Origin of the sequence: uncultured Stenotrophomonas sp., from assembly GCF_945952405.1 — a bacterium.
Taxonomy (GTDB): Bacteria; Pseudomonadota; Gammaproteobacteria; order Xanthomonadales; family Xanthomonadaceae; genus Stenotrophomonas.
Genome location: NZ_CAMFIA010000006.1, coordinates 56,212 through 112,803, shown reverse-complemented (window position 1 = coordinate 112,803; position 56,592 = coordinate 56,212). Strand labels below are relative to the sequence as shown.

At 65.9% G+C, this 56,592-nt stretch carries 52 protein-coding genes (2 of these 52 cut by a window edge); 27 read left to right on the top strand and 25 right to left on the bottom strand.

Annotated features, from left to right (window positions below; all coding sequences use genetic code 11):
• The 8 genes from Q0P60_RS08280 to Q0P60_RS08245 form a co-directional block, all read right to left on the bottom strand.
• Window positions 1-1,402, bottom strand: partial view of an AMP-binding protein gene (locus Q0P60_RS08280; RefSeq protein WP_294990933.1) — the 5' portion only. It extends 89 nt beyond the left edge of the window; 1,402 of the gene's 1,491 nt are visible here — the first part of the coding sequence; it begins with the start codon at window positions 1,400-1,402; the stop codon falls past the left edge of the window.
• A complete protein-coding gene (locus Q0P60_RS08275; RefSeq protein WP_294990930.1) occupies window positions 1,399-2,058 on the bottom strand; it encodes a thermostable hemolysin in 660 nt (219 codons plus the stop codon). Before Q0P60_RS08275 ends, Q0P60_RS08280 begins: the two co-directional genes overlap by 4 nt.
• 218 nt (window positions 2,059-2,276) lie before the next feature.
• Window positions 2,277-2,654 carry a hypothetical protein gene (locus Q0P60_RS08270; protein WP_294990927.1) on the bottom strand — a complete coding sequence of 126 codons (378 nt, stop codon included), beginning with the start codon at window positions 2,652-2,654 and terminating at the stop codon, window positions 2,277-2,279.
• Window positions 2,655-3,891: 1,237 nt separating this feature from the next.
• Window positions 3,892-4,542, bottom strand: a complete 651-nt coding sequence (locus Q0P60_RS08265; RefSeq protein WP_294990925.1) for a hypothetical protein — start codon at window positions 4,540-4,542, stop codon at window positions 3,892-3,894.
• Between the two features lie 142 nt (window positions 4,543-4,684).
• The gene (locus Q0P60_RS08260; protein WP_294990921.1) at window positions 4,685-5,443 is read right to left on the bottom strand and encodes a hypothetical protein; all 759 of its coding nucleotides are present in this window, start codon (window positions 5,441-5,443) and stop codon (window positions 4,685-4,687) included.
• 103 nt (window positions 5,444-5,546) lie between these two features.
• Window positions 5,547-6,386, bottom strand: coding sequence for a trypsin-like serine protease (locus Q0P60_RS08255; RefSeq protein ID WP_294990918.1), 840 nt, complete (start codon window positions 6,384-6,386; stop codon window positions 5,547-5,549).
• A gap of 63 nt (window positions 6,387-6,449) precedes the next feature.
• Entirely contained in the window at window positions 6,450-7,295 is an 846-nt protein-coding gene (locus Q0P60_RS08250) for a methylenetetrahydrofolate reductase (RefSeq protein WP_294990915.1), read from the bottom strand.
• Window positions 7,295-8,209: a LysR family transcriptional regulator gene (locus tag Q0P60_RS08245; RefSeq protein ID WP_294990912.1), complete on the bottom strand. Its 915-nt coding sequence runs from the start codon at window positions 8,207-8,209 to the stop codon at window positions 7,295-7,297. Before Q0P60_RS08245 ends, Q0P60_RS08250 begins: the two co-directional genes overlap by 1 nt.
• 176 nt (window positions 8,210-8,385) lie before the next feature.
• Here Q0P60_RS08245 and msuE point away from each other — a divergent pair, with 176 nt between their 5' ends.
• From msuE to Q0P60_RS08230, 3 genes are read left to right on the top strand one after another with little or no spacing between them, the layout of a single operon-like run.
• Window positions 8,386-8,967 carry an FMN reductase gene (msuE, locus tag Q0P60_RS08240; RefSeq protein ID WP_294990909.1) on the top strand — a complete coding sequence of 194 codons (582 nt, stop codon included), beginning with the start codon at window positions 8,386-8,388 and terminating at the stop codon, window positions 8,965-8,967.
• 58 nt (window positions 8,968-9,025) lie between these two features.
• Window positions 9,026-10,003 carry a DUF1852 domain-containing protein gene (locus tag Q0P60_RS08235; protein ID WP_294990906.1) on the top strand — a complete coding sequence of 326 codons (978 nt, stop codon included), beginning with the start codon at window positions 9,026-9,028 and terminating at the stop codon, window positions 10,001-10,003.
• 40 nt (window positions 10,004-10,043) lie between these two features.
• The gene (locus Q0P60_RS08230) at window positions 10,044-11,078 is read left to right on the top strand and encodes a methionine synthase (RefSeq protein WP_294990902.1); all 1,035 of its coding nucleotides are present in this window, start codon (window positions 10,044-10,046) and stop codon (window positions 11,076-11,078) included.
• 27 nt (window positions 11,079-11,105) lie between these two features.
• Here Q0P60_RS08230 and Q0P60_RS08225 read toward each other — a convergent pair whose 3' ends face one another.
• From Q0P60_RS08225 to Q0P60_RS08210, 4 genes are all read right to left on the bottom strand, one after another.
• Entirely contained in the window at window positions 11,106-11,285 is a 180-nt protein-coding gene (locus Q0P60_RS08225) for a hypothetical protein (protein ID WP_294990899.1), read from the bottom strand.
• Window positions 11,286-11,299: 14 nt separating this feature from the next.
• Window positions 11,300-11,749 carry a hypothetical protein gene (locus tag Q0P60_RS08220; RefSeq protein WP_294990896.1) on the bottom strand — a complete coding sequence of 150 codons (450 nt, stop codon included), beginning with the start codon at window positions 11,747-11,749 and terminating at the stop codon, window positions 11,300-11,302.
• A 91-nt stretch (window positions 11,750-11,840) separates the two neighbouring features.
• The gene (locus Q0P60_RS08215) at window positions 11,841-12,059 is read right to left on the bottom strand and encodes a hypothetical protein (RefSeq protein WP_294990894.1); all 219 of its coding nucleotides are present in this window, start codon (window positions 12,057-12,059) and stop codon (window positions 11,841-11,843) included.
• Between the two features lie 120 nt (window positions 12,060-12,179).
• Complete coding sequence (locus Q0P60_RS08210; protein ID WP_294990891.1) at window positions 12,180-13,379, bottom strand: serine hydrolase domain-containing protein; 1,200 nt, start codon at window positions 13,377-13,379, stop codon at window positions 12,180-12,182.
• Window positions 13,380-13,544: 165 nt separating this feature from the next.
• On the opposite strand from Q0P60_RS08210, the gene Q0P60_RS08205 reads away from it, so the two are divergent.
• Window positions 13,545-14,780, top strand: a complete 1,236-nt coding sequence (locus Q0P60_RS08205) for an MFS transporter (protein WP_294990888.1) — start codon at window positions 13,545-13,547, stop codon at window positions 14,778-14,780.
• Window positions 14,781-14,791: 11 nt separating this feature from the next.
• Window positions 14,792-16,039, top strand: coding sequence for an arsenic transporter (locus Q0P60_RS08200; protein WP_294990885.1), 1,248 nt, complete (start codon window positions 14,792-14,794; stop codon window positions 16,037-16,039).
• A gap of 15 nt (window positions 16,040-16,054) precedes the next feature.
• Here Q0P60_RS08200 and Q0P60_RS08195 read toward each other — a convergent pair whose 3' ends face one another.
• Entirely contained in the window at window positions 16,055-17,242 is a 1,188-nt protein-coding gene (locus tag Q0P60_RS08195) for a serine hydrolase domain-containing protein (RefSeq protein ID WP_294990883.1), read from the bottom strand.
• Between the two features lie 215 nt (window positions 17,243-17,457).
• On the opposite strand from Q0P60_RS08195, the gene Q0P60_RS08190 reads away from it, so the two are divergent.
• Both Q0P60_RS08190 and Q0P60_RS08185 read left to right on the top strand, forming a co-directional pair.
• Window positions 17,458-17,580 carry a hypothetical protein gene (locus tag Q0P60_RS08190; RefSeq protein ID WP_294990880.1) on the top strand — a complete coding sequence of 41 codons (123 nt, stop codon included), beginning with the start codon at window positions 17,458-17,460 and terminating at the stop codon, window positions 17,578-17,580.
• Window positions 17,581-17,625: 45 nt separating this feature from the next.
• Window positions 17,626-18,480, top strand: a complete 855-nt coding sequence (locus tag Q0P60_RS08185) for a helix-turn-helix transcriptional regulator (RefSeq protein WP_294990877.1) — start codon at window positions 17,626-17,628, stop codon at window positions 18,478-18,480.
• Window positions 18,481-18,538: 58 nt separating this feature from the next.
• Here the strand turns inward: Q0P60_RS08185 and Q0P60_RS08180 are convergent, their stop codons facing one another.
• On the bottom strand, window positions 18,539-19,543 hold the full coding sequence (locus tag Q0P60_RS08180; protein ID WP_294990874.1) for a PHB depolymerase family esterase: 1,005 nt from the start codon (window positions 19,541-19,543) through the stop codon (window positions 18,539-18,541).
• A 222-nt stretch (window positions 19,544-19,765) separates the two neighbouring features.
• Here Q0P60_RS08180 and Q0P60_RS08175 point away from each other — a divergent pair, with 222 nt between their 5' ends.
• The 4 genes from Q0P60_RS08175 to Q0P60_RS08160 are packed head-to-tail and all read left to right on the top strand — an operon-like array spanning window position 19,766 to window position 26,688.
• Window positions 19,766-21,946: a TonB-dependent receptor gene (locus tag Q0P60_RS08175; RefSeq protein ID WP_294990871.1), complete on the top strand. Its 2,181-nt coding sequence runs from the start codon at window positions 19,766-19,768 to the stop codon at window positions 21,944-21,946.
• An 11-nt stretch (window positions 21,947-21,957) separates the two neighbouring features.
• A complete protein-coding gene (locus tag Q0P60_RS08170) occupies window positions 21,958-22,836 on the top strand; it encodes an alpha/beta hydrolase (protein ID WP_294990868.1) in 879 nt (292 codons plus the stop codon).
• A complete protein-coding gene (locus tag Q0P60_RS08165; RefSeq protein WP_294990865.1) occupies window positions 22,833-23,318 on the top strand; it encodes a MaoC/PaaZ C-terminal domain-containing protein in 486 nt (161 codons plus the stop codon). Before Q0P60_RS08170 ends, Q0P60_RS08165 begins: the two co-directional genes overlap by 4 nt.
• Before the next feature lie 34 nt (window positions 23,319-23,352).
• Window positions 23,353-26,688, top strand: coding sequence for a PAS-domain containing protein (locus Q0P60_RS08160; RefSeq protein ID WP_294990861.1), 3,336 nt, complete (start codon window positions 23,353-23,355; stop codon window positions 26,686-26,688).
• 4 nt (window positions 26,689-26,692) lie between these two features.
• On the opposite strand, the gene Q0P60_RS08155 is transcribed toward Q0P60_RS08160, so the two are convergent.
• The gene (locus Q0P60_RS08155; RefSeq protein ID WP_294990857.1) at window positions 26,693-27,367 is read right to left on the bottom strand and encodes a response regulator transcription factor; all 675 of its coding nucleotides are present in this window, start codon (window positions 27,365-27,367) and stop codon (window positions 26,693-26,695) included.
• Between the two features lie 129 nt (window positions 27,368-27,496).
• On the opposite strand from Q0P60_RS08155, the gene Q0P60_RS08150 reads away from it, so the two are divergent.
• Window positions 27,497-29,146 (top strand): fatty acid--CoA ligase, encoded by a 1,650-nt coding sequence (locus tag Q0P60_RS08150; protein ID WP_294990855.1) that lies wholly within the window; start codon window positions 27,497-27,499, stop codon window positions 29,144-29,146.
• Here the strand turns inward: Q0P60_RS08150 and Q0P60_RS08145 are convergent.
• The 5 genes from Q0P60_RS08145 to Q0P60_RS08125 all read right to left on the bottom strand — a co-directional run bounded on the left by Q0P60_RS08145 (window position 29,136) and on the right by Q0P60_RS08125 (window position 38,140).
• Window positions 29,136-30,278 carry a hypothetical protein gene (locus Q0P60_RS08145; RefSeq protein WP_294990853.1) on the bottom strand — a complete coding sequence of 381 codons (1,143 nt, stop codon included), beginning with the start codon at window positions 30,276-30,278 and terminating at the stop codon, window positions 29,136-29,138. The genes Q0P60_RS08150 and Q0P60_RS08145 overlap by 11 nt on opposite strands.
• A gap of 37 nt (window positions 30,279-30,315) precedes the next feature.
• On the bottom strand, window positions 30,316-31,284 hold the full coding sequence (locus Q0P60_RS08140) for a hypothetical protein (RefSeq protein ID WP_294990851.1): 969 nt from the start codon (window positions 31,282-31,284) through the stop codon (window positions 30,316-30,318).
• Between the two features lie 191 nt (window positions 31,285-31,475).
• Window positions 31,476-32,231: a hypothetical protein gene (locus tag Q0P60_RS08135; RefSeq protein ID WP_294990848.1), complete on the bottom strand. Its 756-nt coding sequence runs from the start codon at window positions 32,229-32,231 to the stop codon at window positions 31,476-31,478.
• Window positions 32,232-32,246: 15 nt separating this feature from the next.
• On the bottom strand, window positions 32,247-36,224 hold the full coding sequence (locus Q0P60_RS08130; RefSeq protein ID WP_294990845.1) for a hypothetical protein: 3,978 nt from the start codon (window positions 36,222-36,224) through the stop codon (window positions 32,247-32,249).
• 341 nt (window positions 36,225-36,565) lie between these two features.
• Complete coding sequence (locus tag Q0P60_RS08125; protein ID WP_294990842.1) at window positions 36,566-38,140, bottom strand: CocE/NonD family hydrolase; 1,575 nt, start codon at window positions 38,138-38,140, stop codon at window positions 36,566-36,568.
• Window positions 38,141-38,477: 337 nt separating this feature from the next.
• Here Q0P60_RS08125 and Q0P60_RS08120 point away from each other — a divergent pair, with 337 nt between their 5' ends.
• The 3 genes from Q0P60_RS08120 to Q0P60_RS08110 all read left to right on the top strand — a co-directional run bounded on the left by Q0P60_RS08120 (window position 38,478) and on the right by Q0P60_RS08110 (window position 40,859).
• Window positions 38,478-39,404 carry a hypothetical protein gene (locus tag Q0P60_RS08120; RefSeq protein WP_294990839.1) on the top strand — a complete coding sequence of 309 codons (927 nt, stop codon included), beginning with the start codon at window positions 38,478-38,480 and terminating at the stop codon, window positions 39,402-39,404.
• Window positions 39,401-39,790: a hypothetical protein gene (locus Q0P60_RS08115; protein ID WP_294990836.1), complete on the top strand. Its 390-nt coding sequence runs from the start codon at window positions 39,401-39,403 to the stop codon at window positions 39,788-39,790. The genes Q0P60_RS08120 and Q0P60_RS08115 overlap by 4 nt, the downstream gene beginning before the upstream one ends.
• A gap of 328 nt (window positions 39,791-40,118) precedes the next feature.
• The gene (locus Q0P60_RS08110; RefSeq protein WP_294990833.1) at window positions 40,119-40,859 is read left to right on the top strand and encodes a DNA/RNA non-specific endonuclease; all 741 of its coding nucleotides are present in this window, start codon (window positions 40,119-40,121) and stop codon (window positions 40,857-40,859) included.
• 77 nt (window positions 40,860-40,936) lie between these two features.
• On the opposite strand, the gene Q0P60_RS08105 is transcribed toward Q0P60_RS08110, so the two are convergent.
• The gene (locus Q0P60_RS08105; RefSeq protein WP_294990830.1) at window positions 40,937-41,974 is read right to left on the bottom strand and encodes an NAD(P)-dependent alcohol dehydrogenase; all 1,038 of its coding nucleotides are present in this window, start codon (window positions 41,972-41,974) and stop codon (window positions 40,937-40,939) included.
• Window positions 41,975-42,130: 156 nt separating this feature from the next.
• Between Q0P60_RS08105 and Q0P60_RS08100 the strand changes: the two genes are divergently transcribed.
• Both Q0P60_RS08100 and Q0P60_RS08095 read left to right on the top strand, forming a co-directional pair.
• On the top strand, window positions 42,131-43,021 hold the full coding sequence (locus tag Q0P60_RS08100) for a LysR family transcriptional regulator (RefSeq protein WP_294990827.1): 891 nt from the start codon (window positions 42,131-42,133) through the stop codon (window positions 43,019-43,021).
• Between the two features lie 33 nt (window positions 43,022-43,054).
• Complete coding sequence (locus Q0P60_RS08095; RefSeq protein WP_294990825.1) at window positions 43,055-43,750, top strand: HAD family phosphatase; 696 nt, start codon at window positions 43,055-43,057, stop codon at window positions 43,748-43,750.
• 7 nt (window positions 43,751-43,757) lie between these two features.
• On the opposite strand, the gene Q0P60_RS08090 is transcribed toward Q0P60_RS08095, so the two are convergent.
• From Q0P60_RS08090 to Q0P60_RS08075, 4 genes are all read right to left on the bottom strand, one after another.
• Window positions 43,758-43,988 (bottom strand): hypothetical protein, encoded by a 231-nt coding sequence (locus Q0P60_RS08090; RefSeq protein ID WP_294990823.1) that lies wholly within the window; start codon window positions 43,986-43,988, stop codon window positions 43,758-43,760.
• On the bottom strand, window positions 43,985-44,410 hold the full coding sequence (locus tag Q0P60_RS08085) for a VOC family protein (protein ID WP_294990820.1): 426 nt from the start codon (window positions 44,408-44,410) through the stop codon (window positions 43,985-43,987). The genes Q0P60_RS08090 and Q0P60_RS08085 overlap by 4 nt, the downstream gene beginning before the upstream one ends.
• A gap of 10 nt (window positions 44,411-44,420) precedes the next feature.
• Window positions 44,421-44,885 (bottom strand): helix-turn-helix transcriptional regulator, encoded by a 465-nt coding sequence (locus tag Q0P60_RS08080; RefSeq protein ID WP_294990817.1) that lies wholly within the window; start codon window positions 44,883-44,885, stop codon window positions 44,421-44,423.
• Window positions 44,886-44,953: 68 nt separating this feature from the next.
• On the bottom strand, window positions 44,954-46,309 hold the full coding sequence (locus tag Q0P60_RS08075; RefSeq protein ID WP_294990814.1) for a sigma-54 dependent transcriptional regulator: 1,356 nt from the start codon (window positions 46,307-46,309) through the stop codon (window positions 44,954-44,956).
• A gap of 395 nt (window positions 46,310-46,704) precedes the next feature.
• Here Q0P60_RS08075 and Q0P60_RS08070 point away from each other — a divergent pair, with 395 nt between their 5' ends.
• The 10 genes from Q0P60_RS08070 to Q0P60_RS08025 all read left to right on the top strand — a co-directional run.
• A complete protein-coding gene (locus tag Q0P60_RS08070) occupies window positions 46,705-47,235 on the top strand; it encodes a hypothetical protein (protein WP_294990811.1) in 531 nt (176 codons plus the stop codon).
• Between the two features lie 44 nt (window positions 47,236-47,279).
• Window positions 47,280-47,849: a hypothetical protein gene (locus Q0P60_RS08065; protein WP_294991341.1), complete on the top strand. Its 570-nt coding sequence runs from the start codon at window positions 47,280-47,282 to the stop codon at window positions 47,847-47,849.
• A gap of 43 nt (window positions 47,850-47,892) precedes the next feature.
• Entirely contained in the window at window positions 47,893-49,209 is a 1,317-nt protein-coding gene (locus Q0P60_RS08060; protein WP_294990808.1) for an adhesin, read from the top strand.
• A gap of 99 nt (window positions 49,210-49,308) precedes the next feature.
• Entirely contained in the window at window positions 49,309-50,013 is a 705-nt protein-coding gene (locus tag Q0P60_RS08055; RefSeq protein WP_294990806.1) for a C39 family peptidase, read from the top strand.
• Between the two features lie 14 nt (window positions 50,014-50,027).
• On the top strand, window positions 50,028-50,777 hold the full coding sequence (locus Q0P60_RS08050) for a hypothetical protein (RefSeq protein ID WP_294990803.1): 750 nt from the start codon (window positions 50,028-50,030) through the stop codon (window positions 50,775-50,777).
• A gap of 46 nt (window positions 50,778-50,823) precedes the next feature.
• Window positions 50,824-52,140, top strand: coding sequence for a transporter (locus Q0P60_RS08045; protein ID WP_294990800.1), 1,317 nt, complete (start codon window positions 50,824-50,826; stop codon window positions 52,138-52,140).
• A gap of 300 nt (window positions 52,141-52,440) precedes the next feature.
• On the top strand, window positions 52,441-53,808 hold the full coding sequence (locus Q0P60_RS08040) for a hypothetical protein (protein ID WP_294990797.1): 1,368 nt from the start codon (window positions 52,441-52,443) through the stop codon (window positions 53,806-53,808).
• 73 nt (window positions 53,809-53,881) lie between these two features.
• Window positions 53,882-54,766: an NAD(P)-dependent oxidoreductase gene (locus Q0P60_RS08035; RefSeq protein WP_294990794.1), complete on the top strand. Its 885-nt coding sequence runs from the start codon at window positions 53,882-53,884 to the stop codon at window positions 54,764-54,766.
• A 101-nt stretch (window positions 54,767-54,867) separates the two neighbouring features.
• A complete protein-coding gene (locus tag Q0P60_RS08030; protein WP_294990791.1) occupies window positions 54,868-56,007 on the top strand; it encodes an SPFH domain-containing protein in 1,140 nt (379 codons plus the stop codon).
• A gap of 20 nt (window positions 56,008-56,027) precedes the next feature.
• Window positions 56,028-56,592: the beginning of a TFIIB-type zinc ribbon-containing protein gene (locus tag Q0P60_RS08025; RefSeq protein WP_294990788.1), read on the top strand. The gene runs 788 nt beyond the window's last position; the window shows 565 of its 1,353 coding nt (coding positions 1-565); its start codon is at window positions 56,028-56,030; its stop codon lies off the right edge, out of view.

Sequence of the window (56,592 nt, the reverse complement as noted above, 5' to 3'; positions counted from 1 at the left end):
GAATGCGACCATTGGCGGTCAACAGACCGGCGTTCGCACTGAATGGCGCGACGGTGACGTAGCGCGCGATGCGGGCATAGTCAGGCAGGCCGGCGTTGATGGCGGACAGCGCCGCCTCGAGCGTGGCGGAGTCCTGCTGCGCGAAGCGCGGAACCAGCAATGCCACGTTGTCGGCCTGCCCTTCCCCCCAGACCAGGGCCTGCGCGATGGCCGGGTGCAAAAGCAATTCGCTCTCCACCCATTCGGGCGACACGTTGCGGCCAAACGCGGTGATGAAAACGTTCTTGCGCCGCCCGGTCACATGCAGGAAGCCGTCGGCATCGATGTGTCCCAGATCACCGGTGTGGATCGACCCCTCCGGCAGCGATTCGCCGCCCAGATATCCCAGTGCACGCGCACCGGACACCACGATTTCTCCGTCCACGATCTGTACCCGCACGTGTGGAAGGGGTTGGCCCACCGTGCCATCGCGCTGGGCGCCAGGACGATTCAGGCACACCACCGACCCACACTCGGTCAGGCCGTAGCCTTCGAACACCGGCAGCCCAAGGCGCCTTGCCCGTGCCAGAAGTCCGGGGGAAACCCGGCCTCCACCCACGGCCAGGTATCGCAGCGATGCCGGCAGCTCAGCGCCCTGCTCTGCTGCCATGACCATGGCCAGGAGCAGTTGCGGCACGAGGATGATGCTCTCGGGGCGGTAACGATTGAGGCAGCTCAGCAGCGTGCGGACATCCAACCCTGCTGCGCCGGTGTAACCGATCTCCTGCAGGGATGGCAGCGCGATCTCGGCGCCCGACAACAACGCCGCGTACAATCCCGCGACGTTCTCCAGGAGCGTTGACAGCGGCATCAGGCACAGATGCCGGCGTGGTGCGATGTCACCTGCGGCGTCTGCCAATGACGCGGCGGTGGCCATCAACGTTCCGGCAGAAAGGCATACGCCGCGTGGGCGCCCTGTGCTACCCGAGGTGTAGGTTACGCAGGCCGTGCCAGCCGGCAGCGTACTACCAGCAGGAGCGTCCAGGGCTAAGCCGTGCGCACTCAGTGCCGGCAACGGCATGGGTGCGGCCGTGATCCCGCACGGCGGCGGCGTGCCCTCCGCAACCACCAGCAGCTGGGCACCGCTGGTCTGCAGTGCGTGCTGCACTTGATCATCGGAGAAGAAGGTGGGCAACGGTACGTGCACCACTTCGGCAATGCGAAGGGCCAAGTCGAGCACCAGCCAATCGGGGCCGTTGTCCAGGCGACTGGCAACGCAGGTGATACCTGTCCGCTGCAGCCACTGTGTCAGTTCCAGTACGCGAGAGCGCAGCTCGGACGCACTCAGCGTCTCCTGAGCGGTCAGTACTGGCTGGCTATGCTGCTGCAGCAGGCGCAGGACGTGCTGTGCATCAACACTCATCCGGCCACCCCCACGGTACTGGCTGCATCCATTGGGTCTATCGAGCAGGCCTTTCCGCCAAGAAAGGCGATGCCCTCGCGGATATCGCCGCACATCACGCGCGGTTGCGATTCATAGTAGCGGCCCCAGTCGCCCGCGCTGTCGCCCATGCGCTCGGCACGCGCGGGCACCAGTTCGAGCGGTGCCAGATGCAGACGGACGAACGCGTTGCGCAGCTGTTGGGTCGCCACGAACATCACCCAATCCACTTCGGCGGCGCGCAGGACCCAGGCCAGCTGCACGATCAGCTCGCGTGCGATGCCCGCCGTCGACGCGGCAAAGTGGCCCACTTCGGCAATCTGCGCTCGCCGAGGTGCACTGGAAAGGTGCTGCGCCAGCACGGCCTCGACGGGCGCATCCAGATAGTGCTCCACAAACAGCGGGCCACTATCTGCGTGTCGAAGCCCGACTGCCGCGACCAGTGCTCCCTGCGTATCTCGGTAGGCCAGCAACTGTGGCATGAAGTCGCGGACCTCGGCATCGAAGCGCTGACGATAGGTGTCGGCGATGAAGGACTGCACCTGTCCACGCAGCGGATGATCAGGCCCGATGAGGGTTGCTTCGGCAAATCTGCCCGGATGCGGGGCCATGGGAATCGGCGCTGGGATCATGTCCATGGGACAGCATCCTGAAGCGCGCCGATTAAGGCAGAATTAGGCCGTTGTTAGCCGATTGTTAGCCATTTGATCGGATTTCGTTCCCATGCTCGGTTTCAATACAGGTCTCTTGGACTAGAGAACCAAGGCGAGCGTCAGTGCGACGACCAGTGCCACCGTCAGCAGAAACGAGCCGAGTAAGAAGCCAAATGCTTGGAGTGGCCCGGTGCCGTTCAGTGCTACGAAGGTGCGCGTGCGCGCCCACAAATACCATGCAACTGCCAGCGCTCCGATCCCAACACCCCAGCGATGCGCAATCTCCCACCTGCAGAGCCAGCTGCCTGCGAAACTGCAAGCAGAATCACAAATGGACACGCAATGAACGCCTGTATGGAAAAAGGCTCCCGCAGCGTGTCGCGGTTGATGGGCAGGCGCTGTCGCCACAGCGTGCTTAGCGCCGCCCCCAGGGCGAAGATGCAGAAGGCAGCCGAACGGGTGAGCAGCAGCCCCTGCTCACTCCCAAACAGCAGCTTGCCTTCGGGTCCTGATACCGCGAGGGGGGCGGTGCGCGTAGACATTTCCAATGCGTGCGCCAGCACCACTGACAGAATCAACATCAGCACAGGGCTGATGGCATCGGCGAATCGTTGTTCCGGATCTTTGGAGAACTCTCGGCGCCTGTAGTGCGCTACCTCGCCCGGCTACACCAGCGCCCTCCACAGGGTCCGCGGGTAGAACACCAGCCACCCTACGAGTTCATAGAGGAACTCCTCAAGCGATCGCAGCAGTCTGATGAGATCCATAAGAGCCCCGGATCAAATGGTTGAAGGTGAGCTTACTCTCCCTGCCGCCCGGGGCCGAATGGAGTTCAGCTGTCCGCCAAACCATTGCGTTAAGCCTTGCTGAGTCGAGTCCCCGCCAGGACATTCGCACCGGCACCAACGGGTGAAGTCAATTTGAGGATTCTTAACAGTTTATGCTGTACGCTGGCCGCGCTTGGCTCCTCTTGGGCGCGAACCCTTCGCCTCCGTGTCTAGCCCCTGACCGGCACGACACATGACCTCTCCAGCTGCTTTTCGGATCCTGAGTATCCGTCCTTTGCTGCGCCTCAACGGAACGATCGAGCGCGTCGAGACGCTTCAGGCCAAGTGCGGCGCATGTGGGGACGAGTCACGCATGTTCCGGGGATGCGGACTTGCCGATGTAGAAGGTGGCCTCGAACTGACTTGCCCGGCCTGCAGGGCGACAGGGGGCTTGTCCACTGACCGAGCATGGAGTCTCTGGGGGGAACAGATGAGGCGAGACAGGGTGCTGGCGCTGGCAGGGCTGACGCCCGACGATCTGGATCTGATCTAGGTCCGGGATCACCTCTTGGTACCCGCGCCGAAGAGCCGCCGGAAGTCGGACGCCGGCAACCGTACGTCCTGCGTGCTTTTCGAGCACAGCCGCTTGAATCTCGCCAGCTGAAGACGGCGCATACTCCTGACTGCGCCACCGCCTGGAGGGCCATCACGTGCCCCGGGGTCGCGCAACGGCAGGTGCCTGCCCGTTGCGCGATCATGAAGTTCCGTTGCGCCTTGCTCAAGCATCAGCCGCAACACTTGGCCCTCGACGTCTGCGAAACACTTAAATGCTCTGGATTCTTGCATTTTGCTCGCTGAAACAGCCATTTCCGGGGCGCAACAGTACAAACAAGTACCAAGATTGCGAAATGGTGTATCGGGCTGCTACGGCCTTTGTCGGCTCCGCAGGCCAATGGCTGCGGCTCTGGCTTGGCTCTTGCCTGCCTGCTCATTCCCCCAACAAGGATCAGCTTGCAGCATGATCGAGATCGATCCCCACGACCGCACAGACCTAACTGGCCCTTGGGCTGGGTTCGGCTTCCAAGCTGGGCATATGTTCACCCAACCCATCGCGGGACAGGCTGTTGACGAGCAGGAAAGCCGAGCGGGACTCACTAAGGGAGACGAAATGCCAAAAACTTCCAAATGCCACCATAACGAATATCACGCCAGCGAAGACCAGTGACCCGCCATCGCTGCCCTCCTGCCGACTCCAAGTCAGAATCGAGCCAAATCCGATAACACAGAGTACAAGATAGCCGATCAGGCACGCCGCCATTTCGAGCTGGAGCCAAGGGCCTATTCCACGCCAACGCCTTATCCAGACCACCGCCTTCTGCTCTTCGTCGAACTCGAAGAACCTGGAATTCATCGCAAGCTTGCGCAGCTTTACCGATGGCCACTTCAATGCCGCGACATGGCGAATCAACCCCGCCGACATGGACGATCCGGACAGATGCCGAATGGCTTCCTCCAGCCACAGATCATCCCGCTCAAGGCTCCCCTCCTTCCATATCTCAAGGAATTCCTTTCGCCGCTGATGCCGCCCGTGAACCAATGCATGGAAGCCCTTGATCAAAGGAGCCACACACAGTGCAGCGAGGGCCAAGATGGCAACAAGGTCTCCGCCCTTCAGCACGCTGGAAATTTCCGTCGCGTCCAATACCTCTCCCCCTTCACTTGAATGAAATGCAGCTCGTGCGCGACGGCACTTTGGCAGCAGCTCGTCTCAGGGAATGAGAACGCAAGCCACCTGGAGGTACGCCTCGCTACAAGCACTACATTCAAGGGGACTCAGGCGACCCTCACGTTCGCTCGACACCTTGCGCCACCGGCGTTGAGGCTTGGGCTGCCGCCTCTGGCTCCTGCACAGACCCCTCAAGCAACGCGACATACGTATCCAGGCGCATGCGTTGCGCGATCAGCAGGCAACCCACCAGATAGAGGAGCCCCATTGCGAATATGAGAAGTGCCCCGACCCAGCCGATGTCGAAGGCGCTTGCCCAGCCGTCCGCTCTCCAGCTGCGCAGCTGCAGGAAGAGCGCGACCAGCAAAGGGAACGGCCCAAGGCGCTGCAATCCGCCATACACCAGATCCATGCGATCCATCATCCTGGATCGCAAGCTGCTGACGTACTTGAGTCGCTGCTGACGCTGTTTCTTAGGAAAGCAACGCAGATCGGATATCACGGACTGCCAGCGGAGAAAATCGCCATCCATCTCTCGAGAGTGGGATAGTCGTGGTTGGACGTACTGCCGGTACTCTCGGCATGCAGTAAGGATTCCACCGATAACTAGTCCGCATATCTCCACGCCCAGGCAGATCGCGACGACCGGCAGTAAAAGGTCCTTGCTGAGCCATCGATCCAGACCCAGCCCTACCAGCAGGCCGGCAACTCCGGCACTAACACCCACCCGGAACGCCCACGCCTCCACCTTCCCCGCTTTCGGGTAGATGCTGTGCTCAACCAGCCCCTGCACCCGCCCATAGAGCCACTGGAAGGTCAGTTCCTGTGTCTCGGCCGCTGCTGGCGGATCAATGCCGCCCCCTGCCTGCATGTCCATCGCGTCCCCTGCCCCATCGGCGCGAATGCCGATCGCAGCATCGTAGCCGAGTCACTGATTTGGCGGCGATCTGCTGGCCTGCATCCGGCACTCTCCGGGGCCATTAACGTGACGCGTCACGCTCGCCGCATCCACTGCCACCCTGGCACATCACGCGCTCGATCCAATCGACGTAACGCGATACCCGGACGTTGTGCACCACCTGCCCATAGAACCCGGCCTCCAGGGCGTGTTCGGGAACGGCGGTGATCCAGGAACCGAGCCCCACCAGCTGCCAGCCACCATTGCCCTCGATCAGCAACGGCCCGCCGCTGTCACCGTTGCCGAGAACGCCTTCGAGCGGCAGCCCCTGCGGTGGCGCATCGAAGCGGTACCAGAGATAGCGATCGTTGCCGCCGGTTATGGCGTTGTACGCCCGCCGCAGCGTCGTGCGATGCGGCCCGCCCGGCAGCAAGCCGATGGCTCCAGTGCCGGTCGCGCCCTTCCCTATCAGGGCGGCGACCTGCCCGGCTTCGGCGCTGCCGCGGTAGAGCGCCACCGGCTGTACATCGGCGACCGGTAGCGTCAACTCGATCAATGCGATGTCGTCCGATTCGGCCAGGAAGGCATGGATCTTCGCCGCACTGCCGCTTGCCAGAGCGTCCTGGCCCAGGGTCTCGGGCATTCTCCTGTAGCCGGGATGCAGGACCACGCGCTTCACCGCATAGTCCTTGCCGCTGATGGAGACTACGGCGCCCATCCCTTCCATTGGCGCGGCATGCGCTGCGGTCAGTACCCAGCGCGGCGCGATCAGGACGCCCTGCCCCTCGCCCGGCATATCGGCCAGTGCGGGAAACTCAGCCCCATCGATCCGATAGCGGGCGTCCTCAACGTCGTGGCGGATGACCACGGCCCCGACAGCGAATGGCAGCGCGACAAGCGCCAGGAACAGCCAGCGTTTCATCCGGGCCCTCGCCCTTGCGGTCAGTCGTTGCAGCCTACCCGAAGACAAGCCGGCCATGCGCCATCATCGATACCGTTCGATCCACTGCAACGACGGCGCGATGCCGCCGAACGGGAAGAAATGCGGGCTGACCTCGCCGTGGGTGTCCGTCAGTCCGTCCAGCAGGCGATCCATGAATATTTCTGGGCCGGCGCTTCCCAGCAGGCGGCCAATGTTGACGCCGTACTTTGCCAACATCGAGGCGCTTGCGCCGACGCCACACATCGCGGCGTAGCGCAGCAACCGTGCGATGCTGGCTGGACCGGGCACGCCAACCAGTACCGGGGCCGTGATGCCGCGGGCGCGCAGCGTATCCAGCCAGGCCAGGACCACGCCGGCATCGAAGGCGAACTGGGTAATGACCTGCGGCGCCATGCCGCGCTCGCGGATGCTTTGGCATTTTTGCTCCAGCGCCCGCCACCGTTGTTCGGGCGCCATCACCGGATGCCCCTCCGGATGCCCGCCCACGCCGACGTGCTTGATCCCGCACCGTTCAAGAAGGCCGGTGTCGATGATCGCGGCGCTGTCGGCAAAGGGACCGGCCGGCGTCGCCAGGTCGCCGGCAATCAGCAGGCATCGCTCGATGCCGGCCTCGCCTGCGGCGCGATCCATGAAGCGCTCAAGCGCCAGCTGTGATGCGATCCGGCGTGCGGAGAGGTGCGGCATCGGCTCGAAGCCGAGTTCGCGCACCGTGCGCACGGCGGCCAGTCGCGCCTCATCATCTTCGCTCGCCAGAAAGGGGATGGAAATGACCGTACCGGGGGCGATGCGGCCAGCGTCTGCACGCAAGGCAGGCATGGCCTTTGCACCGACCTCCAGCGAGAACGCATTGATGAAGGCCTGCGCCCGGGCAGACGTGCGTGCAGCCATCAACCGGCACCGCCCTGTTTGCTGGCGAGCGGCGTGCTGTTGCGGGCCAGGTCGACGAAGGCGCGCAGATAATCGATCGCGGTATCCGCTTCGCGCGCACCCAGGTAGATCTGCTTGGGAATGCCCTTGGCCCCAAGCCGCACCGGCACCACGTCCATGCGCTCGGCATACTCTTCCACCAGCCAGCGCGGCATCGCGGCGACGCCGCGTCCGCTCGCCACCATCTGCATCATGATGTCGGTGGTTTCAATGGTCTTGTGGCGCCGCGGCGTGATGCCGGCCGGCAGCAGGAACTGGTTGTAGATATCCAGGCGCTCGAACGGCACTGGGTAGCTGATCAGCACTTCCTGGCCGAGCTGGCGCGGCTTGGCATGCTCCACCTTGGCCAGCGGGTGGTTGCTGGCCACCACCAGCACCTGTTCGTAATCGAACACCGGTACGAAGGTCAGGCCAGGCTTCAACAACGGATCCGGGGTCACCAGCAGGTCGATCTCGTAACCGAACAAGGCGCCGATGCCGCCGAACTGGAACTTCTGCTTGACGTCCACATCCACGTCCGGCCAGGCGGCCAGGTACGGCGAGACAATCTTGAGCAGCCATTGATAGCAGGGGTGGCACTCCATGCCGATGCGCAGCGCACCACGCTCGCCCTGCGCGAACTGGCCCAGCCGCTCCTCGGCCAGGTCCAGCTGCGGCAGCACCCGGTTGGCGACAGCCAGCAGGTACTGCCCGGCCTGGGTCAGCCGCAGGCTGCGCCCTTCGCGCAGCCAGACATCGGTGCCGAGCTGCTGCTCCAGCTTCTTCATGCTGTGGCTCAGGGCCGACTGGGTCAGGTTGAGCACGCCGGCGGCGGCGGTCAGCGACCCCTGCTGCTCGACCTGCTGCACGATGCTGAGATGGATCCGCTCCAGCATGACGATGAATCCCGCTCATGGATTGGTGAAGTAATACCATTTTACGTCATGGAAGGGGGTGGCTAGCATCGGTTCATGCCTTCGATTGCCTGGCGCCCGGCCACCCCGCCGGCCTGCAGGACTGCGCCCCACGCAGAACGCCCCGAAGGCGCCCCTCCCCTGCTGAAAGCGAACAGATGACCCGCCCCCTTCGTATCGTCGCCGTTTCCGGTGGGCTGCAACGCCCTTCCAAGGCTGCGGCCCTGGCCGAGCACCTGCTGGACCTGATCGGCGAGGACCTGGTCTGCGAGCCGCACCTGATCGAGCTGGGCGAGCTGGCACCGCAGCTGGCGGGCGCACTCTGGCGTTCGCAGCTGACGGACGGCGTTGAGCGGCAGCTGGCAGCCGTCGAACAGGCCGATGTCCTGGTGGTGGCCACGCCGGTCTACCGGGGCTCGTACACCGGGCTGTTCAAGCACTTCTTTGATTTCATCCACCAGGACGCCCTGGTCGACACCCCCATCCTGCTCGCCGCCACCGGCGGCAGCGAGCGCCACGCACTGGTGATCGACCACCAGCTGCGCCCGCTTTTCAGTTTCTTCCAGGCCCGCACCCTGCCGCTGGGGGTGTACGCCACCGACCGCGATTTCGCGGACGGCCGGGTGCACGACGATGCCCTGCTGCAGCGGGCCCGGCTGGCAGTGCACCGCGCCCTGCCGCTGCTGGCACTGTCCCATCGCGCAGCGCCCGCCACCGCCGAGATCGCCGCCGCCCTCTGAATGCCGAATGCCGCCCACCCGCATTCGGATGTCACCCCCGCAACCCGGAACGCCGCCCATGACGACCCGAGACTTCACCTTCAGCATCACCCTCATCCCCTTCAACGAGGACTACCAGCCGGCTGACGGCACGCGCATCACCACCAATTTCGCCAATCTGGCCCGTGGCGATTCGCGGCAGGAGAACCTGCGCAACACGATCCGCATGATCAACAACCGCTTCAACGATCTGGCGCACTGGGACAACCCGGGCGCGGACCGTTATGCCGTCGAGCTGGACATCATCTCCGTGGAGATGCACATCGATGGCACCGACGGCAGTGATCCGTTCCCGTTGATCGAGGTACTGCGGCCGACCATCGTCGACACCCAGACCGGCGCGCGCACCGAAGGCATCGTCGGCAACAACTTCTCGTCCTACGTCCGCGACTACGATTTCAGCGTGGTGCTGCCGGCCAGCAACGAGGGCAAGGCGACCTTCGGCATTCCAGAGGGGTTCGGCGACCTGCACGGCAAGCTGTTCAAGCACTTCCTGGAATCGGAGGCCTACCGCGCCAATTTCAGCAAGGCGCCGGTGATCTGCATCAGCGTGTCCAGCAGCAAGACCTACCACCGCACCGAGAACCACCACCCGATCCTGGGCGTGGAGTACCGCCAGGGCGAGTTCTCGCCGACCGACCAGTACTTCGACAAGATGGGGCTGCAGGTGCGCTATTTCATGCCGCCGGGTAGCGTGGCGCCGCTGGCGTTCTACTTCCGCGGCGACCTGCTCGGCGATTACTCGAACCTGGAGCTGATCGGCACCATCAGCACGATGGAAGCGTTCCAGAAGATCTACCGCCCGGAGATCTACAACGCCAACTCGGTCGCCGGCAAGGTCTACCAGCCCAGCCTGAAACACCAGGACTATTCCTCCACCCGCATCGTCTACGACCGCGAAGAGCGCAGCCAGCTGGCGGTCAAGCAGGGTCGGTTCACCGAAGAACACTTCATCAAGCCCTACCGCGCCGTGCTTGAGCAGTGGGCTGCCCGCTGATCCATCGATTTTCCATCCGCACCCCAGGACACAAGACGCAATGTCGAAGAACACGCTGCTCCCCACCTCCACCGCCGGCAGCCTGCCCAAGCCCTCCTGGCTGGCAGAACCGGAAAAGCTCTGGTCGCCCTGGAAACTGCAGGACGAAGGCCTGGCCGAGGGCAAGCAGGATGCACTGCGTCTGTCCCTGCAGGAACAGCTGCACGCCGGCATCGACATCGTCAGTGACGGCGAGCAGACCCGGCAGCATTTCGTCACCACCTTCATCGAGCATCTCAGCGGCGTGGATTTCGAGAAGCGCGAAACCGTGCGCATCCGCAACCGCTACGATGCCAGCGTGCCGACCGTGGTCGGCGCGGTCAGCCGCCCGAGGCCGGTGTTCGTCGAGGATGCGAAATTCCTGCGCCGGCAGACCACGCAGCCGATCAAATGGGCACTTCCCGGCCCGATGACGATGATCGATACGCTGTACGACGCCCACTACAAGAGCCGTGAGAAGCTGGCCTGGGAGTTCGCCGGAATCCTCAACCAGGAGGCCAGGGAGCTGGAGGCGGCGGGGGTCGACATCATCCAGTTCGACGAGCCCGCGTTCAACGTGTTCTTCGACGAAGTCAACGACTGGGGCGTAGCCGCACTGGAGCGGGCGGTCGAGGGATTGAAGTGCGAGACGGCGGTACACATCTGCTACGGCTATGGCATCAAGGCCAATACCGACTGGAAGCAGACGCTGGGATCGGAATGGCGGCAATACGAGGAATCATTCCCGAAACTGCAGGCCTCCAGCATCGACATCATCTCGCTGGAGTGCCACAACTCGCATGTACCGATCGACCTGATCGAGCTGGTGCGCGGCAAGAAGGTGATGGTGGGCGCCATTGATGTGGCCTCCAGCACGGTGGAGACGGCCGAGGAAGTGGCCGACACGCTGCGCAGGGCGCTGCAGTTCGTGGATGCCGACAAGCTCTACCCGAGCACCAACTGTGGCATGGCGCCGCTTGCGCGCGAGGTGGCGCGCGGCAAGCTGCGCGCGCTCAGCGCGGGTGCACGGATCGTGCGTGAAGAGCTCTCGGCCTAGTACTGGCGGACGGTGAAGGCTGGGCGCTCATGCGCCCAGCCGCTGCGGACGACCCTGCGGCTGACGCGAAGCCTTTGCCAGCCGCAGGAAGAAGTATCCGACCACGATCAGGCCAAGTGCCGACGGCAGCATCTGCGACCACGGCTGCCCGACGCGGACAACGTTCCCGACCAGGGCCGAGAGCATGGCGAATACCGAGGCGGTCATGCCGCCCCTCCCCCTCAGAACATCGGCCGTGGGCGGGCTTGCGTTGAAGTGCGCAGCGCCAGCGCCTGTTTGATCCGGCCCATTTCCCCTGCCCCGGCCTGTGCCAGGCGACGCGCCTGCTGCCGCTGCACGCGCGTAAGTGCCGGCTTTGGGGGCCCGCCAGCGTCCGGCGCGGGCTGCAGCAGCCGCGCGACGGCAGCGCGCAGGCGTAGTTGCGGGCAAAGGCGCACTGCGCACCAGCGCTCGGCGTAGCGCCTCGCCTGCCGCGCATTCGCCGCGGCTACGACCTTGGCTTGGACCGTCGTCGAGGTCTCCAGCCACAGCCGGACACCGGCGCTGGCATGCGGCACGATGGTCGCGACGCAACGGCCGTTCCACCAAAGATCCCAGCGCTCGCCGCTTCGCACCCAGCCGCAGGGCCGGGGCGCCGTTATGAGATCCGCTGGGTCGCCGGAAGAGTCCATGCGCGGAAGGATACGAGCGACCGTCGCACCGTTTGAGATTGCAGGCGCATGGCGGCCACGTGGCGCTGGCCACGGAAGCGGCGCGCCGCGTTCACCAACCGTGTCCCAGCAGCTTTTCCACTTCGGTTTCCAGCTTCCGGGCAGCTTCGGCCTGGGAGGCAACCTTGATGGACAGCCCGGACTGCGCCGGCCCAGGCGTCAACTGATAGCGGTTGATGGTACCGCCGCCTTCGCCATCCAGCTCCACGCGCGCCACCAGCGTCCGACCGTTGGCGCTGAAGGTCCAATCCTGATACTCGAACATCGTCATTCACACACTGCGTCATGAGTCGCCTCCACTGTAGGCAGGGCCAGGGTGAAGAACATCCGAAGAAGGCGTTCGCGGGGCGTGGGGATGGGGGGCTCACGTGCGCGAGGACGCCGCGACGGATCAACGCAGGGTACTGGCCAGCTGCAGCACATCCGCCGGGAACGCTGCATAGTCGTCCGAGGGCGAACGATGGCTGTCACGCCGGTGGATCAGGCGCACCGCCACCAGTCGTTGCTGCGGAACGATCACCAGGTGCTGGCCCAGGTATCCATTGGCGGCAAAAGCGACAATCGGCCCACGCTCGACGTCGAACAGATCGGAGAGCCTCAATCCACGTCCGGTGATTTCGACGCCGTACTGCTGCGACCAGTCCGCCCCCAGGCGTTCAGCGAGGAAGGCGACCAATGCGGTCCTGCTGTCGAAGCTCCTGCCTGCGGTCGCCAGCAACGCCTCCTGCACCTGACCACCGACGCCGCGCCGGGCGAGGAACTCGCTCATCTGCGCCTTCAGCTGGTAGCGCTCCGAGGCTGGAATGCGCCACCACAGCAGGCCAACATCGGGGGAGCGCGCGCTCTCGCGGGTCAGCAGAGCCACCGCATGCTCGCTCAGTACACGCTTGCCGGAGGGAGCCAGGCCGCGGTCGAGCAGCAGCTGCCCGATCGCGACCAGATCGCGAGCCGTCAGCGACAGCCCGGCCATGCCCAACGGGGTGCCGGCCTGGTCCTTCATCCAGCTGTAGTGGGTGATGCCCAATGGCTTGAACAGACGGGTATCGAGATAGCTGTCGATCGGCTGCCCGGCCAGATGCTCGACAATGCCGGGCAGCAGGTTGGTCGCTTTGTTGTTGTAGGAAAACGCACTGCCCGGATCGCTGCTCAGCTCTGCCGCCAGCGCCAGCTTGACCAGGTCCGGCGCACCTTCCAGCTCCTCGCCTGCATTGGCCACGTTCTGCAGCCCGGAGGTGTGCTCCAGCAGCATGCGTACGGTGATGTCCTTCTTCCGGCCCTGCTTCCACTCCGGGTAGAAGGTGCTGACCGGCTCATCGAGTGATGCCAGTTTGCCCTCGTCCAGCAACAGCACGAGTGCGAGGGCGACCACGGACTTGGTTGCCGACATCAGATGGACCGGGGCCTCGCCCGATGAAGGTGTCTGTTGCAGCAGCGTTGCTCCGTTGTGCCTGACCAGCACCGCATCGGAATGCGCGGCCTTGGCATTGCGCTCGATGGTGGCGATGGCATCGGCGGTGGTTGTCGCGTGGACGCCGATCGGAGCGAGCAGCGCCAAGGCCATGACGCGGGACAGCCAGCGGGTTGATTTCATGGACACCTCTTCCAGTGAATGCCCCTCCACCTTGACTACACGTGTAGTTAATGTGCAGTGCCTGAAGTCACGCCCCGCGCTGCGCGACACCACCATCACAGCCCGGCACGCATAACTCCGCAGCCCGGCATTGGCCGGAATGCCTGCCAACCGTCCAGCCCTCACGTGATTGCGCCTTCTTCCGACTCCTTGATCAGCCGCCGCGCGGAGCGCGGCCTGGACGCACTGAACTTCTTCCTCGCCGATGTCCGCGATGGCCTGGGGCCCTATCTGGCGATCTACCTGCTGGCCGTGCATCACTGGGAGCCAGCCAGCATTGGCGCGGTGATGACAGTCTCCGCGGTGGTCGGGTTGCTGACCCAGACCCCGGCCGGAGCGTTGATGGACCGCATCGATGCCAAGCGCGCAGCCCTGGCGTTGGCCACGGTACTGCTGACCGCTACCTGCCTGCTGTTGCCGTGGACGCATTCCTTCGCCCCGGTCGCCCTGAGCCAGGCATTGAGCGCCGTGGCCGCGACCGTCATCGCCCCGGCCATCGCCGCCATCTCGCTGGGTGTCAGCGGCCCACGTGCGTTTGCCCGCCGGATGGGCCGCAACGAAACCTTCAACCACACTGGCAACGCGGTAGCCGCCGTGCTCGCCGGCGGCCTGGCCTACCTGGGAGGGCCGGGGGTGGTGTTTCCCCTGATGGCGTTGTTGACCGTGGCCAGTCTGGCGGCGGTGCGCTCGATTCCTGCAGAGGCCATCGACAATGAGCGCGCACGTGGCATGGCTGCCGGCGGCCGGGATACCCACAGGGCTGCCCCGATGCGGGTGCTCCTGCATGACCGCAGGCTGCTGGCACTGGCGGCCTGCTGTGCGCTTTTCCATCTGGCCAATGCCGCGATGCTGCCGCTGGTCGGCCAGAAGCTCGCGTTGAGCAATCCCACCCTCGCCACCACTCTCACTGCAAGCTGCATCGTTGCGGCACAACTGGTGATGATTCCGATGGCGTGGCTGGTCGGTGCCCGTGCGGATCGTTGGGGTCGTCGCCCGCTGCTGCTGGCCGGCTTCCTGATCCTGCCGATCCGTGCTGCGCTGTACCCACTGTCCGACGCACCTGCGTGGCTCCTGGGCGTGCAGTTGCTGGACGGCGTGGGTGCCGGCATCTTCGGCGCGTTGCTGCCGGTCATCGTCAGTGACCTGACCGAAGGTACCGGCCGCTTCAACGTCACCCTGGCAGCAGTGTCCACCGTGTTTGGGCTGGGCGCGGCACTGAGTCCGGGCCTAGCCGGTCTGGTAGTGCAGTTCAAAGGGTATGATGCCGCCTTCCTCGCACTTGCCGTGATCGCGGCAGGCGCGTTTCTGTTGGCCCTGCATGTGCCGGAGACGGGTGGCGCCGTCACGCGCCGGCACAGCTGAGACACCACCCGATGCCCGCGTTCTCCTCTTCCCTGATCATCTGGCTGGCCGTGGCCGTGGCCACCGTCGGCCTGCTGCTGCGGCCATTCCGCATCCCGGAGTATGTGTGGGCGCTGGCCGCCGCCGCCCTGCTGCCCCTGCTCGGGGCGGTGCCGTTCGACCTGGCCTTGGGCGCGGTGGCCGAAGGACGTGATGTCTATCTGTTCCTGGTCGGCATGATGGTGCTGGCCGAACTGGCCCGGCGCGAAGGCCTGTTCGACTGGCTGGCCTTGTATGCGGTCCGGCATGCCGGCGGCTCGGGGCGGCGCCTGTTCGATCTGGTGTTCCTGGTCGGTACGCTGGTGACCGTATTCCTTTCCAACGACGCCACCGCTGTCGTGCTGACACCGGCGGTCTACGCCGCCTGCAAGGCAGCCCGTGCCAATCCCCTGCCCTATCTGTTTGTCTGTGCTTTCATCGCCAATGCGGCCAGCTTCGTGCTGCCGATCTCCAATCCGGCCAACCTGGTGGTGTACGGCCAGCACATGCCATCGCTGCTGCAGTGGCTGGCGCAGTTCGCGCTGCCCTCGCTGGCCGCGATCGGCGCCACCTATCTGGTGCTGCGCTGGGTGCATCGGCGCGAGATCGCCCAGCCGCTGGCGGCCGCGCCCGAGCATCGAGCGCTCAGCGCAGGTGGCCGGCTGAGTGCGCTGGGCGTGCTGTTCACCGGCAGCGTGCTGCTGGTGACCTCCGCGCTGAACGGCCCGTTGGGGCTGGCCACGTTCTGCGCCGGCATGTTCAGCGTGGTGCTGGTGGCGATCCGCCAGCGCCGCAGCCCGTTGCCGCTGCTGCGCCATGTGTCGTGGGGTGTACTGCCACTGGTCGCCGGCCTGTTCGTGCTGGTCGAGGCGGTCGCACAGACCGGTGTCATCCAGGCCGCAGCCAGCGCGCTGCAGGGGCTGGCACATGCCTCTCCGCACCAGGCCAGCTGGCTGGCCGGTGCTGCAGCGGCCGTGCTGAGCAACGTTGCCAATAATCTGCCGGTGGGCCTGGCTGCCGGCTCGCTGGGGCAGATGGCCGAGCTGCCGGCACAGACCCGCGCCGCACTGCTGGTGGGCGTTGACCTGGGACCGAACCTGTCGGTGACGGGCTCGCTGGCGACGATGCTGTGGCTGATGGCGCTGCGCCGCGAGGGCGAGCATGTCGGCGCGCTCGACTTCCTTCGGGTCGGCGCCCTGGTGATGCCGCCCGCACTGATCGGGGCATTGCTGCTGTTGTAACGGCCGGCGGCACCGCTACGGCGAGGCCGGCTGCCCCGCGATCACCTCGCGCGCGACGATCTTCCCGACCAGCGTATCGATCGCCGCCTCCATCGCCTGCGCGGTCCGGTCGCCGCTCTGGTTGGTGATGACGAAGATGCCAAGGTCGTGCTTCGGCATGATGTAGATGTAGCACTGCGAGCGTGGCACGCCACCGTGGTGGGCGTAGTAGACGCCTTTCTGGCGATCACCGGCGACGATGTTCCAGAAGTAGCCGATGCTGAATTCCTCATCGAACCTGGCCAGCGTGCGATGCGATTCCGCTGCCACCGGCCCATTGGCCAGCTGGAACTGAAGGTACTTCACCATGTCCGGAACGGTGGCCTTCACGCCCCCCGAGGCGCCCCACGGCAACAGGGGCATCGGCGTGGTCGGCAGCGGATTGTCGCTGTGATACCCCACGGCCAGGCGCGACGCCTCTGCGCCATCCAAGCGGATCCTGGCACCCGGCATGGCCGCCGACTCGCTGAAGAAGCCGCGCAGCAGCGCTTCGTAATCGCGCTGGTAGACCACCTCCAGGATGTGCGCCACCAGTTCCGTGCCGGCGCTGGAGTACGCGTAGTCCTTGCCCGGCACGCGGGTGATCTGGACCGCATGCAGATCCCGGAGGAACTCCGGCTTGCCGTAGTGCGCATAGAGCGCATTGAGCTCGGCGGGCACGCGATGATCGGTGAAGTCGGCCAGCACCGCGTTCGCACGCTCCGGCAACATGTTCGGCAAGCCACTGGTGTGCGACAGCAGATGGCGGATGCGGATGGGCTGGTCCTGATACTGCAGATTGGGATAATCGCCCTGCAGATAGCGGCGGACATCGTCATCCAGGCCCAGCCGACCTTCCAGCACCGCATGGGCGACCAGGGTGCCGGCCAACGTCTTGCTCAACGAGCCGATCTCGTAGAGGGTCGCGTCGTTGGGCGGCCCTGGCCTCCCGGCCTGCATGTCACCGCGATGGCGGATGAAGGTTTCGCCCCGGTAGACCACGCCGATCGAGGCGGAGTGCAGCAACGGCTGCTCGATCAGGGTCTGCGCCACCGCTTCGATCTCGGCGCCTGGGTCCTTCGACGGCAGCTTTTCCGTGCTGCAGCCGGCCGCCAGCAGCATGGCGCAGGCAACCAAGGCCTGGCGCCAACCCGAATTCCGAAACACGATCGAAGTCACTTCCATGCGTTGACGCTCAGGGGGAGACAGGGACGGGGCGCCCAACATAGCGGATGGGATGCGGGTAATGCGCGTGCCGGCCCTCCCGGGACCATGGCCGGGGGCGTTGCGGCCCCGGTGGCGAATCTGGCCGGATTGGCGAATCACCTGGCGGAACTGTCGAATGACGGTATCCGGCCCGCCGAATACGCTTTCCCTCCTCGGTTCCAGAGGATGCCCGCATGAATGACACCGCCCCCACCACTGAAGCAACACACAGCAGTCTGCCCATCATTCACGTCCTGATGGGATTCATCTGCGTCTGGCACCGGCATGAACCCGGGCAGGCCCGTGATGAGGAGTGAAGGACGCTGTGGCTCCCGGCCGACCAGGGCTGCGCAGGTGCGGGCGTGACCAAGGCGGTTGCCGGGCGCAGTGACCTGGGCGCCGACTACCCGGATCGGGTCGCGCAGAAGGTCATGGTGTTCGAACTGGACCCGATCCCGGATGCCTGGGAAATGGACTTTCATTCGCATCGGAAAGCGCAGCTGCTGGTGGCCACGCATGGCCTGATCACGCTGGAGTCGCCTGCCGGCCTGTGGGTGGTGCCGCCGCAGGGGGCGATCTGGATTCCCGGCGGGTTGACCCACCGCGCCAGCAGCAGCGGAAAGCCCCATGGGTTCGTCGTGTTCGTTGATCCCGAGGCGGTTCCGGGATTGCCAGCCCACTGCTTCGCGATGGCGATCACCCCGTTCATGCATGCCCTGCTGCAGCGCACCGCACGCCTGCCGCTACAGTACGAGGACGGCAGCGCCCATGCCCGGCTGATGACCGTGCTGCTGGATGAGCTTGCCGCGGCGCCGCCGGAGTGGCTTCACCTGCCCATGCCTTCCGAGCCGCGACTGCGCACCCTGGCCAATGCCATGCTGGCTGAACCGGCCGAGCGCGCAACGCTCGACCTGTGGGCCGGCCGGATTGGAATGAGCGAGCGCAACATGTCCCGCCTGTTCTGCGCTGAAACCGGATTGAGCGTAAGGCGCTGGCGGCGGCAGATGCATGTGATGGTTGCCCTGCCGATGCTGGCCACGGGCAGGACGGTGCAGTCCATTGCCGATGACCTTGGCTACGACAGCGCTGGCGCCTTCGTGACCATGTTCCGCAAGGCGGTCGGCGCCCCGCCCAAGCGCTTCCTCGCCGAACGCGGGGCCTGGCTGCAGGCGCCCGACGCAGGCGATCAACCGCGGGCGTGGCCCGCCTGCGGTTGATCGTGCGCTCGGCGGCTGGCAAAGGCACGCCCAGGCTGCACCCGGGCGCAGCGATCACTCAGCGCTGCTGATCCTTCAGGAACAGCCAGGTGATCAGGGTGGCATCCGGCCCCTTGGGATCGGTGAACGGCAGGCCCGACTGGCTGCCGCTCCAGGCATGCCCCATTCCCTGCACCACGTAATGCTGGACCAGCAGGCGCCCGCCGTAGGCATAGCTGTCCACCGTATACGCGCGGCCACCCGGCACCTGGCCGTGGTAGGTGCTGGTCGGCTGGTACCTGACCGAATCGTTGTCCAGGCCATCGTCGGCCAGATCATTGGTCTGCAGGAACTGGCGCACCGCCTGCTGTCCGTTCACCGGGTTGACGGTGAGATCGGCGCTGCCGTGGAACACCAGCACCGGCAGCGGTCGCGGCGACGGCGACCCCGAGCACTGCCAGGCCAGCCGGCCGTTACTGTCCGGCGAATAGATGCTGCCTGCCAGCAAGGCATAGGCGCTGCCGGAAATGGTGGTCGCCCCCTTGTACATGCCGCCGGAGTGGATGGCACCTGCCGCGAACACATCCGAGTAGCAGGCCAGCATGATCGAGGTCATCGCACCGCCAGCGGAAATGCCGGTCACATAGACCCGGTGCGGATCGATGCTGTAGCCGGTCTTCACCTTGTCCACGATGCCGGCCAGGATCGAGGCCTCGCCGCTGTCGCGGGCCTGGTTGATCGGCAGCTGCCAGTTCCAGCAGCGGGCCGGATTGGCGGTCACGTTCTGCCGCGGATACACCACGATGAAGCCTTCGGTATCGGCCACATCGTTGAAGCCGGAGGCTTCGCCCATCAGGTTTGGCCCGTTGACACAGCCGTGCAGCACCAGCAGAAGGGGCAGCGGCTGCGTGGCATCGTAGCCGGCCGGCACCCACACCTGGTATTCGCGGGCGCCAAACAGATTGCCATACAGGCCGATGTCCCAATGCCCTGCCGGGCCGGCAGCAGCGGCGCTGCCTGCCATCGCCAGCCAGCTGCACAGCACCAGCAGCACCGCCTTGATCGAATCAATTCCGTATTTCATGACCAGATCCTCGTGCATGAGTCGTGGATGAAGACGTACCGGGGAACGCGTCCGGCTGGGGGCGAGCCCCAGTATCCGCATCCCACGCCCGCCGCCGACTGGACCTAGGTCCACTCGCCGCTGGCCGATGACACCGCTAGCCTTGGCTGCACGGGTGGCAATGGGCCATCCGCACGCACATGCCAGGGGAAGGACCGGATGAAACGGAATTGCCTGAGTCTCATGATCGGCGCACTGCTGGCCTCGACGCCGGCACTGGCACTGGCACAGGAGGCGCCACAGACTGCGCCAGCGGCAGGCAGGTCCGCTTCACCCACCAACCTCGACAGCATCAAGGTCACCGCGCGCAAGCGCGAAGAGACCCTGCAGGAGGTGCCGGTGGCAGTGACCGCGTTCACCTCGGAGGCACTGGACAGGATGAACGTCCAGGACATCAGCGACCTTGATGGCCAGGTGCCCAACCTGACCATCTACGCCGCGCGCGGCGCCAGCAGCACCGTCACCGCCTACATCCGCGGCGTCGGCCAGTCCGATCCGACCTGGGGCGCGGACCCGGGCGTGGGCATCTACCTGGACGATGTCTACATCGCGCGCCCGCAGGGCGCCCTGCTGGATGTGTTCGATGTCTCGCGCATCGAGGTGCTGCGTGGCCCGCAGGGCACGTTGTACGGCAAGAACACCATCGGTGGCGCGATCAAGTACATCTCACGCGGCCTGCCGACCCAGACCGAGGGCTTTGCCCAGATCACCGTCGGCAACTACAGCCAGCTGGATGCCAAGGCCGCCCTCGGCGGTCCGATCGGGGGCGCCGACAGCGGCCTGCGCGCCCGCGTCGCGGTGGCCAGCATGAACCACGACGGCTTCGGCAGGAACACCTTCAACGGGCAGCCGGTCAGCGACAAGCAGATCAATGCCGCGCGCCTGAACCTGGGCGCGTATGCCGGCGACGACTTCGACGTGCAGTTCGCGCTGGACTGGATCGATGACCAGTCCGGCATGCGCGGCTCGAAGATGCTGGCGCCGAACCCGTTCCTGCGTGCCTACCCGCCGATGGACAGCCGCTATGACATCCGCTCGGGCATGCGCAATCTCAACAACGTGGAAACCAAGGGGGCCTCGGCCACGGTGAACTGGCGGCCGAACGAGGACATCGCGGTGAAGTACGTGGTGGCCAAGCGTGAATCCGACAGCGAGGCCAACATCGACTTCGACACCACGCCGGTCAAGCTGGCCGACGTCAGCGGCACCTACAACGACAACCAGGTCAGCAATGAAGTGCAGCTCAACTACGATGCCGGTGGCCGGGTGCGCGGCGTGGTCGGCCTGTACCAGTTCAGCGGCGAGGCCGGCGGGCAGATCCAGAACAACTACTTCAGTGCACAGTTCGCCGACAACCAGGGCAAGGTGCTGACCGACAGCATCGCGCTGTACGCGGACTGGACGTTCGACCTGACCCAGCGATTGAAGCTCGACGTCGGCGCGCGCTACACCGACGAGGACAAGCGCGCGATCGTACTGAACCGCCTGTATGCCGATCCCGGCTTCAGCCGGCCCGTGGCGGTGACTGCGGACTTCGACAAGAAGACCAACTTCAAGAACGTCTCGCCCAAGGTATCGCTGGACTACCAGATCACCCCGGACATCATGGTCTACGGGCTGGCAACACGCGGTTTCAAGTCCGGCGGCTACAACATCCGCGCCAACGCCGTGGCGGTGCCGCGGTCGGCCGAACCGTTCGATGACGAGACCGTCGACAGCTACGAGATCGGCAGCAAGATGGCCTTTCTCGACCAGCGCCTGTTCCTGAACCTGTCGGCCTTCTACAACAAGTACAAGGACATCCAGCTGTCGGTGTTCACCGGCCTGGACACCAATGGCGATGGCATCGACGATTCGTTCTTCGGTGACTTCACCAATGCCGGTGCCGGCACGGTCAAGGGCCTGGAGGTCGAGTACCAGTACCTGCCCAGCCGGCACTGGCTGATCTCCGGCAACCTGGCCTGGCTGGACACGAAGTACGACGAGTACATCGACCGCGGCGTCAACGTGGCCAGGCAGATGAAGTTCACCAATGCACCGGAATTCTCGGGTGCATTGAACGTGGAATACCGTACCGACCTGGCCAATGGCAGCAACCTGTCGGCGCGGGTGAGCTACAGCTACCAGAGCGAAGTCTGGCCGACCACCGACCTGAGCCCGGTGATCCGCCAGGAGGGCTATGGGCTGGTGAACGCCGGCGTGATCTGGCGGCTGGACGACGCGTGGACCTTCTCGCTGCAGGGGACCAACCTGGCCGACAAGGAATACCGCACCACCGGCTACAACATCCCGGCGGTCGGCACCTTGATTGGCTTCTATGGCCCGCCACGCCAATATAGTCTCAGCGTCCGTTACGACTTCTAGGAAGCCCCTGCATGACGCCGTCCTACCAGGATCTGTACTGGAACAGCAACGATGGCCTGCGCCTGCACGCGCGCGACCATGCGCCCACAGAGGGCCGGGTGCCGCGCGGCACGGTGGTCTGCATTCCCGGCCTGACCCGCAATGGCGCCGACTTCGATGCGCTTGCCGCATCGCTTGCCGCTGCCGGTTGGCGGGTGATCGCGGTCGACCTGCGCGGGCGCGCCGGTTCGGAATGGGCGCAGGACCCCTCCAGCTACAACCCGCGCGCCTATGCGGATGACATGGTGGCGCTGCTGCGCGCGCAGGGCATCGACAAGGCGGTGTTCGTCGGTACCTCGCTGGGCGTCCTGGTGACCATCACCCTCGCCTCCCGGGCCCCTGAGAGGATTGCCGCAGCCGTGCTCAACGATGCCGGTCCCAAGGTGCCCCGTGAAGCGCTCGCACGGATCGGCAAGTACGCCGGCAAACCCGTGCCGCCGATGAACCTGGAACAGGCCACGGCGTATGTGGCGTCGATCGGCAAGGCGGCGTTCCCACGCTTCGGCGACGACGATTGGCGGGCGATGGCGGTACGTACGTTCCGCCCGCGCAGCGACGGGCTGCTTGAACTGGACTACGATCCGGCAGTGATCCGCACCACCCGGCCCTGGGTCCTGTGGTTGCTGCGCCCGGTGTTGTGGCGCGCGGTACGCGGGCTGACCGCACGGGTGCCGGTGCTGGTGGTGCGTGGCGCGCTGTCGGACATCCTGCCGGCCGAGGTCGCGCGGCAGATGGCCGCCACCTCGGACAGCGCCCGCCTGGTTGAAGTGCCGGATGTGGGGCATGCCCCGATGCTGTCCGAGCCCGAAGCGCGTGACGCCATCCTGGCGTTGCTGGGGTGCGTTGCATGAGCGCCGCAACCGCGGCAGACGCGTTGCCCGCAGCGCTGCAGGCCCTGCATCGATGGGCGGCCAGCGAGCGGCTCGGCACCAGCACCATCCTCACGCAGGCGCGCATCGATGCCTTCGCCGGCGCCACTGGCGACCACAACTGGATCCACGTCGACCCGTCGCGTGCGCAGGCACAATTGCCGGGCGGGCGGACCATCGCGCACGGCTTCCTGCTGCTCGCGCTCACCGTCGAGGACGATGTGGCCGCATTGGCCGGCTTCCCGGGCATTGCCCACGTACTCAACTACGGCTTGAACCAGGTCCGCTTCCTGGCGCCGGTCGCCAGCGGCTCCGAGGTGCGGGTACGCTCGCAGCTGGTCTCGCTGCAGGCACGCCAGCCCGGGCAATGGCTGTTGACCCAGCGCAAGGAAGTGCAGCACGTTGCGGATGGCCAGCTGGCACTGGTCGCTGAGCAGCTGTCACTGATCGTGATCAGCACCTAGCCCATCCGGGCGGCTGCCTGCCTACACTGGAGCGATGTTGACGCCTTCCGTCGTTCTGTTCGCCTGTATTGCGTGGACCGTACTGCTGTTTGGCGTCGCCCTGTGGGGCGAGCGCCAGGGGCACCGGCTGGCGCGCGCCTGGCCGGCCATCTATGCGCTGTCCCTGGCCGTGCACTGCACCGCATGGACCTATTACGGCGCGGCTTCGCAGGGCCTGCAGTGGCGCTTCCCGATCCCGCCGACCCTGGTCGGCATGGCACTGATCTTCGCCCTCGGCCTGCCCTTCCTGCTGCGCCTGGCGCGGCTGGCCCGGCAACACAACAGTGCCACCCTCGCCGATCTGGTGGTCGCCCGGCTGCGTGCCGACCAGGGCCTCGGCCTGACCATCACCCTGGTCGCGCTGTTCGGCATCATCCCGTACATCGCGCTGCAGCTGCGGGCGGTCAGCCAGGGGCTGGGCGCGCTGCTCGGCGACCAGTTCGCGCCCGTGGGCTGGCAGCTGGACATGTCGTTCTGGTTCGCGCTGACGATGGCGGCCTTCACCTTGCTGTTCGGTGCACGCAAGGCGTCGGCCACCGAGCACAACCGCGGCATCGTGGTGGCGCTGGGACTGGAGTCGATGCTGAAGCTGGTGGCACTGCTGGCCATCGGCCTGTATGCCGCACTGTCGGTACAGCAGTCGGGTACGCCGCTGCTGGAGAAGATGGCACAGCTGCCGCCCACGCCGATTGTTCCGGACTACCTGACCATGGTCGCGCTGGGCGCGATCTCGGCCTTCACCCTGCCCCACCAGTTCCATGTCGGCGTGGTCGAACTGCGCCGGCCTGCCGACCTCAGGACCGCACGCTGGCTGTTCCCGGTCTACCTGCTGCTGATCGGCCTGCCATCGGTACCGATGGCCCTGTCCGGCGCCGCGGAGCTGCCTGCTTCGGTATCACCGGACCTGTACGTACTGGCCCTGCCGAAGGCCGGCGGCCATCACCTGCTGGCCCTGCTGGCCTATCTGGGCAGCCTGAGCGCGGCCACCGGCATGATGATCCTGTCCGGGCTGACCCTGTCGATCATGCTCGGCAACCACGGCTTCGGTTCGCGCCTGCTGGAGGGCATCGACGGCGGCGCCGCGGCCGCCGACCTGCGCCCGCGCGTACTGGCCTTCCGGCGTGCCGGCATCGTTGCGGTGTTCCTGATGGCGTGGCTGTACAGCCGGGCCATGAGCGGCACCGAGGCGCTCAGTGATTTCGGTCTGATGTCGTTCACTGCCCTCTCGCACCTGGCTCCGGCCGTGCTGCTGGCGGTGTATCGCCCGCGCACGCCTTCACCGGCGATCATCGCCGGCATCGTCCTGGGCTCGCTGGCCTGGCTGTGGCTGGTGCTGCTGCCGATGGTGGTCCCTGCCACGCCGGCAGCGACCGATCCGGATGCGCTGCATTGGCTGGCGATGGTCTCGCTGCGCATGCAGCCGGGGCATATCGCGATCAGCATGGGCGCCAGCCTGGCGATCAACCTGCTGACCGTAGCACTGGTATCGCGTGCGGTGCGTCCGTCATTGCCGCGCCAGCGTGATGCGGTGGCGGCGGCGTCGCTGCGCAGGACCGCCGGCCGCTTCCTCGGCCAGGAGCGCGCGCGCCAGCTGATGGAGGGCCACGCCGGGCAGCTGCTGGATGACGAACGGGTGGTCGCCATCGAACGCGAACTGACCGCCGTGGTCGGTGCCGGCATGGCGCGGCTGCTGATCGAAGCCGCCCGCGATGGCGGTGCCGCACCGCTGGATGCAGTGACCCGCGCGGTCGGTGAGGCCACCCAGGTACTGCGTTTCAACCAGCGCCTGCTGGAAGCCGCGCTGGAGAACATGAGCCAGGGCATCAGCGTGGTGGATGCGCAGCTGCAGCTGGTGGCCTGGAACAGCCGTTATGCCGCGCTGTTCCGCTTCCCGCCGGAGTTGCTGCAGGTCGGGCAGCCGGTGGTCAACCTCACCCTGTGGGCACTCGGCCAGCTGAACATCGGCGACAGCCCCGGCGATACACCGGAACAGGCGCTGCAACGCCGCGTCGCGCACATGCGGCGGGGTACGCCGCATCTGTCCGAGCGCGTGTTTCCCGATGGCACCATCGTCGAGATCCGGGGCAACCCGATGCCGGGCGGCGGGTATGTGGCCACCTTCACCGACGTCACCGCGTTCCGCCGCGCCGAGGATGCGCTCAAGCGCAGCAATGAAACCCTGGAGCACCGCGTGCAGGACCGCACCGCCAGGCTGGAACAAGCGGTACACGAAGCCGAGCGCGCGAATGTCGCCAAGACCCGCTTCCTGACGGCGGTCGGCCACGACCTGATCCAGCCCCTGCATGCCGCACAGTTGTTGACCGACGCGATGTCGCAGCACGTCGAATCCGAGTTCCTGGACAGCTTCCTGCGCCAGATCCGCGGCGCGCTGGATTCCACCGATGACCTGCTGTCGGGCCTGCTGGACATCTCGCGGCTGGAGGCCGGTGGCCTGGTCGCGGACCCGCGCCCGTTCGCGCTGGCGACCGTACTGGACCCGCTGGCACAGGAATTCGCCGTGCTGGCCGCGGCCCGCGGCCTGCAGTTCCGCCATGTGCGCAGCACCGCCTGGGTCCACAGTGACCCGTTGCTGCTGCGCCGGGTGCTGCAGAACTTCCTCGCCAATGCGATCCGCTACACCCGTCGCGGCGGTGTGGTGCTCGGCGTGCGTCGCCACGGGGCTTCGCGGTCGATCGGCGTGTACGACACCGGCCCCGGCATCGCGCCGGCGCAGCAGGCTGTCGTCTTCGAGGAATTCCACCGCGGCGACCGCAGCAATGGCCAGGGGCTGGGTCTCGGCCTGGCCATCGCGCAGCGCATCGGCGAACTGCTGCATGCGCCCCTGCACCTGCACAGCGTGCCGGAACGCGGCTCGGTGTTCTCGATCCGCGTGGCAGGCGCGACGCCACCGGCGGCGCTGCAGGTGGTGTCTGCTGGCAGCAGCGGCAGCACGCTCAAGGGCATCCACGTGCTGGTGGTCGACAATGACCCCGAGGCGCTGCAGGCCATGCGCCAGCTGTTGCTTTCCTGGGGCTGCGAGGTCACCGCCGCTGGCAACGCCGCGGCCATCGGGCCAGCGGCACAGGACGCGGCGCTGTGGCTGTTCGACTACCACCTCGACGACGGCGATACCGGGGTCGGGCTGTGGCAGCGGCTGGCCGCCCGCCATGGCGCGCGACCGACGGTGATCCTCAGCGCCGATACCGGCAGCCGCACGCGTGAGGCAGTGCGCGACGCCGGGCTGTCACTGCTGAACAAGCCGTTCAAACCACTGGCGTTACGCTGGGCGATCAACCACCTGCTGGCGGCGGCTGGCGCCCCCACGCGCTGACCGCTCAGGGGCCAGAGGCCTCTTCGATCTGCCGCGAAGGATCGGCCAGGCCCATTTCGTGCAGCACGCGGATCGCCTGTGCACGATTGCGTACGCCCAACCGTTCCATGATGCGGGTCATGTGCGCCTTCACCGTGCGCAGCTGGACCCCCAGCCGGTCGGCGATCTGCTTGTTGAGCAGGCCTTCCGCCACCAGCCCCAGCACCTTGTACTGGTGCGCGGACAGGCTCGCCAGTCGCGCCGCCAGATCGGCGTCCCTGCTGAACGGCGCCAGCCGTGCCACCGGCTCCCGCAGCACGGCGGGGATCCAGCGTTCGCCTTCCAGCACCGACTGCAACGCCGATTGCAGCTCGCTCAGTCCCGAACTCTTCGGCAGATAGCCGGCCGCGCCGAGATCGATGGCACGCCGGATCACCTGCGGTTCTTCATTGGCCGAAACGATGATGATCGCCAGCCCCGGCTGCGCTGCACGGATCGTGGCCAGGCCAGCCAAGCCGTGATTCCCCGGCATGTGCAGGTCCAACAGCATCAGGTCGGTCGCCTGGCTCTCGAGCGTTTCAAGCACGCTGTCCAGCGAGTCGGCTTCGCTGATCTGCAGGTCGGCGACAGCCTCCTCCGCCGCGCGATGCAGTGCCGCGCGGAACAACGGGTGGTCATCGGCGATGAGCAGGGTCGGCATGTCATGGCGAGAGTAGCAAATCGTCCGCAGTCGGGCAGGCGTACCTAGGTACGCTGGTGCCAGGCGGACGTACCGCTAGTGTGGTGGCATGAAGGGCGGCGACCCACGCTACGCCCACGAGGACACCCGATGTCACCTGCCGACGCCACCGACAGTTCCGCCTATCCCCTGCTGATCAAGCAGCTGCTGCTCACACCGCTGGCGGTGTGCCCCGGGCAGGAGATCGTCTACGGCGACACGGTCCGTCATGACTACCGCACGCTGCAGGACCGGATTGGCCAGCTGGCGGGCCTGCTGACCTCACTGGGCGTCGGCTACGGCGACACGGTGGCGGTGATGGACTGGGACAGTCATCGTTATCTGGAAGCCTATTTCGCGGTGCCGATGATTGGCGCGGTGTTGATGATGGTGAACGTGCGCTTGGCACCCGAACAGATTGCCTACACGCTGAACCACAGTGGCGCACGGGTGATGCTGGCCAACCGCGAGTTCCTGCCGGTACTCGAAGGCATCGAAGCGCAGCTTCCGGACCTGCACACGCGCGTCCTGCTGGACGATGCCGGCGGTCCGTTGCCGGCTGGATTCGTGACCGAGTACGAAACGGGACTGCGTACCGCGACGCCGACCGGGCATTTCCCCGATTTTGACGAGAACACCCGCGCCACGGTGTTCTATACCACCGGAACCACGGGACGGCCCAAGGGCGTCTATTTCAGCCACCGGCAACTGGTGCTGCACTCGCTGGCGGGGATGGCCGCCCTCGGCAGCGCGCCCCGCCAGGGCCGACTGCATCGCGGCGATGTCTACATGCCGATCACCCCGATGTTCCATGTGCACGCCTGGGGGCTGCCCTACGTTGCCACGCTGATGGGCCTCAAGCAGGTCTATCCCGGCCGTTACCAGCCGGCGCAGCTGCTGGCGTTGATCGCGCGCGAGAAGGTGACCTTCTCGCATTGCGTGCCGACCATCCTGCACATGCTGCTGGAGCATCCTGCCGCCGAGGAAACCGATCTGCGCGACTGGAAGGTGATCATCGGCGGCGCGGCGCTGCCACGGGCGCTGGCGCAACGCGCGTTGGCGCGCGGCATCGACATCTTCGGCGGCTATGGCATGTCCGAGACCTGCCCGTTGCTGACCCTCGCCCAGATCGATGTGGACGCACTGGACGACCCGGACCAGGTGGTGTCATTGCGCACCAAGGCCGGCATCCCGGTGCCGCTGGTGGACCTGCGCATCGTCGACCCGGACCTGCAGGATGTCGCCCATGATGGCATCGCCACCGGCGAAGTCGTTGCGCGCGCGCCCTGGCTTACCGAGGGCTACCTGCACGACCCGGAGGCATCCAGGGCATTGTGGGCGGGCGGCTATCTGCATACCGGGGATATCGGCAACATCGACGGTGGCGGCTACCTGCGGGTGACCGACCGCATCAAGGATGTGATCAAGACCGGCGGCGAATGGATCTCATCGCTGGCACTGGAAGACATCATCGCGCTGCACCCGGCGGTCAGCGAGGTCGCCGTGATCGGCATCGCCGACGAGAAATGGGGCGAACGGCCGCTGCCGCTGGTGGTCCGGCAGGCCGGCAGTGAGGTCAGCGAAGCGGAGATCATCGAGTTGATTGCCGCACGCAGCCGCTCAGGGGATATCTCGCGCTATGCGATCCCCGAGCGGGTCATCTTCGTCGAATCGATCGAGCGCACCAGCGTGGGCAAGATCAACAAGAAGAAGCTGCGGGGCCTGCATGATCCGGCGGTGGCGTCCCTCGTCAGAGAGTAAGGTCGGATTTCGCGGAGTGCCGCCCATAGCCCTCAAGTGGTTTGACTTCCGCCCTCAAACTCAGGTCGTGGCCATCCAGAGCATGTTCCAGCTGCGGTGAATGCCCCGGGCCGCGGAGATCAACAACGGCGACAGTGCCCACGCAGTCTGTGACCATTATGCAGGCGTCCGCGGCAGCCGATGCATCCAGCCAATCGTCGGTACTGTCTTCCTTTGTCAGCCAATTCATCAACAGATCGCGCAGTTGGTCCTGGGTGGGGACCAGGCACTGGGCTCTACTGCTGTACTTCTCCCCAGCCTTGGCCTTCTCTGCCGCTTCCGGAAGGGGCCCAAGGGTGGCACTCGCCACCGGGGCGTAGGTCACGGGCAGGCCTGTCTCTTCGGGCCATAGAACATAGTTGACGCTCACCGCCGCGTCGGGCTGGAATGAACTGCGCAGCCGGAGCGCGAGGATGACCAGTTTCGTGAGCTGCCAGGCAACACCCCGCTGTGCCGCATCAAGCTCTGAGATCGTATCGGTATCCATCCGCTTCCCAGACTTCAGCATCTCCAGATACTTCTCAAGTTGCTTGTCGGCAGTCTGCTTGCGTTCTCTCAGCGCCGCTTTGTCCAAAACGTTGGCAGGCGTCGGCACCTCATCCGCATTGGATTCCATTTCACGCTTCCAGTTTCCATCCCGTTTCACATTGATGGTCGACCCGATCCCACGCTTTGCCTGGAATACCGCAAGGCGATAGCGCTCCTCCTGTCCCGGCGCTGGCACCAGCAGCGCGAAATCGCTGCCCAACACGCTCTCGGCTGTGCGGCTGGAATGCAGCCAGCGAAGGCCCAGCCCCCCAGCAGAGGCTTCGCTGAGCCCCAGGATGCAGCTCGCGTGGCGGATGCTCGAACCCAGGTGCCCGAGGAACAGGCTGGTGAGTGCCTCCTCATCCAGGCCCTTGGCAACGGAAAGTGTATTGAAATCGTCGAACGCACTGCAGATCGCGAGCGTCGGCAGTACATCGCGGCCCTGCGCAGCCACGCCTTCTGCGCCTTGCCGGATCAATTCCATAATCTGGTCATAGCTGATGGCAGGACCCTCAGATGAACTGGTTCCGATTACGCCTGACGAATTGTTCTTTCCTGGCTGCATTACAAGTACTCCATGGTGATCAACGCAAGCACAGCGCTCAACGGCCTGGCAGGATGGCCCGATAGTCCTTCCATCCGATCACGCTGCAGAACACTTCCGCAATTGCCGCCTCGCACGTCTCCATGTCTTTGAACAGACTGGCCAACGTCCGAGCCTCCCCGGTGTTTCCGTATGAGTAGGCACCTAGAATGGCCCGTGCAACGGCGGTGGTGTGGGAGCGTTTGGCCTGGATCGCATTGCAGAATTTCCGGCGGGGGTTATTCAGCGACTCCATAACCTCATTGAGTGCGGTGGCATAAGCCAGGTTCGGCTTCGGCTTTCCAGTCTCGGAGAAGACAAAGCTATGAGCGTAGGCCTGGAGTGAAACCCGACTTGCCGCGCAGCGTGCGACAAACCGTGAACCACCGAAGTCCTGGCTTTTACCTAGATAGTCGCAACTTGAAGGATCCTGACTGGAAGCGGAGCACCAGGTCGAATGATGCTTTACAAAGCTGATGGACTTGACGTGACTCATTTCAAGCGCCCCCTCCACCATGAACTCAAGCGTGAACTTGCTGTTGAAGTAGTTCGCCTTTCCGCTACTGTCCCGAAACCATGGCCCCCCAGCATCCGAGGGATCGTACTTCTTCAGCTTGCGACCACGGTCCCGGTCCGTTATCAGTATTCGTGGCGCGGCCGGACTGTAGCTATCAATGCACTCCACCCAGTAGGCCTGCCGGTCTTTGATGATCGCCTCGAAATCGAAGTCAAAGCGGATGTTGCCATAGCGATATCCCAGCGTGGACCAGTCGTTCGGCGAAGCCCAGCTGACAAGAATCCGCTTCCTGTTCAATTTCGACTTGTCGAACACCAACCCAGGTCGAACTTTGCCCAGCTTGATGATCTCGATCGCCGCATCCACGTGACAGGTGTGGCTGATGGTCTGAAAAGGGGTTCGCTCATTCTGGAACTGGGCCTTCGCATCGGGCGCCGCCACACGATACGCGGCCCAAGGCTTCTCACTCACGTCGTTCGTCCCTGCAACTGAAGAGTTGACAAGGATAGCTGATCGGTTCGTGGCAACTCTCCAGGCGATCAATCTTCCTCAGGGCTCCAGCAGCCACGCTTCCAGCGCAGACGTATCACGCATGTCCCCCGCATACCGCCGATCAGGCACGTGCGGTGCATTCGAGCCGCGCGCCCGGCCGCGATAGACCTTCATCGGCACCGAAATCCTGGCCAGCCCGCTAGGTAGCCGTTGTGGCCGGACATCCATGTAGAGGCTGTCGGCCGAGGTCTCGACGCCTGCCTGGGTGGCGCCCAGCCGCTTCCACAGATCCAGTGCGTCCAGGCACGCCGAGCCACAGGCAGCATCGGTCCAGCCATCCGAAAAACGCAGATGCGCGGCGTGGGCAGGAACGGATTGGCCTGTTCCAGCAGCACCTCGCCGCCGGTCTGGATACGGCTGGCCTGCAGGTTCCAGCGTCCATTGAAATCACCTGCCCGGCGTGCGGCAAGCCGCTGTGCATCCACGCCATCGCAGGACAGCAATCGAGCCCCCAAGGGTGGATGGCGCGGGTCACCGTCCACGCTCATGACCACCTGTGCATCGCCGTCGAAGCCGGTCAGGAAGCCCGGCCATTGCGTCGGCAGTTCGGGGGCGCCGGCAAACGCATTGAGGCTGACATGGCCATCATTGAATGAGGCCGTATAGCCCTTCATGGCCCACCAGTAGCCAGCGAAGCTGTTGACTCGGGCCGCGCGTGAGCGCGCCAGGGCCAACGCATCATCGAGCTGCGCAACGAAACCGCGGTTGTGCCGGTCAACGACGCCTGGATGGCTGCCACGCAGGGCTGCGTCGGCCGCATCCAGGTCCTTCAACAGCGTGCTCGACCAGTCCTTCGGCGAGCCCCGCGCGTCGGGGGGGCTGCAAGCAGTGCGGCAATCAACAGTGCCGCGACGATCAAGGTTCACCTCCCCGCTCCCGCATCAAACGATGCCAGCTTCTCGATGCTGATCCACGGTCAACGCATCCTTCTCCAGGATCTGCCCATTGAACCCTTTCTCAGAACGCCTGGTAATCTTCACCTTCTGCCTTGATCCGAGCGGGAACAGCACCTCCCATGTTCCTCGATCAGAGGGGAGCATGCTGGCCATGATCAAGACTGAGATCGGCCCGCTCCTGCAGAAAATGCCATAGCTCATGAAGCCGGATATTCTGCACTCGAGTACGTCCCCAACCTGGGGCAACTCATTCGCCGCACCTGCCCGGCGGACAAGGATGCGATCAAGCGACCGCATGGAACTGGTCACCACCCCCCGTATCGACTGTCGAGGGTGCAGGCCTGATTCCGGTGGGATCAAGAATCCACGCAAGCCGCCTGGTAGTTCCACTACAGGCCTGTCGCCGCCTGCCACAACTACCACATCCAATTCCTCGCCGCTTTCAAACCAGCGATCGGCATTATCCCAGGCGGGAGCCTCCCTGCGGCTGCGAATACATCTGACCAGGTCCTGCAGCACCGGCGGCGAAGCCTCAATATCGAATGAGGCAAGGAACATATCTGCCCTGAACAACCAGCCCGCGTTTGGATGGGAAAGAACCCTTTGCATCAGCTCTCGAACCAGACCAAGAAGTGCAGGTTCTGCGGGCCAGGCCGCCAGCGCTTTGACAACAATGAACGGCCAAGCTCCATGATGCTCGTTTCCAATGCACCACGCTCGCGTTGCATCGAGAACGCCAGGCGCCGCAGACAGGCCACTGTCAAGCATCGCCTCAAGCGCGTGACTCGCCGGCCCCGGTGCCAGCTGGGACAACGCGGGTAGCCAGCGAACCACCAGAGCGTCAGAGCGTACGAGGTCAGCAGGAGAAAGGTGCTCGCGATGTCCAAGAACCCGCTTGAGAATCGGCAGTGCAGCCTCTGGACTATCGACACCATCAATTGCATCTAGGCCAGCGCTCAACAGTGACTGCAGGCTCCACCCTTCAGGAAGTTCTTGATGCCGTCCAACGAGAATTTCCCAGACATAGCCCCATGATTCCCTGTGCTTTGAACTCATCAGCCACTGACAACCCAACCGGATCAACTGACGTTCATTGCAGTCTTCAAGCAATGCCTGCGGTGCGTTCATAAGCCGCTGCCAGATGTACGACCACCCGTCCTGCTCTTCTCGAGCAGCCAGCCACGCCGCGCCAACCTCGACCAAGCGTTGCTCACTCCAGTCTTCAGGCAGTGCGTCCAGGCGAGTCATCAGAATCTGCCACACAGACGCCCATTGAATTTCTTCCTCTCTCCCTATCAGCCATTCACAACCCAGCGAAAGCAGACGCGTCTCGCTCCAATCGTGCGGTAGCATTCCGGCGTCAACAAGCAATAGCTCCCATACATACTTCCACTGCTCCCGGCCTTCACGTCCGGAAAGCCAGTCACAGCCGAGCCTGAGCAGACGCTGCTTGCTCCATCCCTCCGGCAAGGCATGCCCTCGAGCCAGCAGAATTTCCCACATGTATTTCCACGGAGCCCTGTCCTCACGTCCGGCGAGCCAATCGCAGCCAAGCGCGATCAGTCGTTGCTCACTCCAGGCCTGTGGCAGCGCGTCGGTCTGAGCAAGCAGCAACTGCCATACATGTGCCCACTGATCCTCCCTGGCACCTCTGGTCAGCCATTCGCAGCCTTGCGCGACAAGACCACTCACGTTGTACCCATCTGGTGGCGTGAGAAGAGCCTCCTGCCACGCATAGGCCCAATGACTGCCACGCTCATGCGGCAAAGCATGCGACAGCAGGTTCACAAACGGCCGCTGGTCAGCTCTGGGAGCATGGCGCAGCGTCTTCCAGACAAAGTGCCAGTCAGCTCTATGGCCTTGTGCGCTGAGCCACTCGAATGCGCTCGCTTCCAGTGCGTCGCGCTGCCCGCCCTCGGCGTAGTGCCAAGCATCCTCCCATACGTGAGACCAGCTGGCACTCGCCAAGCGAGCACTGGCGGCCAGACGTTGCACCACCCAGTTCACAAGCAGCGCATGCCCTGGCGAACACCTCCAAAGACGCCGCCACCAGAGGGGCCACTTGTCCAGCGCGTGGGTCTGCCCCTCTGCGCAGTCAATGTCCTGCAAGGCCTCCACAATCAGTCCGTCGATCGAAGTGCCCAGGCATGAGCGGGCCGCCGGCCAGCACACCAAACTCACGCGCATGCTTGCCCGGGTTCCCACGTCAATGCCGTCCGGGCATGCCTGCCAGGCTCGGACACAGAGCTGCGCGAGGTACTTGTCGTCGACCGCCCGCATGCGCTCGGCCCTGGCCTGGCCTCCATCGTTGGAGAAGGTAATCAGCAGCCGCTGAGCCAGCGCATCATGGCCCTCACGCAGAGCACGCTGGAACGCGTCCCCAAGGTCCTCTGCGAACAAGCGCGCCTTTGCGGTCTGCAGTAGATGGGGGTAGATCGCGTCGCTCAGATGGGGATGCGTCAAGCGCAACCAGTCCTGTCCGGCATCGCCCGCATCCAATACAAAGTCACCGTCGGAATTGATGTCTTCCAGATGCTCCCGATCTTCTGAACCCAGCCATGCGGCTGGTGCTCTCATGTAGAGCCGATTGACAGCCAGGCATTGGCGCATGCGCCGAACGAAATCGCTGCCATGGCGCTTAAGCCGGATCGCGAACCGTTGTCCAAACTGTGACATGTCGCCGTTGGCAAGCTCGGTCGCGACCGACACGAACAAGCCCTGCCCTTTTGCACTTTGAGACAGTGCCATACCAGACCAGCGACCCGCTGCGACAGCCGGTCCATCAGCGCCGATGCGCAATGCAGCCCACTGCATGAACGTCTCTGTATCAGTGCGATCCAGCAGCGGCACTTCACGCTTCTGCATGGAGAAGCCCTGGAGCCTGCTCTGCTCGTTGAAGTCGTCCGCAAACTCCGTCGGGCCGCACGTCAGCAGGACGGGCCAACGACGCAACCCCTGTTCATCAATCAGGTTGCTGATGCGGGCAAGATCAATCTTGTCCTGCGCATCCGGGTCGAAAACATCGTCCACCGCAAGAAAGTCGGGCGCAGCAGACGCATCACCCCGCGCGATCTGGATCAGGGCAGGTTCCAGTTCTTCCGGCTTGAGCCACAGCACGCCGTACCCGGACATCACCAGCTCACTTACGACGTTGAGCAGAATGACGCTTTTTCCCGCCCCTGAGCGGCCGGCCAACCAGTACACACTCAGCTCCGCCGCCTCGGCGTGCATTCCTTGCGCATGCAGCGCCAGAGCCTCGCTCACCGCATCACTGACCAGTTCTGGGCGCGGCATGTACTGCCCGCGACGCCAGCGATCCCAGGTAATGCGCCTGCCGACTTCCAGATGCCGCGCAACCTGATCCGTCACGCATACATCGGCAATGTCCAGTCGCTGGCCGTACCGGGGAACATGGATCCGACCCTGTTGGTAACGTTCGGCGAGCACTTCCCAGCAGGCAGCTGCGTCTCCCGCCACAACCTGCCGTTGCATGATTCGGTCCAGCGCGAATCGCAGGTATCCGAATGGGTCGGAATGGCTGTTCCAGATCGTGGAAAGGATCTGCCATCGTGGATTGGGGGCTTGCTGGGGCGAGCGAAGTCGCCCTTCCGCCTGCAGCTGTTTCAGCAGCGTTGAATGAGGCGAGGCCGAAGGCAATCGCCTCCAGTCGAGCGCGATCTCGTGGTACTGGCACACCACGCCGTAATGAGGTTTCAGCGGTTGAGGTTGCGCCGCGTCCACCCCTTCGATTGCAGCGATTTCGTCAGCTGCGCTGTCCAGTGCAGCACTGGTCAGGGTGCGCTTGACTTGCAGCAGAACCAGCGAACCATCGCGGTCCTGCTCGGCCACATCCGAAAGCGCTTCAACGAAGACCCTGCCAGATTCGGCAAAATCTTCTGAAGCGACCAGGCAGGACACTGCCCGCGAGATGGCCACCTCTGCCTGAAATGCGAAGCCCGCCATCGCATAGAGGCCGCCGTTCGCTCGACGGGGGTGCGTCTGGGAATAAATGCCAAGCAGGACGGCGACTGCATCGGACGCCGCGCTCACGGAGTCCATCCGGCAATCGGGCTGGCACACGGCCCCAATCCTTGGTCAACACGGTTTCCAGCCATCGAATGCCCCCCTGGCCTCGATTGATAGCCCCATATTAGTACCTGATCAGGCTATCTACTGCCAGTCGAGCGCGGCCGCACCGCCAGCGTGGACTTACCGGAGTGGCCGACCCGTAGGCATCGCTGGGCATTCCACCTGTGCGCGGCCGTCGATCGACATGGCTGCGATCGACGGCACACCCAGCGGCTTCAATGCAGCGGAACCTTCAGCACCGACGGCGCGCCGGCCGGCGAACTGAACGTCACCGCGCCACCGAGCTGGCTGATGCCCGCATAGCGCAGGTCCACCGTATCCACGACCAGGGTCAGGCGACTGCCGGCCGGAAGGTTCCAGCTGCTGGCCTCCAGCCGCAGGTCGAGGGTCTTCGGCTGACCCGGCGTAGCCCCCCGCAGCGTGTACGGCTTGTGGCTGATCAGCTGTCCGTTGCCCAGCACATCCTCGGCATACAGGTAGGCATACAGCGTGGTGTTGGCGCGGCTCGGCGTCACCGTCACCCGCACTTCGGGTGCGCCATCCAGCCGCCGTGCGCTCCAGTAGACCGGGCCCTGCCAGACACCGGCAGCGTTGCGGCCGATGAACGGCACATAGGCGCCCGGCGGCAGGTTGATCATCTGCAGCGCACCGGATGCCATCGCCACACCGGAGTTGGCGGCGGTCAGCAGGCCGCTGCCGATCCGGTAGTTCCAGCCGGTGGTGCCACCGTTCTCGGCCAGGCCGCCGGTCGGCAACAGCAGTCCACCCGGTGCGGTCAATCCATAGCTGACCGCACCGGCGTTGGTCGCCTGCCAGTCCGCGTAGCGGCTCCAGTTGCCCTTCTGCGATTTCAGCTGCACCGCCGGCTGGCCTGCAATGCCGTTGCTCGCGCCCTTCAGGTAGTGATCGAACCACGCGCCCACCTGGTCGTAGACCTCGTTGGGAATGCCCAGTGCACCGAAGGCTTCGTTGAGCGCATGGTCACCGTGGCGCAGCTGCAGCTGCTTGGGACCTTTCAGGCGGTTGAAGAAGTCCACCAGCTGGCCCGGCGGGAACAGGCTGTCGTTGAAGGCGTTGGCCAGGAACACGGCGGGCCGGTTGGCGTTGATCTCATCGAGGCTGGCCGCCGGGCTGCGCTGCGCCGCGACCGGAAGCAGCGAGTCCACCGCACCCTGGTAGTTGCCGAGCAGCACATTGCGATTGATCGTGGCCAGTTCCGCGCCGGGGCGCCCGGTGGCAAGGCCGGCCGCCACCAGCAGGGCGATGCCCTGCGCGCTCGGGGTCTCGTTGCTGTACAGCGAGGCCTGCAGGTCGGCCCAGCCGCTGAGCGCGGCCACGGCCTTGATGCGCGGGTCGCGTGCCGCCGCCAGCAGGCTGGTGCCTGCGCCGTAGGAAATGCCGGAGACGCCGATCCGGGCCGGATCGGCACGGGTATTGTCCAGCGCCCAGTCAATCAATGCACTGACATCCTCGACCGTGGCCGGGCCGGCGATGTCGATGCTGCCGCCGGATTCCCAGAACCCGCGCGAGCTGTAGCTGATCACCACATAGCCACGGCGCGCCAGCGCCTGTGCCACTCCCACGTACTCCACGCTCGGCACTGCCCAGCTGCTGGGCATCACCAGCAGCGGGTAACGCCCACTGCCGGCATCCTGCGGCTCGATGACAAAGGCTCCAAGCGGCGTGCCGTCCCAACTGGGAATGGTGCGATGGGTGGTCTTGACCGTGGCCGCCCAGGCGGTGGGCGCCAGCCCGGTCAGCAGGATCAACAGCAGCAGTACCTTGCGCATCGTCGTCTCTCCCCGTCGTTGGTGGTGCAACGGGCTGGACCGTACCAGTGCGAATGGTGGCTGACACCTTGCGACGCAGCATCGCCGGGCAAGGGTCCGCCCTCAATGCGAATGCGACGTGCTATCATTCAGCAACGTCAAGAACGTCCCAGCCATCGCCAGCGGACTCGCTCCAGAGTGCTGCCCGATGTAGAACACCCGCTCGTTCACTGCCTGCCATGTGCAGCGCTGCGCCCGCGCCCACTCCTGGCCCGGGTGCCTCATCCCCCCTCTTTTCAGCGTAGTCGCGACCCCGCGGCCACCTGCGCTTTCATGGACATTGGAGCCAAAGGAACCCGTGCAATCCGGAAACCCGTCACTACCCGGCCGCGCCCTCCCCGCTGCGTCGGCCATTCTCGCCATCGCGCTCGCGCTTTCGCTGGGCGCCTGTGGATCTGAAGCCGACCGGCTTCCCGCGCCCTCTCCCTCAATCACCGATGCGGCATCGGAACCCCTGTCCGCCGCCGCGATCCGGCAGGGTGCTCCGTTACCCGCCACCGGCAATTCCGCGCTTGATCGCTACAACCACACCGATCGACTTCGCCCGCTCATCGCGGATCTCGAATACCTGTCCAGCAGCGGCGATGGCAGCGCCAGCCTGGCCCTGAGCCGGGTCTACAGCGAATGCAGCGGCGCGATCGACGCCACGCTGCTCAGCGCCGCGGAGATTCCGCGCGAACGCCTCAGTGCGCTCGCGCGCAGCAGCGGATGGCTGAAGCAGCGCTGTGACGGCGTCGCCCTCACCGCCCCCGAAGCCATCGCAAGGCAGCGTCACTACCGCGATCTTGCCGCCGAACAGGGCAGTCTGGTGGCCCAGATCGAAAAGACCGTGCTTTCGGGAGCGCTTGTGCTGCCCGACAGGAACTTCTCCGTCGAGGATCACCGCACCTTGGTCGACGCGGTGCTGATGCAGGACGACGGCGAAGCCTACGTCGCCCTCGCCGGCCTGATGGGTGACACCGCCGCCAGCCGCACCCGGCAGATGCAGCCATTCAAGGTCGGCACGCAGGTGGATGAAGTCGCCTGGATCCTTGCCGGTTGCCAGAAAGGCGTGCCCTGTGGTGCCGACTCCGCGCTGCTGAACCGCATGTGCGGCCAGGCCGGCATGTGCGGCTATGGATCGGTCGAGGACACCTACGCCAACGGCGTACTCACCCACGAAGAAATGAGCGAGGCGCGCAGCCGCGCCTCTACGATCATCGCAATGTCAAGGAAGATGAAGTGAACGTATCTGTTGCAAGAAAGTGGTTGCTGGTCGCGCTGATGGTTCCGGTGACCGTCATGGCCGCCAAGGGCATGGGCAAGGTGATCAACGCCGCTGATCGTATCTACAAGGACCTGTCCAACGTGGTTGATGCCAGCATCGGCGCCGACCTCGGGATCCGCCAGGCCGCCATGTTCCAGATGGTCGGTGCCTATCGCCTGTCGCATGGCCTTGCTTCGGTGAAGCGCGGCGAGACCATCACCTTCATCTGGCCGGACGGCTCCGCCGAGAAGGGCCTGGCCGCCGATCCGTTCCTGACCACCGGCATCGAGCCGATTGCAGGCACGCAGATGACCAAGAAGCAGATGTCCCTGCGCTGCGGCTCCTGCCACAACCAGTACAAGTGAACATCAGGGCGCGGCCTGCTGCGGCGGGCCGCGCCCTGCAAAGGAGCGCACTCCCTGCAGCGCCCTAGCACGCGCGCGTGTCAGCCACGCGCCGCGTGATCTGACAGATCTCCAGTGCTTGCGGACGGTCACAGCTTCGACGTTTCGTCGTTGACCGAATAGCGACAGCTTGTGACGCTAACGACACCGCAGGGCCTGCACGGCCCCGATCACGCGGCCACGTCCCACCGCAATCCGCAGCACCCCTCTCCGCAACGTCTTCGCACGCCCCGCTCCGGCGCGGTCGTGGCGGACGGCTGCGCCCTGAATCTTCTGCTGGAGATCCGCCATGCGCCTTGCAAGCTTCTTCTTCGCGTTCCTTCTCAGTGCCTTCGCCGGTGCTGCCCAGGCCCAGGTCGTCACCCTCAACAAGGGCGGCTTCGTGCTGACCTACGACTGCAGCCTGCACAGCACGACCCGTTACGAGTACACGCTCAACGCCGATACCGGTTCGGAGCCGCGTCCGTCCAGCTTCTACAAGGACCCGGACCTGCCGGCCGGCTGCCTCGGCCAGAGCAGCACCGCGTCCTACGCCAGCATCAAGTCCGGCTATGACCGTGGCCACCTGGTGACCTCCAACCACATGGACTACAACGCGACGTACATCCGCCGCGCCAACTACATGACCAACATCGTGCCGCAGGTCTCCAGCTTCAACCAGGGCATCTGGGTGAAGGCCGAGAACGTGGCCGAGTGCTACCGCGACATCGCGCCGGTCGACGTCTACGGTGGCGTGGTCTACGGCGACGCCTCGAACGACTACTTCCTGGCCAGCCACGGCATTCCGACACCCGAGTTCTTCTGGAAGACCATCATCACCCGCGACCCGAACACCGGCACCGCCAAGGCCATCAGCTGGATCATCCCCAACGAAGCCAACCTCGGCAGCCTGGACAATTACCTGGTGACCATCGCCGACCTGGAAGAGCTGCTGGGCGCCAGCTACGTCGCCATCAATGCACCGGCCTCGCTGAAGAACATGCTGCCGGCCACCACCTGGCCGCAGCCTGCAGGGTGTGACCTGGGCTGACCAGGCCCAGCGTCCGCGCGGTCGTTGTACCGGCCGCGCGGGCGTGCTTCACCCCGATGCCGGCCGGGCAGGCAAGCTCAGGACGCGTCCACCTGCACCACCACCTTGCCGAACGGCCCCTGCTGCAGCCTTGCGAATGCGGCCGGCACGTCGGCAAATGGAAACACCGCGTCGATGACGGGCTGCAGGCGTTCACGCTGGATGAAGGCATTCATCGCCTCGAAGGCACGGCGATGCCCCACCGAAACACCGGTCAGCGTCGCGCGGCGCAGCATCAGCGGAACAGCCGGCATGCGCAGCTCGGTCTCCTGCAGGAAGCCGATCTGCAGAATGTGCCCGCCGACAGCGAGTGCCGCCACGCTCTGGGCGAGGTTGTCTCCGCCCAGCAGTTCAAGCACGTGATCCACACCCTGCCCCGCGGTCAACTCCATCGCACGCGCGCCCCAGTCCGGGTATTGCCCGGTGTTGATGGTGGCCCATGCGCCCAACTGCTCAACGCGCGCGAGCTTGCTGTCGCTGCGCGAGGTTGCGATCACCCGCGCCCCGAGCGCCTGCGCGAACTGCAGCGCGAACAACGAGACGCCCCCCGTGCCCTGCACAAGCACCGTCTGGCCGGCGCGCACCTGCCCGGCCTCCACCAGGGCAAACCAGGCGGTGAGTGCCGCGACCGGCAGCGTGCAGGCCTGTTCGTCCGACAACGAGGGCGGCGTGGCAACGGCGACGTCTTCGTCAAGCACCACATATCCGGCCAGCATGCCCGGCAGCGGGCCGCCGAGCGAGAGCCCGTGCTGCAGCATCTCGAGGGGAGGAGCGCCATCCAGCCACTGCGTCCAGAAGTTGCCCATCACCCGCTGGCCGACATCGAAGCGGCACGCGCCCGGTCCGGTTTCGACAACCACCCCCGCCATGTCCGAAGCCGGCACGAAGGGGCGCGGCAAGGCGCCCGGCAGCAGGCCACCGTTGATCACCAGGGCATCGCGGTAGTTGAGTGAAACGGCCCCAACCTTGACCAGCAGCTGCCCCGGACCCGGGCGGGGAATGAGGCGCTGCACGGGGTGCAGGTGGGCCAGGCCGGGAGCATCCAGCTCCCAGGAATTCATGGTCGACGCAGGCATGGTGTTCGGCTCGATGGCGCGCGAAAGTGCGCCGGGAAAGTCTATTGACGAATGTGCATACGCAGTTCCGGGAAATCATCGCTAGACTGTCTCCTTGAATTCTCCAATCGAAGCACCATGACCAGCTACAGCGCGGCCCGCCTGCAGGGCATCAGCGTGTTCGTCCAGGCGGTGGATGCCGGCAGCTTCACCGCAGCCGGGCTGCGCATGGGCCTGAGCAAATCGGCGGTGGGCAAGAGCGTGGCCACCCTGGAACAGCGCCTGGGCGCGCGCCTGCTGGACCGGACCACGCGCAGATTGGCGCTCACCGTTGAAGGTGCCGAGTTCTACCAGGTGTGCCAGCGCATCCTTGCGGAACTGGACGAAGCCGAGTCCAACGCGGCCGCACGGCGCCAGGAGGTGTCCGGCCTGCTGCGGGTCAGTCTTCCGGTCGCCTTTGGGCAACGCTGGGTGATGCCGGTGCTTGCCGACCTGGTACAACGCCATTCCCGCTTGCAACTGGATGTCAGCTTCACCGATCGCAGAGTGGATCTGCTCGAAGAGAACGTCGACCTGGCCATCCGGCTGGGGCCTTTGCCGGACAGCAGCTCGCTCTCCGCGCGCGCCCTTGGCTGCCAGCATTCGGTGATCTGCGCCTCACCGGCCTATCTGGCGGCACGAGGCGTGCCTGCCAGTCTCGCCGACCTTGCCGCTCACGACTGCATCACCTTCGGCAGGCAAGGGCATGCCCTCCCCTGGACGGTGCCCGATGCGTGCGGCCGGCCGGTCAAGCACCTCATCGAAGGGCGGCACCGGATCAGCGATGGTGAGGCGTTGCGGACAGCCCTGCTGGCCGGCCTTGGCCTGGCAGAGGCGACCACCTGGCTGGTCGGGGACGAGCTGCGCAGCGGAGCGCTGGTTCCGGTATTGACTCCAGAGCCACTTGCCAGCGGGCCGCTGCACGCACTGTGGCCGGCCACCCGTGATCTGGCCCCCAAGGTGCGCGTGGCAGTGGATGCCCTGGTGACCACGTTTCTTCCAACGCCACCGTGGGAAAATACCCGCTGATTAGTCTCGTACTGTTGTAGCAAGGAGCTGTTGATGTCCCGTTTTCCTTTCGATGCCGTGCTGTTCGACTGCGATGGCGTGCTGGTCGATTCCGAGCCGCTGGTGGCCCGCGTGCTCTCGGAAATGCTGACCGAACGTGGCTGGCCGTTGACCCCGGCACAGGCCGGCGAGGTCTTCCTCGGCCAGTCGGTGGCCCATCTGGCCGGATTGATCGAAGAGCGCACCGGCAAACCGTTCACCGAGGAATGGCTGGAAGACTTCCGCCAGCAGCGCAACGTGGCACTGGAGCGTGACCTCGAAGCGATCCAGGGGGCGCCCGAGGCCGTTCGTGCGATCGCCCTGGCCACCCACGGCAGGATTGCCTGCGCCTCGGGTGCCGACCTGCACAAGGTGAAGCTGCAGCTGGGCAAGGTCGGCATCCTCGATGCCTTCCAGGGCCATGTATTCAGCGGCCAGGACATGCCAAACACCAAGCCGCATCCGGACGTCTACCTGGCGGCGGCCGCAGCGCTGGGCGTAGACCCCCGGCGCTGCGCGGTGATCGAGGATACCGTGACCGGCGCGACCGCCGGGGTGGCGGCGGGTGCCACCGTGTTCGGCTTCAGCGAGGGCGGCCCGCACCACAGCACGCCGGAAGCCCTGCGCGCTGCCGGCGCGCAGGTGATCTTCCAGCGCATGCAGGACCTTCCGGCCCTGCTTGCCGCCTATACGGCCGACGCTGTCGCCTGAAGCCGGGTCACCCCGCAGCGCCCGCAACGGCGCTGCGGCGCCTGCCGGCGTAGTGCAGCGCGAACAGATACAGCCCGGTGAACAGCTGCAGGAACAGGGGCGGCAGTGGCGAATAGGTGATCCACGCAGCGGGCTCGCCCTGCCCCATAGCGCGCGCCACGAAATTGACGATCACCGCCAGGGTGAACACGATCGAGGTCCAGCGGTGGACCGGACGCGCCCAGTGGCCGCGATTCATGCGCGCCGCCTCGCCTCGGAACGGGCCTCGATCATCTTCCAGCCATTGCCCGACGGGTCACGGAATCCGGCATCGATGGCACCGAACCGCTCGATCGGTTCCTGGGTGAACTCGACCCCTTTCGCCTGCCATTCCAGGTAGCGCGCCCGGCAATCCTCCACCGCCAGCACCAGCGGCGGCATCGCGCCCTTGGCCACCAGCTGCTGCAGCGCCTGCGCCGTGGCCGCATCATGGGTCGGCGGACCGGGCACGAACAGGCCCAGTTGCAGCCCCTCCTGTGCAGGGCTGCGCACGGTCAGCCAGCGGTAGCTGCCATTGCGCACGTCAGTGTGCACCTCGAAACCCAGTGCATCGACGTAGAACGCCAGCGCTTCATCCTGGTCGCGCACATACAGCCCGACCGTATTCACCGTATTCGTCATGGGACCTCCTTCAGGTGGGGTCTACGTTAGCTGCCACAGCGCGGCGGCGCTTCTCCAAAACTGCGATGTTGAGATCCGGGCGCAGGGCCGCCCGCGCATGGCACTCGGGCACCGGCCCTGGCACCGCCGCATGCCCGGCGCGCTCGCGCTCGCGCACGTTGCCCGGGCTGTCGCCGGTGATGTCTCGGAAGATCCGCCCGAAGGTACCCAGGCTGGCCCATCCGGTCTGTGCGGCAATGTCGGTGACCGGCAGGTCGGTTTCACGAAGCAGTGCCACCGCGCGCTCGATGCGGCGACTCAGCAGATAGCGGTGCGGCGGCAGCCCGAAGGCCTGCTTGAACGAGCGTGCGAAGTGCGCGGCGGACACCGCGCTGACCGCAGCCAGGCGGGCCACCGGCCACGCCTCGTGGCTGGCGCGGTCCATCGCGTCCTTGGCGCGCAGCAGGCGGCGCAGCAGTTCGGGGCTCTGGTTCATCGCGCGCGTCGCGGTCCAAGGGGCGTTGGCCCAAGCGTGGGTGGCCCCGGGCGGCGCGTCAACCCGGCTCAGCGCTGCGCCGGCAGCTGCAACCGGTGCTTGCGGCACAGCCGGTACACCGTCACCCGCGAGATCTGCATCTGCCGCGCGCACTCGGATACGTTGTAGCCGGTCTGACGCAGCGTCTGCAGCAGCACATCGCGCTCGGCCTGGCCGCGGGCGTCGTGCAGCATCGCCCCGGCCGGCGCTGTCTGCGGGGCCCCCAGTTCGAGGTCGCGCTCACTGATCAGCTCGCCTTCGGCCATGATCGCCGCCCGCTGCACGCGGTTCAGCAGTTCACGGACGTTGCCCGGCCAGTCGAAGCGGCGCATGGCCTGCAGCGCCGCTGGCGAGAATCCGCGCGCACGAACGCTGTGGCGGCGGCGGAAGCAGCCCAGGAAATGTTCGGCCAGCAGCTGCACGTCGGCGCCGCGTTCGCGCAGCGGTGGCATCGGCACGCGCAGCACGTTGAGCCGGTAGTACAGATCGCTGCGGAAGCGCCCCTGTGCCACCGCATGCTCCAGTTCGACGTGGGTGGCAGCGAGCACGCGCACGTCGGCGCGCAGCGGCTGGCTGCTACCGACGCGCTCGAAGGTGCCTTCCTGCAGCACCCGCAGCAGCGTGGTCTGCGCTTCGGGGGGCAGGTCGCCCACTTCATCGAGGAAGACAGTGCCACCGTGTGCGGATTCGAACACGCCGATCTGGCGCTTGTCCGCACCGGTGAACGATCCGCGCTCGTGGCCGAACAGCTCCGACTGCACCAGGTTGGCCGGGATCGCGCCACAGTTGACCGCGAAGAACGGCTTGCCTGCGCGTCCCGACAGCGCGTGCAGTGCGTGCGCGGCCAGTTCCTTGCCGGTGCCGGTTTCGCCGGTGACCAGGACCGGCAGTTCGACCGGGGCGAACTTGTGAAGCACCGTGCGCACCGCATGCAGGGCCGGGCTCTCGCCGATCAACGCGCGAGGCCCTTGCCCGGCGCACGCCTCGTCGGCAGGAGGATCATCGGCATCGAACTGCCGGCGCATCGCAACCACCAGGTCCTGCAGGCCGAACGGCAGCGTGAACCGTGCCAGGCAGCGCTGCAGCAGTGGCGACCAGGCCGCCGGTGTCGGCCCCGCACCCGGTGGCAGTACCGCCAGCCAGGGCAGGTGCTGGTGCTGTTCGATCCACGGCGCTAGCAGCTGCAATGCTGCTGCATCGAGGTGGCGCAGATCGAGCACGGCGAGCAATCGATCACGGCCGCGCAGGCCGATCGCCATCGCCGGATCGGGTTGGATGCTGCGCACGTACCAGCCTGCGGCCGCCAGCGCACTGCGCTCGCTCGCCGCCGGTTCGCCGAACCACAGCACGCACCGTGATGTAGAAGCCTCCGGGACCGCCGCCATGCTTCCCCCAGCATCCGGACACCGACGGCGGGCCTTGTTCCCGTCACCGGCGTGCCGCCCTCCGCCGGGACTTCCACGGCCACCGCGGCGGCCTTTGCTGGGCGGATCCTAGCGCTGCGATAAACGCTGGTGCAATGAGCAGCGCGTCAAGAAAACCGTTGCTGAAGTGGCACCGTTGCAGTGCGCGCCTGCCCCTGTAACAGCAATGCAACAGTCGGCCGGGCGCCTTGCCCTGCGGCGCCTGCCGCTTCGGAATCCCAACAATTTCCCAACGCTGCTGTAACACCCGGGCAGCAGCGCGCCGCCCTGCCCCGGGCGCCGGCACCGGCAGACGGGCCTCCGCGGGTTGGCACGGTTGATGCGTAGTTCCGCCGCACCCATCGCGGGAGAACGGCATGGACGGCTCCACCCTGATTCGCGGCCTAGCGGTATCACCGGCACTGGCCCTGCTGGTCGTTACCCTGGGCGCATCCGCCTCCGGCGCGCGCCAGGGGGTGAAGGCGCAACCGGGCGAAATCGTCCTGTTGCGCGATGTGTCCGCGCGCCCGGCGTACCGCATGGCGCCTCCCGGCGTGGCCCTGATTGCCGATCCGAAACCGCAGCGCGAAATCGCCGCCGCCCTCGGCGCGGGTACCACCGCGAACGGGATGGATGAGCTGAGTGACGAGGATTACGCCGGCATGGGCGCGGGTCGCGCGACCACGCTGGCGGCCCCCGGAGGCACCACGGTCGAGCGCGTGACACAGCAGGTGCTGGGCGGCACGCTGGGTCGCAACGGTGACGGCATGACCGGCGGCGCCCTTGGCGCGGCGCTGGGCGGACCCCTCGGTGCAGTCGGCAACAGCACCCGCGGCATCGGCGATACCGTGCGCGGCGCACTGGCGCAGTTCCCATTGCAGGGCCCGGCCCCGGCAGGTGGCAAGTGAAGCGGTGGCGCTGGCTGTTGCTGGCGCTCAGTGCCGCGCCGGTGATGGTGCTTGCCGATGACTACAGCGGCATGCTGGCCTATCTCGACGTGGCAAGGATCGACGGCCAGGCGCTTGCCGGCGCGAACGGCGCCATCGCCGTCAACCAGGCGGCTGGTGATCTCAACCTGCAGGCCAATCTGCGTGGTATCGCCCACGGCGAACGCGCGGATGTGGCGATCAACACGCAACAACTGCAAGCGGCAAACCACGTGCGCTCGCTGCCGATGGAGGCGTCCGCGCACATCGGCGGTGACGCGCTGGCCGGCGCCAGCGGCATTGCTTCGATCAACCAGGCCAGCGGCATCGCCAACACGACGCTCAACGTCGTCAGCGCGACGCTGGCCAGACAGGGCATACGCGAAACCGACGACACGGCCCTGGCCGCCGAAGGTTCCGCGTTGGCAGGGGGGCGGGACGGCGCCGGTCGCGGCGTTGCGACCGGCACCCGCAGCGCCGGTGTAGCCAGCACCGCGCTGCGTGGGTTCGACGGGGTCCTGCAACTCAATCAGATCGCGGGCAGCGGCAATGACACGGCCAACGTACTCGGCCTGGTCGTGCAGGACCGCCCGTGACAACCACCCAACCGATGCACCACCTGATGAGAGAGAGGGCACCATGAAAGCGACCGTCAAACGGACCATGCTCGCCATGGCGATTGCCACTGCCTCGACCGCCGCTGCGGCCAATGGCTGGGACAACCAGAACGCCAACGCGAACATCAACCACAACCACACCGTCAGCGAAACCCGCAACGACACCCACAACCACACCGACAACGACGTACGCAACCGCACCGTCACCGCCAACGTGCAGAAGCACAGCACCATCCAGGCCGACGAACGCAAGGAAAAGAACAACCACGGCGTGGATGTGAACCTGGAAAAGGACCTGCGCCTGAGCACCGATGTCCGGTTCTCGGGTGACCCGACGATCAGCGGTGACATCGACCTCGACTCGGCGGCGATCGCGGTGATCGACAACCGGCAGTCGATCAGCAACAACGCCACCAGCAACAGCCTGGTCACCAACCGTGCCTCCATCGGTGACAGCGTGGGCGCCGGTGCATCCGGCAACCTGGGCTTCAACGTGGTATCCGGCGACAACAACGCGCAGGACAACGCCGCCTCGCTGTCGGCAGCCGATGCCTCCTTCAGCTTCGGCATGGCCGATGCCGAGGTGTTCGTCAACCAGGCCGGATTCGGCAACGTCACCCAGAACTCGGGTGTGACCAATGCGGCCAGTCTCGGTGGCAATGCCTTCGGCGGCGCCTCGGGCAACATCGGCGTGAACATCGCGTCGGGCAACAACAACGAGCAGAAGAACGCGCTCGCCGCCTCGGTGGCGACCACGGCAGTGGCGCAGTCGAGCATCAGCTCCAACCAGGTGTCCACCGGCAACACGGTCAGCAACGCCGGCTTTGTGAAGTCCTACACCGACACCGTGCAGGTCGGCATGCGTGGCAGCGTCAGTGGCCTGACCCTGGGCTATGGCGCCGGCACCTACCGTGGCACCGGCAATGCCTACCAGATGGCCAATTACTACCTGGATACCTGGAACGGCGCACTGCCGCATCCGGGTGGCAACAGCACTGGCCACATCGACCTGGACAACGAGATCCAGAACGCCACGATGAACCCCAACCGGCCGGGGGTGGGCGGCCTGGGCTTCGATACGCGTGAGAGTGGCACCAGCCAGTTCGTCGAACTGGGCGTGGCGGATCTGTACGCCAGCCTCAGCGGCACGGTCAGCACCACGCGCTGGGTCAATGTCGATGCCACCAACACCTCGGCATTGTCGGGCAGCGCCTTCTCCGGCGCCTCCGGCAACATCGGCGTGAACGTGGCCTCGGGTACCGGCAACCTGCAGGCCAACAGCCTGGCCCTGGCAGTCGCCCAGCCCAGCACCGGCGGTGGTGGCGGCAGCGGCGAGTAAGCGCAACACCCCGGCCGTCCGCCAATGGCCGGGTTCCCGGGAGCCCCTGTTCCTCCTCCCCCTTGGGACAGGGGCTCCCTCCTGCTGCCGGAGAACGTGATGATAGGTCGCCGTCTTCCGCTACGTCTGCTGGTGTGCCTGTGGCTGCTGGGCACCGCTTCGGCATGGGCCGGCGATGTCCGCTTCGCCGATGTGCTTCCCAATGGCACGCTGCTGCAGCAGAAGGTGGAGAGCATGCAGGAGCGGCGCTACCGCAACGTGGTGCGGCAGCACACCGACTACAGCTGCGGCGCGGCGGCGCTGGCCACCATCCTGCGCCACGCCTACCACCTGGACACCGACGAGGCGACCGTCATCGAAGGGATGATGGGGGTCTCCGATCCGTCGCTGGTAGCCGAGCGCGGCTTCTCGCTGCTCGACATCAAACGCTATGTGGAATCGCTGGGCATGCGCGGCCGCGGCTACCGCATCGATGAAACCCGCCTGCGCAGCCTTCGCGTCCCCGGCCTGGTGCTGATGGACGTGCGCGGCTTCCGTCATTTCGTGGTGCTCAAGCAGGTGCGCGACGGCGTGGTCGAGGTGGCCGACCCGATCCTTGGCAACCGCAGCCTGGCGCTGCCGGACTTCCTTGCTGCATGGCCATCACGGGCGGTATTCGTGGTGATCGGCAGCGATTTCGATCGCAACACGGTTCTGCTGCAACCCAGCGAACGACCCAGTGCCCGCGCGCTCTACGCGCGGCAGGGGCCGATCACCGATGCCGAGCTGGTCGACTTCGGCTTCAGCCATGCCGACCTGTTCTGAAGGAGAACTCCACCATGTGCCGCCACGCCCTGATGATGGTCCTGCTGCTGGCCGCTCCCGCCCTGCCCGTGCAGGCTGCAGAGGCTGCCCGCGGGCACGGACTGAAGGAGATCCCGGACCCCGAACTGAACCTGATGCGCGGCCGCTACACCGTGGGTGGCAATACCGTGGCCTGGTTCGGGGTGACCATGGTCTCGCAATGGCAGGCGGGCAATGGCACCGCGCTGCAGGGAGCGTTGACGCTGGGCATGGATTTCCGTAGCGGCGGCACCCCCAGGCTGAGCTTCCAGCCCAGCGTGCATGTCACCGCTGCCGACGCCCCTCTGCCCGACACGCGCGGTCGCAGCATCGACAGCAGCGGCCTGGCCAACGCCAGCGGACTGGTGCAGAGCGTGCAGGTCGCCGGCGATGGCAATGCCGCGCGCAATGTCACCACGCTGACCGTCCGCGATGGCGCCGTGCCTTCGCTGTCCGCTGACGGCGCGCATGGGGCCAGCGCGCAGCAGGCCGGTGCGTCTGCCAGCGCCGTGCTGGACGGCAACCAGCTGCGCCTGCAGCTGCTGGTGGACGGCCAGGGTCTGGTGCAGCAATGGATACGCAACGGCAGCGTCGGCCAGGGCATTGCCCTGACGGGCGACGGCCAGGTGGCCAGCAACCAGCTGCGGCTGGAGCTGGTGCGGGATACCGCGGGAGGCAACCTGCCGCTGGGCCAGAACGTGGCCCAGGCGATTGCGATGAACCGCGGCATGGGGCCGGGCCGGTAACACGGCCCGGCGTTGGGGGACGCGCTTCACTACGCAGGACACGAACATGCACAGCCTTCTGAGGTTCACCCCGCTGGCGCTGGCGGCGCTGGCGGGCACCGCACTTGCCGCGCCGCCAGCCGCCGATGACGGCGCCGACGTGCAGGCCCTTGCCAATCAGCTGGAGCAATTGAAGTCGAACTATGCGCAGGAAGTACGGCGCCTGCGCGAACTGGACATGCAGGTGCAGGCCATGCAGGCACGCCTGAGTGGCCGCGTGGGCTCGACCGGCCCGGCCACGGCAACGGGTCCGGCAACGACCGTCGAGCCTGGCTCGGCCGCGCCGGGAGGCGCGGCTGCTGCAGCCGGCGCTGAAGGCTACGCCAGCAGTGCCGCCGAGGCGCAGCAGGCCCGGCAGGACGCCCGGCGCAGCGTGGATGATGTGAAACAGCAGCAGTCCGCGCTGTTCTCGCGCCGTTTCACCATCGAGAGCAGCCTCACCTACGCCCGTTACGACCGCAAGCAGCTCACGCTCAACGGCTTCCTGGCCCTGGACGCGATCTTCCTTGGCAACATCGCCGTCGAGAACGTCGAATCCGACTCGCTCACCTACAACCTCGCCGCCCGCTGGGGCGTCAGTCCCAACCTGACCCTGAACCTGGATGTCCCCTATCTGGCGCGGCGAACGGTCTACCAGAAGGGTGGCGCCGGCGGCGCTGCGGCGGCCATTGCGCAGGAACAGACCAACGGCAATGGGCTGGGCGATATCGGCCTGAGCGCCAACTACCGCCTGTTCGGCGAGCGTGGCTGGCGCCCCGAGACCGTGCTTACGGCCGGGGTGACCGCACCCACCGGGCGCGCGCCGTACGGCCTGGACTGGAAGGTGATCGAGCGCGATGACGATGACTACATCCGCTTTGCGGTGCCGCGCGAGCAGCCCACCGGCAACGGTGTATGGCAGGCCAATCTCGGCCTGTCCATGGTCAAGACCGCGGACCCGGCGATCCTGTTCGCCAATCTCGGCTATGTGCATTCGTTCCCGAGAGGCTTCAAGGACATCGACAGCAATCCGGACACGGTCAATCCTGGCGACGTGAAGCTGGGCGGCTCGGTGTACTTCGGTGCGGGCGTGGCGTTCGCCTTCAACGAACGCACCAGTCTCAGCCTGTCCTTCAGCGACCGCATCAGTGCCCGCGCCTCCACCCGTTTCCAGGGCGGCAGGTGGATGAAGGTGATCGGCAGCGACGCCAATGCGGCGTCACTGAATCTGGGCGTGACCTACGCGCTCAACCAGCACACCACGCTGGTGACCCTGCTCGGCATCGGCCTGACCCCGGATGCGCCGGACTTTACCCTGGCGTTCAAGATCCCCTACATGCTCTAGCCCCCGCGCTGCCGGCCCGGCGACGCAGCGGTGGGGACCACCGGCGTCGCCTCGGCCGCCTCCTGCCGGCCCTTTCCCAGGCCGCCGTCCAGGCCCTCGCGGCCACCCGGCACTGCGCCGGCCCGTGCCGGGCGCGGCAGCGGCCCCGCCCCAGGCGACGGCGGGCCGGAAATATGCGAGTGTGCTCACCCAGGGCCAGGCGACGATGGCGGGCCCGCCGGCACTCTGACCCGCGCCGGCATTGCTGCTACCGACGTTCTCAAGGATTTTTCGGCCCCGTGAGGCCGCAAGGAGCCCAGCGTGAGCATTTTCATCAGTGGTCGCCCCCTGCCATCCATCGCCCAGCTGGGCCGGCACAGCCAGCACGTACTCGGCTTCATCGACGGTGGCCGCGCGTGGCTGCAATGGGCGATCGAATCCCGCCAGAATCGCTACAGCTTCGAGGACGAAACCAGCCTGCTCGACGCCGTGCAGCGCGGTCTGCATGGCTGTGGGATGACCTGGCTGCCGAACGTGGGGCTGCAGGTCAGTCCGATCAAGCTGCTGAGCCTGGGCTTCGATGATCGTGAGGTGCTGCGGCGGCAGGAGCAGGACGAGGCACATCCCGCGATGGCCCAGCAGGTACAGCAGGTACTCGCCAGGCACCAGCTGCTGACCGCTACGGCGCTGGCCTCATACCGGCCCTTCCTGGCCGCGATCGGCGTCGCATCCGCGCCGCTGTTGCAGCAGCTGGATTTCAGGGATGCGCTCAGGCTTCACCAGCTGGCTGCGGAACAGCAGGGGGCCGGTGATGCCGGCGAGTCCTTGGCCGAGGCTGCCCGCTTCGCCTTGCAGCACGCATGCAATCCGGCCGAGTTCGTGGACTACTTCCGCTTCTACCAGCACCTGCATCCCACGGCCTCCAGCAGCGAGCGTCGGCTGGCGTACGCCGGCAATGCGCTCACGGCGGTACTACCGGCGCTGTTCGGGTGCCTGGAAGGGATCCAGCTGTCGCGACTGCCGGGGCCCGCCGAGGTATCCACGGCGATCGGAACCACGCTGCTTGCGGGGCGGACGGTGGGCTACCCGCGTCTCTCGCTGGCGGCGCAGCAGATGGCGGCGCTGCTTGGCGAGGATCCCGACCAGGCGCCTGACCGTGAGCGGGTGGGCGCGCTTGCCCTTCAGCATTTCCGTGCAGCCCAGGCCTTTGTCGCCGACCATCCGGTCGGCCACGGCCAACTGGGCCAGGACGGCGCCAGCATCCTGTTCGTGGTCGAGGCCTCGAGGGAGCAGGCACTGGTCCAGGTCGAGGACAACGTCGTCAACCTGCTGGACTACCGCCGGATGCTTCGCTTCGCCGACAGCGAGACCGTGGCCGACGCTAGGCCAGCACTGACCGCCAGTGATGATCTGAACACCGCTGCTACTTCAACCCCCTCCGGAGCACCGACCATGACGTTCCCGATCCCGCCTGACGACAGGACCGCGGTTGCCCGCGCTGCGGGCAAGAGCCCGATGCAGATCGCCCAGGAGCTGGCGGATGCCGCGATCGCGGCCAGCGAGGAAGGCGTCCGCTCGGCAATGGAAGTCCTGCAACGCGCGGTCGAGGAGGCCAATGAGGCGGTGCGAAGGGCAGAAGAGCAGGCCGAACAGGCCGTGAAACGGGCCAACGAGGCCAGCGGGCCATAGTCCACGCCCCGGCAATCACACGCTGTGGGCAGATGCGGCAAGATGGGCCCTTCGCTGCTGCGTGGAGCAAGGCATGCCCGTCGGATTCATAGGCCTCGGGGTGATGGGAACGCCGATGGCAGGCCATCTGGCGCGTGCTGGGCACAGGGTCCTCGGCTGGTCGCGCTCCCGCCGCAACGATGCCGTGGCCACTGCCGCCGGCATCGAGGTCATCGACCCGCTGCAGGACGTGTTCGCCCGATGCGAAACGATCATCCTCATGGTCGCCAACGACGCTGCCATCGACAGCGTGCTGGCACGTGACACGCCCGCGTTCGGCAGCCGGGTGAGCGGTCGCCTGCTGCTCAACATGGGCACCAGCGCACCGTCGTTCTCGCAGGCACTGGCCGAACAGATCGATGTTGCCGGCGGGCGCTATGTCGAAGCGCCGGTATCCGGCTCGCGGCTGCAGGCTGAGGGCGCGCAACTGGTGGTGATGCTGGCCGGGACCGAGGCCGACGTCAGCAAGGCCACCTCCCTGGTCGAGCCGCTGGGCCGCCAGTGCGTTGCCTGCGGCCCAGTACCCTCTGCACTGCAGATGAAGCTGGCCGTGAACCTGTTCCTGATCACCCTGGTCACCGGCCTGGCCGAGGCCGTGCACTTCGCCGAGCGACATGGCATTGCGCTCGAGCGCTTTGCCCAGGTACTCAACGCCGGGCCGATGGCCAGCGATGTTTCGCGGATCAAGCTGGACAAGATGATCCGCGGCGACTTCGCGGTGCAGGCCGCCGTGTCCGATGTGCTGAAGAACAGCCAGCTGGTGGCGGCGGCCGCACAGGCCGCAGGCATGCAGGCGCCGCTGATCGATGCCAGTGACGCCTTGTTCGCCCGGGCCCGGCAGATGGGGCTGGGCGAGCTGGACATGGCCGCTGTGCTGCAGGCGATCCGCCAGCCGCCGGGGACCTGCGAAGGCCGCTGATCCGGATTCATCTTCCGGCACTACAGCCGCCCTCGCCCGCTGCTATATTCAGCCAGGCTCGGCAGGCACGGTGCCTGCCATCGAATCACAGGGAGTTGGACATGGGTCTGGTACAGGCGGTGAAGGGTGCGGTTGGCGGTGTGCTGGCCGACCAGTGGAAGGACTTCTACACCGTGCCCACGGGCCTGCCGTCGACGGCGGCCCTGTTCGCGGCGGTACCGCGCGGCACCAATGCGGGCCGCGGTTCCAACACCAGCGGCTCGTCCAACATCATCACCAACGGCTCGAAAATCATCGTGCCGGAGGGCTACGGCCTGCTGTTGTTCCAGGACGGTGCGATCACCGCCTTCGTCGCCGAACCGGGTGGCTACGAATGGCGCTCGGACGATCTCAACTCGCAGTCGATCTTCGCCGGTGACGGCCTGGTCAGCACCTTCATCAAGCAGAGCTGGGAACGCTTCAAGTTCGGTGGCCAGCCGGGCTCGCAGCAGGCCGCGTACTTCGTGTCGCTGAAGGAGCTGCCGGACAACCGCTTCGGCACCCAGTCGGAGATCTACTGGGATGACGGCTTCCTCAACACCCAGGTCGGCGCGGTCACCCGGGGTTCCTACACCCTGAAGATCGTCGACCCGATCCTGTTCGTGAAGAACTTCGTGCCAGCCAGCTACCTGCAGCCGGGCCAGGTCTTCGACTTCACCGACCTGGACAACGCCGCCGCCAGCCAGCTGTTCAATGAAGTGGTGGGCTCGCTGGCGCCCGCCTTCAGCCTGTACACGAACGATCCGGGCAAGGGCAATCGCATCACCAGGCTGCAGCAGGATTCGATCGGCTTCGCGCAGAGCCTGTCGGCCGCCGTCGAACAGGCCTACCAGTGGCAGACCGATCGTGGCCTGGCCATCGTCAAGACCGCCATCGTCTCGATCGAGTACGACGCCAATACCCGCGAACTGCTGAAGACCGTGCAGCGCGCCGATGCGCTGTCCGGTGCGCGTGGCAATTCCAACCTGCAGGCCAGCGTGGCCCAGGGCATCCAGTCGGCTGGCGAGAACGGCGGTGCTGCCGGCCTGGTCGGCGTCGGCATGGCCTCGGGCATGTTCGGTGTCGGCGGCATGCAGCAGCCGGTCGCACCGGCGGCGGACGATCCGGTGGCCAAGCTGAAGAAGGCCAAGGAGATGCTCGACCTCGGCCTGATCACCCAGGGCGACTACGACGCACTCAAGGCCAAGGCACTGGGCCTGTAACGGCAGGACGCACGATCAACATGTCCGATCCCCGAAACGGCCCTCCGCCGCTGCCCGGATCCGCCCCCGCAACGCCGCCGCCCCTGCCGGCGGCGCCGTTGGATGGGCCGGGTTCGCCGCAGGACGTTCCTCCCCTGCCCGGCAGCTTCCCGCTGGATACATCGACGCTGCCGAAGGCGATCCGTGATGAAGTGGAAGCGCCGGATCCGCTGGCCATCGACACCTCGGCCAGCGAGCTGAAGGACGGCCTCAACCGCTGCCCGAAGTGTGGCGCCACCGACATCCGGCCCAAGGCCGGTACCGATATCCTGGTCTGCCTGTACTGCCGTCACGAATGGCATGGCGCGCGGGTCGAGGAGGAATTCGGGCTGGGCGAGGCCATCGACCAGCTGCGCGGTACGGTCATCGCTTCCGGCGCACGCGACATCGATACCGACACCTCGGCCTTGATGACGTTCAAGTGCACCGGCTGCGGCGCCGAAGTCACGGTCAATACCGAAAGCACGATGACGGCCCGCTGCCACTGGTGCCGCCATGTATTCGGCGTCAACGAGCAGATCAGCAATGGCGCGGTTCCCGATGCGG

What these genes read in the sequence shown, in the direction of transcription:
- Q0P60_RS08275 (WP_294990930.1), bottom strand. Translation starts at nt 2,058, where the DNA reads ATGGACATGATCCCAGCGCCGATTCCCATGGCCCCGCATCCGGGCAGA.
- Q0P60_RS08270 (WP_294990927.1), bottom strand. Translation starts at nt 2,654, where the DNA reads ATGTTGATTCTGTCAGTGGTGCTGGCGCACGCATTGGAAATGTCTACG.
- Q0P60_RS08260 (WP_294990921.1), bottom strand. Translation starts at nt 5,443, where the DNA reads ATGGACATGCAGGCAGGGGGCGGCATTGATCCGCCAGCAGCGGCCGAG.
- Q0P60_RS08255 (WP_294990918.1), bottom strand. Translation starts at nt 6,386, where the DNA reads ATGAAACGCTGGCTGTTCCTGGCGCTTGTCGCGCTGCCATTCGCTGTC.
- Q0P60_RS08250 (WP_294990915.1), bottom strand. Translation starts at nt 7,295, where the DNA reads ATGGCTGCACGCACGTCTGCCCGGGCGCAGGCCTTCATCAATGCGTTC.
- Q0P60_RS08245 (WP_294990912.1), bottom strand. Translation starts at nt 8,209, where the DNA reads ATGCTGGAGCGGATCCATCTCAGCATCGTGCAGCAGGTCGAGCAGCAG.
- msuE (WP_294990909.1), top strand. Translation starts at nt 8,386, where the DNA reads ATGACCCGCCCCCTTCGTATCGTCGCCGTTTCCGGTGGGCTGCAACGC.
- Q0P60_RS08235 (WP_294990906.1), top strand. Translation starts at nt 9,026, where the DNA reads ATGACGACCCGAGACTTCACCTTCAGCATCACCCTCATCCCCTTCAAC.
- Q0P60_RS08230 (WP_294990902.1), top strand. Translation starts at nt 10,044, where the DNA reads ATGTCGAAGAACACGCTGCTCCCCACCTCCACCGCCGGCAGCCTGCCC.
- Q0P60_RS08225 (WP_294990899.1), bottom strand. Translation starts at nt 11,285, where the DNA reads ATGACCGCCTCGGTATTCGCCATGCTCTCGGCCCTGGTCGGGAACGTT.
- Q0P60_RS08220 (WP_294990896.1), bottom strand. Translation starts at nt 11,749, where the DNA reads ATGGACTCTTCCGGCGACCCAGCGGATCTCATAACGGCGCCCCGGCCC.
- Q0P60_RS08215 (WP_294990894.1), bottom strand. Translation starts at nt 12,059, where the DNA reads ATGACGATGTTCGAGTATCAGGATTGGACCTTCAGCGCCAACGGTCGG.
- Q0P60_RS08210 (WP_294990891.1), bottom strand. Translation starts at nt 13,379, where the DNA reads ATGAAATCAACCCGCTGGCTGTCCCGCGTCATGGCCTTGGCGCTGCTC.
- Q0P60_RS08200 (WP_294990885.1), top strand. Translation starts at nt 14,792, where the DNA reads ATGCCCGCGTTCTCCTCTTCCCTGATCATCTGGCTGGCCGTGGCCGTG.
- Q0P60_RS08195 (WP_294990883.1), bottom strand. Translation starts at nt 17,242, where the DNA reads ATGGAAGTGACTTCGATCGTGTTTCGGAATTCGGGTTGGCGCCAGGCC.
- Q0P60_RS08190 (WP_294990880.1), top strand. Translation starts at nt 17,458, where the DNA reads ATGAATGACACCGCCCCCACCACTGAAGCAACACACAGCAGTCTGCCC.
- Q0P60_RS08180 (WP_294990874.1), bottom strand. Translation starts at nt 19,543, where the DNA reads ATGAAATACGGAATTGATTCGATCAAGGCGGTGCTGCTGGTGCTGTGC.
- Q0P60_RS08175 (WP_294990871.1), top strand. Translation starts at nt 19,766, where the DNA reads ATGATCGGCGCACTGCTGGCCTCGACGCCGGCACTGGCACTGGCACAG.
- Q0P60_RS08170 (WP_294990868.1), top strand. Translation starts at nt 21,958, where the DNA reads ATGACGCCGTCCTACCAGGATCTGTACTGGAACAGCAACGATGGCCTG.
- Q0P60_RS08165 (WP_294990865.1), top strand. Translation starts at nt 22,833, where the DNA reads ATGAGCGCCGCAACCGCGGCAGACGCGTTGCCCGCAGCGCTGCAGGCC.
- Q0P60_RS08160 (WP_294990861.1), top strand. Translation starts at nt 23,353, where the DNA reads ATGTTGACGCCTTCCGTCGTTCTGTTCGCCTGTATTGCGTGGACCGTA.
- Q0P60_RS08155 (WP_294990857.1), bottom strand. Translation starts at nt 27,367, where the DNA reads ATGCCGACCCTGCTCATCGCCGATGACCACCCGTTGTTCCGCGCGGCA.
- Q0P60_RS08150 (WP_294990855.1), top strand. Translation starts at nt 27,497, where the DNA reads ATGTCACCTGCCGACGCCACCGACAGTTCCGCCTATCCCCTGCTGATC.
- Q0P60_RS08145 (WP_294990853.1), bottom strand. Translation starts at nt 30,278, where the DNA reads ATGCAGCCAGGAAAGAACAATTCGTCAGGCGTAATCGGAACCAGTTCA.
- Q0P60_RS08130 (WP_294990845.1), bottom strand. Translation starts at nt 36,224, where the DNA reads ATGGCGGGCTTCGCATTTCAGGCAGAGGTGGCCATCTCGCGGGCAGTG.
- Q0P60_RS08125 (WP_294990842.1), bottom strand. Translation starts at nt 38,140, where the DNA reads ATGCGCAAGGTACTGCTGCTGTTGATCCTGCTGACCGGGCTGGCGCCC.
- Q0P60_RS08110 (WP_294990833.1), top strand. Translation starts at nt 40,119, where the DNA reads ATGCGCCTTGCAAGCTTCTTCTTCGCGTTCCTTCTCAGTGCCTTCGCC.
- Q0P60_RS08105 (WP_294990830.1), bottom strand. Translation starts at nt 41,974, where the DNA reads ATGCCTGCGTCGACCATGAATTCCTGGGAGCTGGATGCTCCCGGCCTG.
- Q0P60_RS08095 (WP_294990825.1), top strand. Translation starts at nt 43,055, where the DNA reads ATGTCCCGTTTTCCTTTCGATGCCGTGCTGTTCGACTGCGATGGCGTG.
- Q0P60_RS08090 (WP_294990823.1), bottom strand. Translation starts at nt 43,988, where the DNA reads ATGAATCGCGGCCACTGGGCGCGTCCGGTCCACCGCTGGACCTCGATC.
- Q0P60_RS08085 (WP_294990820.1), bottom strand. Translation starts at nt 44,410, where the DNA reads ATGACGAATACGGTGAATACGGTCGGGCTGTATGTGCGCGACCAGGAT.
- Q0P60_RS08080 (WP_294990817.1), bottom strand. Translation starts at nt 44,885, where the DNA reads ATGAACCAGAGCCCCGAACTGCTGCGCCGCCTGCTGCGCGCCAAGGAC.
- Q0P60_RS08075 (WP_294990814.1), bottom strand. Translation starts at nt 46,309, where the DNA reads ATGGCGGCGGTCCCGGAGGCTTCTACATCACGGTGCGTGCTGTGGTTC.
- Q0P60_RS08070 (WP_294990811.1), top strand. Translation starts at nt 46,705, where the DNA reads ATGGACGGCTCCACCCTGATTCGCGGCCTAGCGGTATCACCGGCACTG.
- Q0P60_RS08065 (WP_294991341.1), top strand. Translation starts at nt 47,280, where the DNA reads ATGGTGCTTGCCGATGACTACAGCGGCATGCTGGCCTATCTCGACGTG.
- Q0P60_RS08060 (WP_294990808.1), top strand. Translation starts at nt 47,893, where the DNA reads ATGAAAGCGACCGTCAAACGGACCATGCTCGCCATGGCGATTGCCACT.
- Q0P60_RS08055 (WP_294990806.1), top strand. Translation starts at nt 49,309, where the DNA reads ATGATAGGTCGCCGTCTTCCGCTACGTCTGCTGGTGTGCCTGTGGCTG.
- Q0P60_RS08050 (WP_294990803.1), top strand. Translation starts at nt 50,028, where the DNA reads ATGTGCCGCCACGCCCTGATGATGGTCCTGCTGCTGGCCGCTCCCGCC.
- Q0P60_RS08045 (WP_294990800.1), top strand. Translation starts at nt 50,824, where the DNA reads ATGCACAGCCTTCTGAGGTTCACCCCGCTGGCGCTGGCGGCGCTGGCG.
- Q0P60_RS08035 (WP_294990794.1), top strand. Translation starts at nt 53,882, where the DNA reads ATGCCCGTCGGATTCATAGGCCTCGGGGTGATGGGAACGCCGATGGCA.
- Q0P60_RS08030 (WP_294990791.1), top strand. Translation starts at nt 54,868, where the DNA reads ATGGGTCTGGTACAGGCGGTGAAGGGTGCGGTTGGCGGTGTGCTGGCC.